The sequence below is a fragment of the Goodfellowiella coeruleoviolacea genome (genome assembly GCF_024171785.1).
GTDB lineage: Bacteria > Actinomycetota > Actinomycetes > Mycobacteriales > Pseudonocardiaceae > Goodfellowiella > Goodfellowiella coeruleoviolacea.
The window spans coordinates 1-57671 of sequence record NZ_JAMTCK010000010.1; the positions used below are offsets into that span (position 1 = coordinate 1).

General features: G+C 73.2%; 28 protein-coding genes and 1 pseudogene (1 of these 29 running past the window's edge). 11 read left to right on the forward strand and 18 right to left on the reverse strand.

Annotated features, from left to right (window positions below):
• The 5 genes and pseudogenes from LX83_RS21550 to LX83_RS21580 form a co-directional block, all read left to right on the forward strand.
• Nucleotides 1-3501, forward strand: a 3501-nt coding sequence (locus LX83_RS21550; protein ID WP_253774236.1) for a type I polyketide synthase, incomplete at its 5' end; no start/stop codon positions are given.
• Between the two features lie 4 nt (nt 3502-3505).
• Nucleotides 3506-13117, forward strand: a pseudogene (locus LX83_RS21560) (SDR family NAD(P)-dependent oxidoreductase); the annotation flags it as partial.
• Between the two features lie 86 nt (nt 13118-13203).
• Complete coding sequence (locus LX83_RS21570; RefSeq protein ID WP_253774238.1) at nt 13204-14046, forward strand: glycoside hydrolase family 16 protein; 843 nt, start codon at nt 13204-13206, stop codon at nt 14044-14046.
• A 38-nt stretch (nt 14047-14084) separates the two neighbouring features.
• The gene (locus LX83_RS38470) at nt 14085-15641 is read left to right on the forward strand and encodes a prenyltransferase/squalene oxidase repeat-containing protein (RefSeq protein WP_253774240.1); all 1557 of its coding nucleotides are present in this window, start codon (nt 14085-14087) and stop codon (nt 15639-15641) included.
• Nucleotides 15642-15668: 27 nt separating this feature from the next.
• Nucleotides 15669-16880, forward strand: coding sequence for a cytochrome P450 (locus LX83_RS21580; protein WP_253774242.1), 1212 nt, complete (start codon nt 15669-15671; stop codon nt 16878-16880).
• Nucleotides 16881-16936: 56 nt separating this feature from the next.
• On the opposite strand, the gene LX83_RS21585 is transcribed toward LX83_RS21580, so the two are convergent.
• Both LX83_RS21585 and LX83_RS21590 read right to left on the reverse strand, forming a co-directional pair.
• Nucleotides 16937-17959 carry an acetylserotonin O-methyltransferase gene (locus LX83_RS21585; protein WP_253774244.1) on the reverse strand — a complete coding sequence of 341 codons (1023 nt, stop codon included), beginning with the start codon at nt 17957-17959 and terminating at the stop codon, nt 16937-16939.
• Between the two features lie 170 nt (nt 17960-18129).
• Entirely contained in the window at nt 18130-18900 is a 771-nt protein-coding gene (locus LX83_RS21590) for a hypothetical protein (protein ID WP_253774246.1), read from the reverse strand.
• 251 nt (nt 18901-19151) lie between these two features.
• On the opposite strand from LX83_RS21590, the gene LX83_RS21595 reads away from it, so the two are divergent.
• A complete protein-coding gene (locus LX83_RS21595) occupies nt 19152-20054 on the forward strand; it encodes an aminoglycoside phosphotransferase family protein (protein ID WP_253774249.1) in 903 nt (300 codons plus the stop codon).
• Between the two features lie 56 nt (nt 20055-20110).
• Here the strand turns inward: LX83_RS21595 and LX83_RS21600 are convergent, their stop codons facing one another.
• Nucleotides 20111-22516, reverse strand: a complete 2406-nt coding sequence (locus tag LX83_RS21600) for a GH92 family glycosyl hydrolase (RefSeq protein WP_253774252.1) — start codon at nt 22514-22516, stop codon at nt 20111-20113.
• A gap of 244 nt (nt 22517-22760) precedes the next feature.
• Between LX83_RS21600 and LX83_RS21605 the strand changes: the two genes are divergently transcribed.
• A complete protein-coding gene (locus LX83_RS21605; protein ID WP_253774254.1) occupies nt 22761-23564 on the forward strand; it encodes an aminotransferase class IV family protein in 804 nt (267 codons plus the stop codon).
• Between the two features lie 566 nt (nt 23565-24130).
• On the forward strand, nt 24131-25342 hold the full coding sequence (locus tag LX83_RS21610) for a cytochrome P450 (protein ID WP_253774256.1): 1212 nt from the start codon (nt 24131-24133) through the stop codon (nt 25340-25342).
• An 87-nt stretch (nt 25343-25429) separates the two neighbouring features.
• Here the strand turns inward: LX83_RS21610 and LX83_RS21615 are convergent, their stop codons facing one another.
• Genes LX83_RS21615 through LX83_RS21630 form a run of 4 tightly spaced genes read right to left on the reverse strand, consistent with a single transcriptional unit; the run spans nt 25430 to nt 29646 of the window.
• A complete protein-coding gene (locus LX83_RS21615; RefSeq protein WP_253774258.1) occupies nt 25430-26263 on the reverse strand; it encodes a carbohydrate ABC transporter permease in 834 nt (277 codons plus the stop codon).
• On the reverse strand, nt 26260-27306 hold the full coding sequence (locus LX83_RS21620) for a carbohydrate ABC transporter permease (protein ID WP_253774260.1): 1047 nt from the start codon (nt 27304-27306) through the stop codon (nt 26260-26262). Before LX83_RS21620 ends, LX83_RS21615 begins: the two co-directional genes overlap by 4 nt.
• A gap of 56 nt (nt 27307-27362) precedes the next feature.
• A complete protein-coding gene (locus tag LX83_RS21625; protein WP_253774262.1) occupies nt 27363-28607 on the reverse strand; it encodes a sugar ABC transporter substrate-binding protein in 1245 nt (414 codons plus the stop codon).
• Nucleotides 28608-28635: 28 nt separating this feature from the next.
• Nucleotides 28636-29646, reverse strand: coding sequence for a LacI family DNA-binding transcriptional regulator (locus LX83_RS21630; protein ID WP_253774264.1), 1011 nt, complete (start codon nt 29644-29646; stop codon nt 28636-28638).
• Between the two features lie 155 nt (nt 29647-29801).
• On the opposite strand from LX83_RS21630, the gene LX83_RS21635 reads away from it, so the two are divergent.
• Complete coding sequence (locus LX83_RS21635; protein WP_253774266.1) at nt 29802-31835, forward strand: amylo-alpha-1,6-glucosidase; 2034 nt, start codon at nt 29802-29804, stop codon at nt 31833-31835.
• 18 nt (nt 31836-31853) lie between these two features.
• Here the strand turns inward: LX83_RS21635 and LX83_RS21640 are convergent, their stop codons facing one another.
• Genes LX83_RS21640 through LX83_RS21650 form a run of 3 tightly spaced genes read right to left on the reverse strand, consistent with a single transcriptional unit; the run spans nt 31854 to nt 33706 of the window.
• Nucleotides 31854-32609, reverse strand: a complete 756-nt coding sequence (locus tag LX83_RS21640; RefSeq protein WP_253774268.1) for an SDR family NAD(P)-dependent oxidoreductase — start codon at nt 32607-32609, stop codon at nt 31854-31856.
• Nucleotides 32610-32639: 30 nt separating this feature from the next.
• On the reverse strand, nt 32640-33410 hold the full coding sequence (locus LX83_RS21645; protein WP_253774270.1) for an SDR family NAD(P)-dependent oxidoreductase: 771 nt from the start codon (nt 33408-33410) through the stop codon (nt 32640-32642).
• Complete coding sequence (locus LX83_RS21650; RefSeq protein WP_253774272.1) at nt 33407-33706, reverse strand: Atu4866 domain-containing protein; 300 nt, start codon at nt 33704-33706, stop codon at nt 33407-33409. The genes LX83_RS21645 and LX83_RS21650 overlap by 4 nt, the downstream gene beginning before the upstream one ends.
• A gap of 136 nt (nt 33707-33842) precedes the next feature.
• On the opposite strand from LX83_RS21650, the gene LX83_RS21655 reads away from it, so the two are divergent.
• Nucleotides 33843-34679, forward strand: coding sequence for a helix-turn-helix transcriptional regulator (locus LX83_RS21655; protein ID WP_253774274.1), 837 nt, complete (start codon nt 33843-33845; stop codon nt 34677-34679).
• An 11-nt stretch (nt 34680-34690) separates the two neighbouring features.
• On the opposite strand, the gene LX83_RS21660 is transcribed toward LX83_RS21655, so the two are convergent.
• The gene (locus tag LX83_RS21660; RefSeq protein WP_253774276.1) at nt 34691-34900 is read right to left on the reverse strand and encodes a tautomerase family protein; all 210 of its coding nucleotides are present in this window, start codon (nt 34898-34900) and stop codon (nt 34691-34693) included.
• Between the two features lie 142 nt (nt 34901-35042).
• Nucleotides 35043-35807 carry an SDR family oxidoreductase gene (locus LX83_RS21665; RefSeq protein WP_253774278.1) on the reverse strand — a complete coding sequence of 255 codons (765 nt, stop codon included), beginning with the start codon at nt 35805-35807 and terminating at the stop codon, nt 35043-35045.
• Between the two features lie 101 nt (nt 35808-35908).
• Between LX83_RS21665 and LX83_RS21670 the strand changes: the two genes are divergently transcribed.
• On the forward strand, nt 35909-36757 hold the full coding sequence (locus tag LX83_RS21670; protein WP_253774280.1) for a helix-turn-helix transcriptional regulator: 849 nt from the start codon (nt 35909-35911) through the stop codon (nt 36755-36757).
• 61 nt (nt 36758-36818) lie between these two features.
• Here LX83_RS21670 and LX83_RS21675 read toward each other — a convergent pair whose 3' ends face one another.
• The 6 genes from LX83_RS21675 to LX83_RS21700 form a co-directional block, all read right to left on the reverse strand.
• Complete coding sequence (locus tag LX83_RS21675; protein WP_308204020.1) at nt 36819-37655, reverse strand: aromatic-ring hydroxylase C-terminal domain-containing protein; 837 nt, start codon at nt 37653-37655, stop codon at nt 36819-36821.
• A 321-nt stretch (nt 37656-37976) separates the two neighbouring features.
• Nucleotides 37977-39317 (reverse strand): endo-1,4-beta-xylanase, encoded by a 1341-nt coding sequence (locus tag LX83_RS21680; RefSeq protein ID WP_253774282.1) that lies wholly within the window; start codon nt 39315-39317, stop codon nt 37977-37979.
• 949 nt (nt 39318-40266) lie between these two features.
• On the reverse strand, nt 40267-41202 hold the full coding sequence (locus tag LX83_RS21685) for a class I SAM-dependent methyltransferase (RefSeq protein WP_253774284.1): 936 nt from the start codon (nt 41200-41202) through the stop codon (nt 40267-40269).
• Between the two features lie 270 nt (nt 41203-41472).
• Entirely contained in the window at nt 41473-44211 is a 2739-nt protein-coding gene (locus LX83_RS21690) for a helix-turn-helix transcriptional regulator (RefSeq protein WP_308204021.1), read from the reverse strand.
• A 248-nt stretch (nt 44212-44459) separates the two neighbouring features.
• Nucleotides 44460-49403 carry a type I polyketide synthase gene (locus tag LX83_RS21695; protein ID WP_253774288.1) on the reverse strand — a complete coding sequence of 1648 codons (4944 nt, stop codon included), beginning with the start codon at nt 49401-49403 and terminating at the stop codon, nt 44460-44462.
• On the reverse strand, nt 49403-57671 hold the 3' portion of the coding sequence (locus LX83_RS21700; RefSeq protein ID WP_253774290.1) for a type I polyketide synthase. The gene runs 2933 nt beyond the window's last position; only the last 8269 of its 11202 coding nucleotides appear in the window; its start codon lies beyond the right edge, outside the window; the stop codon is at nt 49403-49405. The genes LX83_RS21695 and LX83_RS21700 overlap by 1 nt, the downstream gene beginning before the upstream one ends.

The window sequence follows — 57671 nt, forward strand, 5'->3', positions numbered from 1 at the left end:
TGGGGTGGTCGGTTGTCGGTGGCCGCGGTCAACGGCCCTGGGTCCACGGTGGTCTCCGGTGAGGTGGAGGCGCTGGAGGGGCTGCTGGCCCGGTGTGCGGTGGAGGGGGTGCGGGCGCGGCGGATCCCGGTGGACTACGCGTCACACTCGGCACAGGTCGAGACGATCCGCGACGAACTGCTGGCGTCGCTGGCCGGGATCACTCCGGTGTCCTCGACCGTGCCGTTCCACTCCGCACTGACCGGAGCACCGATCGACACGGCCAGCTGTGATGCCGAGTACTGGTATGAGAACCTCCGGCGGACCGTCCACTTCGACCAGGCGGTGCGCGGACTCGCCGCCGCGGGCCACACCGTGTTCCTGGAGGTCAGCCCGCACCCGGTGCTCACCATGGGCGTGCAGCAGACACTTGACGAACTCGACCACCCCACGGGAGTCGCGCTCGGTTCCCTGCGCCGCGACGAGGGCGGCATGCCTCGGCTGTTGACTTCCCTGGCCGAGCTGCACGTGCACGGGGTGGCCGTGGACTTCGCCGCGGTGTTCGCCGGCACCGGTGCCCAGCGTGTCGACCTGCCCACCTACGCCTTCCAACGACAGCACTACCGCCTGCCCACCGGCACCACCACCACCGCTGACGTGTCCGCGGCCGGCCTCGGCCCTGCCGAGCACCCGCTGCTCGGCGCGGTGGTGCGGATGGCCGACTCCGACGGGCTGCTGCTCACCGGGCGCCTGTCCACCCGGACCCAGCCCTGGCTCGCCGACCACGCCGTGCTGGACACGGTGTTGCTGCCGGGCACCGCGATCCTGGAACTCGCGATGCACGCGGGCGAACAGGCCGGCTGTGACCGGATCGAGGAGCTGACGCTGCAGGCGCCGCTGGTGGTGCCGGACGACGACGCGGTGCTGGTGCAACTGGTGGTGGGCGCGCCCGACGAGTCGGGCCGGCGCAGCCTGGACCTGCACTCGCGGCGCGCGGACGCGCCCGAGCGGGCCTGGACCCGCAACGCCACCGGGGTCCTGGCCACCACCACCCCCGACGAGCAGGCCGCGGCCGCGCGCTCGTGCAAGCTGACCGGGAACTGGCCGCCACCCGGCGCGACCACTTTGGACGTCACCGACTTCTACCAGGGCTTTGCCGAGCGCGGCTACCGGCACGGGCCGGCGTTCCAGGGGCTGCGGGCGGCCTGGCGACGCGGCTTCGAGGTCTTCGCCGAGGTGCGTCTGCCCGCCGACCAGCGGGGCGACGCGAGCCGCTACGGCGTGCACCCGGCACTGCTGGACGCCGCCACCCACGCGATGGCACTGGCCGGTACCTCGGCCGAGGGGGACGGTGGTCCGCTGCCGCCGGCGCACCTGCCGTTCTCGTGGAACAACGTCACCCTGCACGCCGCCGGGGCCGAGGCGCTGCGCGTGCGCATCGCGGCCTCCGGCCAGCACGAGGTGTCCCTGGCGGTCAGCGACCCGACCGGTGCGCCGGTCGTGTCGATCGACGCCCTGGTGGTGCGGCCGGTCTCCGCCGCCCAGCTCTCCTCGGCCCGCGACACCCGCCAGGACTGTCTGTACCAAGTGGACTGGACAGCACTGGCCACACCGGCAGAACCGGTGGCCGTGCCCACCCGGTGGGCGGTGCTGGGTGCGGACGAGGCCGCCGTGGGCTCGCTGCTGGAACGGGCGGGGCAGGACGTCCACCCCTACCCGGACCTGGCCGCGCTGGACGCGGCACTCGACGCGGGCGCACCGGTTCCGGACGCGGTGGTCGTGTCCCGCATCGGCGCACCGGCCGCCGGCCGGGGTGACGCCGACGCGGTGCGTTCGGCCACCACCGAGGTGCTGGGCCTGCTGCACCACTGGCTCGCCGACGAGCGGCTGGCCGAGGCACGGCTGGTCATCCTCACCCGGGGTGCGGTGACCGTCGACCACGGCGGGAGGATCGACACCGCGGGCGCCGCGGTGTGGGGCATGGTGCGCTCGGCGCAGACGGAGAACCCGGACCGGTTCGTCCTGGTCGACGTGGACGATCAGGACGCGTCCCGCCGGCTGCTGCCGGCGGTGCTGAGCGTGCGCGAACCGCAGCTCGCCCTGTGGCAGGGCCGCGTGCACGCCGCGCGCCTCACCGGCCTTCCGCACTCCACAGTGGACGATCTGACGTGGACGTGGCCGGCGGGCACCGTCCTGGTCACCGGTGGCACCGGAACGCTGGGCAGCCTGGTGGCCCGGCACCTGGTGGCCACCCACGGCGTGCGGCGGCTGCTGCTGACCAGTCGGCGCGGACCGGGCGCCGAGGGCGCCGCCGAACTCGTGGCCGAGCTGACCGAACTCGGCGCGCACGTCGCGGTCGTCGCCTGCGACGCGGCCGAACGGGAGCAGCTCGCCGCGGTGCTGGCGCGCGTGCCAGCCGAGCACCCGTTGACCGCGGTCGTGCACACGGCCGGCGTGCTGGACGACGGCGTGGTGTCCGCGTTGACCCCGCGGCGGTTCGACACCGTGTTGCGGCCCAAGGTCGACGCCGCGCTGAACCTGCACGAGCTGACCAAGGACCACGACCTGGCCGCGTTCGTGCTGTTCTCCTCGGCCGCCGGCACGTTCGGCACGGCCGGGCAGGCGAACTACGCCGCCGCCAACGCGTTCCTGGACGCCCTGGCGCGGCAGCGGCGGGCCGCCGGCCTGCCGGCGCTGTCACTGGCCTGGTCACTGTGGGAGCAGCGCAGCGGCATGACCGGCCGACTGAACGACACCGACCTCGCCAGGATGGCCAGGGGCGGCATGGTGCCGCTGTCCTCCCGGGAGGGCCTGGCGCTGTTCGACGCCGCCGTGGCCGCGGCCGAACCGGTGGTGGTGCCGGTGCGGCTGAACACCGCGGTGCTGCGCGCGAACACCGCACCCGACACCGTGCCGGCGCTGCTGCGCGGTCTGGTGCGGGGACCGACCAAGCGCGTCACCACCACCGCGCCCGCCAGCGGCCTCAAGGACCGGTTGGCGGGTCTGCCCGACGTCCAGCGGGACGAGGCGGTGCTGGAACTGGTGCGCGGCCAGGTCGCCACCGTGCTGGGCCACCAGGCGGCGGCGGAAATTCCGCCGGACCGGGCGTTCAAGGAACTCGGCTTCGAATCACTCACCGCCGTCGAGTTGCGCAACCGACTGGCCAGCGCCACCGGACTGCGGCTGCCGGCGACCCTGGTCTTCGACTACCCGAACCCCGCGGCGCTGGCCAACCACCTGAGCGCCACGCTGTTCCCGGACGGCGCACCGGAACAGGAGCCCGAGCCCGGCGAAGCCGAGATCCGGCGTGCGCTGGCCACGATCCCGGTCGCGCGCCTGCGGGACACCGGACTGCTGGACGCCCTGCTGCGGCTGGCTCACCCCGGCACCCGGGACGACGCCCCCGCGGCCGAGGACACCGGGGAGTCGATCGACGCGTTGGACGTGGACGGTCTGGTCGAGATGGCACTGGGCAACGGCGGTTCCGGATTCGCCGTGGACGTGGAGCTGGGCGATGTCTGACCCTAACGAGAAGGTGGTGGCGGCGCTGCGGGCGTCGCTGAAGGAGACCGAACGGCTGCGGCAGCAGAACCTGCGGCTGCGCTCCTCGGCCACGGAGCCGATCGCCATCGTGGCGATGAGCTGCCGGTTCCCCGGTGGTGTGCGCGGCCCGGCCGACCTGTGGCGGCTGCTGCTCGACGAGCGCGACGCCATCACCCCGTTCCCCACCGACCGGGGTTGGGACCTCGACGCGTTGCGCGATCCCGACCACGGCGTCAGCCAGGCCCACGAGGGCGGGTTCCTCGCTGACGCCGCCCAGTTCGACGCCGCGTTCTTCGGGATCTCCCCGCGGGAGGCCACCGCCATGGACCCGCAGCAGCGGCTGCTGTTGGAGGCGTCCTGGGAGGCACTGGAACGCGGTGGCATCGACCCGGCGTCACTGCGGGGCAGCCAGACCGGTGTCTACGTCGGGGTGATGAACAACGAGTACGGTTCGCGGCTGCGGACCGTGCCCGAGGCGGTGCGGGGCTACCTCGGCAACGGCAGTGCCGGCAGCATCGCCTCCGGACGGGTGGCCTACACCCTCGGCCTGCACGGCCCAGCGGTCACCGTGGACACCGCGTGTTCCTCGTCGCTGGTGGCGCTGCACCTGGCCGGCCTGGCGCTGCGGAACAACGAGTGCTCGCTCGCGCTGGTCGGCGGGGTGACGGTGATGGCCACCCCGGGCACGTTCGTGGAGTTCAGCAGGCAGGGCGCGCTGGCCCCGGACGGCCGGTGCAAGGCGTTCGCCGACAGCGCCGACGGCACCGGGCTGGCCGAGGGCGTGGCCGTGCTGCTGGTCGAACGCCTGTCCGAGGCCCGGCGGCACAACCATCCCGTCCTGGCCGTGGTGCGGGGCACCGCGATCAACCAGGACGGGGCCAGCAACGGGCTGACCGCGCCCAACGGGCCGGCCCAGCAGCAGGTGATCCGGCAGGCACTGGCCAACGCTGGTCTGTCCACACGCGACGTTGACCTGGTGGAGGCGCACGGCACCGGCACCAGCCTCGGTGACCCGATCGAGGCGCAGGCGATCCTGGCCACCTACGGGCAGGACCGACCCGCCGACCGTCCACTGTGGCTGGGATCGGTGAAGTCCAACATCGGGCACACCCAGGCGGCGGCCGGCCTGGCCGGCGTGATCAAGGCGGTGTTGGCGATCCGCAACGGCGTGCTGCCGCGCACCCTGCACGCCGACCAGCCCACCTCGCACGTGGACTGGACCGAGGGACAGGTGCGGCTGCTCACCGAGACGATGCCCTGGCCCGATCCGGCGGGTGCCGACGCCGGGCACGTGCGACGCGCCGGGGTGTCCTCGTTCGGGGTCAGCGGCACCAACGCGCACGCCGTCATCGAGCAGGCGCCACCGGAGGCCACCACCGCGACAACCGTGTCCACAGCGGATCCCGCCGACACCGACCACACCCCGCGCCCCTGGCTGCTGTACGCCAGGACCGACGCGGCCCTGCGCGACCAGGCGCGGCAGCTGCACGACCTCGTCCTCGCCGACACCGGAGTCGACCTCACCGACCTCGCCTGCTCCCTGGCCACCACCCGCTCGGCCATGGAACACCGGGCCGCGGTCGTCGGCCGGACCCGCGAGGACCTGCTGGGCGGCCTGACCGCGCTGGCCGCTGGCACCAGCGCCGGCAACGTCGTGGTCGGCACCGCGGCGACGGGCGGCAAGACCGCGTTCCTGTTCACCGGCCAGGGCAGCCAACGGCCCGGCATGGGCCGTGAACTGCACGCGACCCAGCCGGTGTTCGCCGCCGCGCTCGACGAGGTGTGCGCGCAGTTCGACGACCCGGTGCGGCAGGTGATCTTCGCCGAGGCCGGCACCGAGGACGCGGCCCTGCTCGACCAGACCGCGCACACGCAGACCGCGCTGTTCGCCCTTGAAGTAGCCCTGTACCGGCTGCTCGAACACTGGGGCGTGCGCGCGGACTTCCTGGCCGGGCACTCGATCGGCGAACTGGTGGCCGCCCACGTTGCCGGAGTGCTGTCGCTGCCCGACGCCGCCGCACTGGTTGCGGCGCGGGGCAGGCTCATGCAGGCACTGCCCCCCGGCGGGGCCATGCTGTCGGTCCAGGCCGGCGAGGACGAGGTGCTGCCGCTGCTGGCCGGCCGGGAACAGCGGGTGGGTGTCGCCGCAGTCAACGGTCCACACGCGACGGTCATCTCCGGTGCCGAGGACGCGGTGCGCGACATCGCCGCCGAGTGCGCGCGCGCCGGGCACAAGACCAGGCGGCTGCGGGTCAGCCACGCCTTCCACTCACCGCACATGGAGCCCATGCTGGCCGACTTCCACCAGGTCGTCGCGAGCCTCTCCCTCGCCCCGCCGCGGATCCCGATCGTCTCCAACCTCACCGGCGCGCTCGCCACCGGCGCGGAACTGTGTTCCCCGGAGTACTGGGTGCGTCACGTGCGCCAGACCGTGCGCTTCCGCGACGGCATGCGCAGCCTGGAACGCGCCGGCGTCACCCGCTACCTCGAACTCGGGCCCGACGGCGTGCTCACCGCGATGGGACGGGACAGCCTGGCCGATCCCACGGCCGCGCTGGTGGTGCCGGTGCTGCGTCGGGGCAGGCCGGAAGCGCGCACCGCGATCAACGCGGTGGCCCAGGCGCACGTGCACGGCGCAGCCGTGAACTGGCGCGCGCTGTTCGGTCCCGCGCGCCGGGTGGACCTGCCCACCTACGCCTTCCAACACCAGCGGTACTGGCTGCACGAGACCGGTGGCCCCGCCGAGGTCTCCGCGGCGGGCCTCGGCCCGGCCCACCACCCGCTGCTCGGTGCGGCCGTCACCCTCGCCAGCACGGACGGGCTGCTGTTCACCGGGCTGCTCTCCACCCAGACCCACCCCTGGCTGGCCGACCACGCGATCGGCGACACCGTGCTGGTGCCGGGGGCGGCCCTGGTGGAGCTGGCGGCGCACGCCGGCGACCAGGTGGGCTGCCAGCGGATCGAGGAACTCACCGTCGAGGCGCCACTGCGGCTGCCCGAACGCGGCGGTGTCCACCTGCAACTGGTCGTGGACGCACCGGAGCAGACCGGCCGGCGCGCGCTCAGCCTGTTCTCCCGGGCCGCCGACGCCCCACCAGACCAACCCTGGACCAGACACGCCAGTGGCCACCTGGCCCCCACCGGCCCGGAGACACCGGCCCGGCTGGACGCGTGGCCACCCGTGGGCGCGGACCCGGTTGACCTGACCGGTTTCTACGACCGGCTCGGCAGCGCCGGCGTGCGCTACGGCCCGGCGTTCCAGGGGCTGCGCGCGGCGTGGCGGCACGGCGACGCGGTGTGCGCCGAAGTGGCGCTGCCCGACACCCTCGACGCCAGCGCCTACCTGCTGCACCCGGCGCTGCTGGACGCCGCGCTGCACGGCGCGGCACTGGCCGCTGACGACGCCGCCGCGGCGGTGCGGCTGCCGTTCGCCTGGACCGGGGTGCGGGTGCACGCCGTCGGCGCCACACAACTGCGGGTCCGGTTGGCCGTCACCGGGCCGGACACCGTGTCCGTTGCCGCGTACGACACCGAGGGCGATCCGGTGGCCACCATCGCGGCACTGGTGAGCAGGCCGGTGTCCGCCGACCAACTCGACGCGGCCCAGCCCCACCAGGCACTGTTCCAGGTGGACTGGCCGGTGCTGCCGCTGCCCGACACCGCGCCCACCCAGCGGGTCGCCGTGCTCGGACCGGATACGGGCGGGTTGGTCGAGTCGCTGACCGCGGCGGGCGTGACCGCCAGCGGACACACCGACCTGGCCGCGCTCAACGCCGCGATCACCGAGCACGCGCCAGCACCGGACGTCGTGCTCGCCGCCATCACCAGCGAACCCGCCGAGGGGGAGGACCTGGCCGCGGCGGCACACGCGAGCGCGGCGCGCGTGCTGGATCTGGTGCGGTCCTGGCTCGCCGCCGGCCAACCCACCGGATCCCGGCTGGCGATCCTGACCCGAGGTGCCGTGGCCGTCACCGCCGCAGCGCCGTTGCCCGGCCTGGCAGCCGCCCCGGTGTGGGGGCTGGTGCGCGCCGCCCAGGCCGAACACCCGGACCAGTTCGTGCTGATCGACCTGGACGACGAGCCGCACTCGATCACCGCGCTGGCCGGTGCGCTCGCCACTGCGGAACCGCAACTCGCCATCCGCGCCGGTGCGGTGCGGGTACCCCGGTTGGCCGGGGCAGCACGGTCCGACGCGCGGCCCGCGGTCCGGTTCGATCCCGCGGGGACGGTGCTGGTGACCGGCGCGGCCGGCAGCCTGGGGCGCTCACTCACCCGCCACCTGGTGACCGAACACGGGGTGCGGCGGCTGCTGCTGGTGAGCCGGCGGGGAACGGCCGACCCCGACGCGGTGAGTCTGGCCGCCGACCTGGCGGAACTGGGCGCGCGGGTCAGCGTCGCCGCCTGTGACGTGGCCGACCGGGCCGCCGTGGCCGACCTGCTGCGGCGGATTCCGGACGAGCACCCGCTCACCGCGGTCGTGCACACGGCGGGCGTGCTGGACGACGGCACGGTCACCGCCCTGACCGACGAACAGCTGGACCGGGTGCTCCGGCCCAAAGTGGACGGAGCAGTGCACCTGCACGAGTTGACCCGGCGGTTCCCGCTGTCCGCGTTCGTGCTGTTCTCCTCGGCCGCCGGCACGCTCGGCAGCGCCGGCCAGGCGAACTACGCCGCCGCCAACGCGTTCCTGGACGCGCTCGCCGAACACCGCCGGGCACAGGGACACCCGGGTCTGTCGTTGGCCTGGGGGCTGTGGGCGCAGGACGGCGGCATGACCGGCCGGCTGGGCACCGCCGACCGGGCCAGACTGACCCGCGGCGGCGTCACCGCACTGTCCACAGCGGAAGGTCTGGCGCTGGTCGACGCCGCACTCGCCGCCGACCAACCCGTGCTCGTGCCGGTGCGGCTGGATCTCGCCGCGATGCGCACCCGGTCCACTGTGGAGCCGGTACCCGCGCTGTTGCGCGGTCTGGTCCGCACACCGGTCCGGCGCACCGCCGGAACGGGCAGGGCCGCCGGCCAGTCCACCCCCTGGCAGCGGCTCGCGGCGCTGCCACCCGACGAACAGCACCAGACGGCACTGGCACTCGTCCGCAGCGAGGTGGCCGTGGTGCTCGGACACGCGGGACCCGAGGCGGTGGAACCCACCCGGGCGTTCAGTGAACTGGGCTTCGACTCGCTCACCGCGGTCGAGCTGCGCAACCGGCTCAACGCCGCGACCGGACTGTCCCTGCCGAGCACGCTCGCCTTCGACTACCCCGACGCGACAGCACTGGCCGAACACGTGCTCGCGGAACTGGTCGGCGACACCGCGGCCGCGGCTCCCGCCCCGGCGGCGACCGCGGTTCCGGTGCACACGAGTCCCGCTGACCAGGACCTGGTCGCGATCGTGGCGATGAGCTGCCGCTACCCCGGGGGCGTTGACTCACCGGAGGAGCTGTGGCGGCTGGTCGCCGACGGCGGCGACGCCGTGTCGGGATTCCCCACCGACCGCGGCTGGGACGTGGACGCGCTGTACCACCCGGACCCCGATCACCGAGGCACGTCGTACGCGCGGGAGGGCGGCTTCCTGCACGACGCGGCAGCGTTCGACGCCGCGTTCTTCGGGATCTCCCCCCGGGAGGCCGTGGCCATGGACCCGCAGCAGCGCCTGCTGCTGGAAGCCAGCTGGGAGGCGTTCGAGCGCGCCGGGATCGATCCGCGAACGCTGCGGGGCAGCCAGACCGGGATCTTCGCCGGGCTGATGTACCACGACTACGCGGCCCGCGTGCACACCGTTCCCGAGGAGTTCGAGGGATACCTGGGCAACGGCAACGCGGGCAGCATCGCCACCGGTCGGGTGGCTTATGCGTTGGGGTTGCAGGGGCCGGCGGTGACGGTGGACACGGCGTGTTCGTCGTCGTTGGTGGCGTTGCACCTGGCGTGTCAGGCGGTGCGGGGTGGGGAGTGTGGGTTGGCGTTGGCGGGTGGGGTGACGGTGATGGCGACGCCGGGGGCGTTTGTGGAGTTTTCTCGGCAGCGGGGGTTGGCGGTGGATGGGCGGTGCAAGTCGTTCGCGGAGGGTGCGGATGGGACGGGGTGGGGTGAGGGGGTGGGTGTGGTGTTGGTGGAGCGGTTGGTGGATGCGCGGCGCAACGGGCATCCGGTGTTGGCGGTGGTGCGGGGCAGTGCGGTGAATCAGGACGGGGCGAGTAATGGGTTGACGGCGCCCAACGGGCCGTCGCAGCAGCGGGTGATTCGGGCGGCGTTGGCGTCGGCGGGGTTGGGGCCGGGTGAGGTGGATGTGGTGGAGGGGCATGGTACCGGGACCAGTTTGGGTGATCCGATTGAGGCGCAGGCGGTTCTGGCGACTTATGGGCGGGGTCGGTCGGGTGGTCGTCCGTTGTGGTTGGGGTCGGTGAAGTCGAACATCGGGCATGCGCAGGCGGCGGCGGGGGTGGCGGGGGTGATCAAGGTGGTGTTGGCGATGCGGCACGGGGTGTTGCCGCGCACGTTGCACGTGGACGCGCCGTCGTCGCGGGTGGACTGGTCGGTGGGTGCGGTGTCGTTGTTGACCGAGCCGGTGCCCTGGCCGGAGACCGGGCGTCCCCGCCGCGCCGGCGTGTCCTCCTTCGGCATCAGCGGCACCAACGCCCACGTGATCCTGGAACACGTCGCTCCGGTCGCCGAGCAGCCGCCGGCCGAGCAACCAGACCCACCGGTGGTGCCGTGGGTGCTGTCCGCCAGAAGCCCGGCGGCACTGCGCGGCCAGGCGGACCGGCTGCTGCACCACCTCGACAGCCACCCCGGCCTCCGCTCTGTCGACATTGGACACTCACTGGTGACGACACGCACCCCGTTCGAACACCGGGCCGTGCTCATCGGGACCGCCCAGGCGGAGTTCCGCGACCAACTGCTCGCCCTCACCCGGGACGAGCCGTGGCCCGGTCTCGTGCTGGGCGCGGACAGCACCGGACCCGGCAGGACGGCCTTCCTGTTCAGCGGCCGGACCGAACGGCTGCGCGGCATCGCGCGGGAACCGCACGCGCGCTTCCCGGTGTTCGCCCAAGCACTGGACGCGGTCTGCGCCGAGTGGGACGAGCAGCTGGCAACCGCGGTTCGAGCGGTGGTGTTGGCCGAGCGACAACCGCCGAACCACGCCGGTGTCAGCCACGCCGCGCTGTTCGCCGTGCAGGTCGCCCTGTTCCGGTCGCTCCAGCACTGGGGCATCCACCCGGACCTGGTGGTGGGCCACTCGGTCGGTGAACTGGCCGCCGCACACGCCGCCGGAGTGCTGCCACTGGCCGATGCCTGCGCACTCGCAGCCGCCACCGGCCGGGCGGCGCGCGCGTCGGCCGATGACGGTGCGCTGGCCGAGATCCGACGCGTCGTGCAGCGGATGGCGGCGCGGCCGCCTCGGCTGCCGCTGGTGTCGACCACAACCGGCTCGGCCGTCACCGCCGACCAGTTGTGCGCACCCGAGCACTGGGTGCGGCTCGGGTGCGAGCCGGGACGCGTGCCCGACGCCGTGGACCGCCTGGCCGCCGAGGGGGTGACAACGCTGCTCGATCTGGGTCTGGACGGCGACCTGGCCTCGACAGCCCAGGACGCGTTGGCCGGCACCACCGGGGCACCGGTGGTGGTTCCGGTGCTGCACGGCGACCAGCCCGTGGTCGCGTCGCTGACCGCCGCCGCGGCCCGGCTGCACACCACCGGCACCGATGTCAACTGGGCGGCCTTCTTCACCGGGACCGACGCGCGGCGGGTGGACCTGCCCACCTACGCGTTCCAGCGGGAGCGCTACTGGCTGACCGTGCCGGACTCGCCGGTCGGCGCCCCGGACGAGCGGACCGATCAGGTCTGGGACGCGGTGGACCGCGCGGACCTGGACGCCTTTGCCGCCACCCTGAACCTGGACCGGGACGCGTCGCTGTCGGACGTGCTGGCGGCACTGGCCGCGTGGCGCGGTGGCGGCGCGCGGCCCGACACCGACCAGTTGCGCTACCGGCTCACCTGGCAGGCGTTCAGCGACCTGCCCGTCCGGGGTGTCGCCGGCAGGTGGCTGGTGGTGTTCCCGACCGGCAGCGCCGACCGCGGTGCGGTGGCCGGTGTGCTGCAGGCACTGCGGGAACACGGCGTGACCGCCGTTGAGGTGGCGGTGGACCCCGACGCGGCGGCCGTCGAAGACCGCGTCCGGGCCGCGCTGACCGACGGCGAGCCGGTGCGGGGCGTGCTCTCGCTGCTGGCCCTGGCCGCGAACCCCGACCTGTCGCTGGCCCTGGCGGGGGCACTGCGCGACGCGGGCGGCGGAAGTCCACTGTGGAACATCACGCAGGGGGCGGTGTGCGTTGGTGACTCGGCGGGTCTGGCCCACCCGGAGCAGGCGTCGGCGTGGGGGATCGGCCGGGTGCTGGCCCACCAGCGGGCGCCGTGGGCCGGCCTGCTCGACCTGCCCGAGGTGCTGGACGAGCGGATGCGCGGCCGGCTGTGCCGTGTCCTCGCCGGATGCGCGGACGAGAACCAGGTCGCCGTGCGACCCTCGGGGGTGTTCGTGCCGCGCCTGGTCCGCGCGGCCCGCCGCGTGCGCACCGGAACCGGGTGGACACCGAGGGGAACGGTGCTGGTCGACGGCGTCGTCGACCGCACCGGTGCCCGCATCGCCCGGTCCCTGGCGCACGGCGGCGCCGAGCACCTGCTGCTGACCCACAGCCAGGCCGACACCCCGGTGATCGCCGACCTGGTGGCGGACCTGGCCACGACCGGCACCCGGGTGACCGTTGAACCGGACCCCGGCACCGGCCGGGACGACCTGCGCGACCTGCTCGCCGAACACCAGCCCACCGCGGTGGTCGCGGTGGACAGCACCCCGGAAGCGGTGGCGGCGCTGGACGAACTCACCAGGGACAGCCACCTCGACGCGTTCGTCGTGCTCTGCGCGCTCGGGGCCACGCTCGGTTTCCCCGACCAGCCAGCCGACGCGGCACGCCACGCCGTGCTCAGCGCGCTCGTGTGGCAACGGCACCAGGCGGGAGTGCCCGCGACAGCGGTCGCCTGCGGGCCGTGGTCGCACGACGACCGGGCGGCCGACACCGGGGAGCGGCTCACACCCGAATCGGTGCTCACCGAGCTGCGGTGGGCCGTGCCGGAGCGGCAACCGTTCCTCGTGCTCACCGACATCGACTGGCGGCGGTACGAGGCGGCCGAGCCGGCTGCGTTGCTGCGCGAGCTGTGCCAGCCGCACACCCCCGAGCCCGGGGCGGACCAGCCGGTGGCGGCAACCGAACCCGAGACGCTGCTGCACCGGTTGGCCGGACTCGACCGCACCGCCGCCGACCAGGTGCTGCTGGACGTGGTGCGGTCACTGACCGCGACCGTGCTCGGCCACGCCACGCCCGCGGCGATCCCCCCGGACGCTGATTTCCTCGACCTCGGGTTCGCCTCGCTGACCGCGATCGAACTCGCCAACCGGTTGACCGCGGCGACCGGTCTTGAGCTGTCCCCGAGCCTGGTCTACGAGCACCCCACCCCGCTGGACGTGGTGGCCCACCTCCGCGCTGAACTGGGCGAACAGCCCCGGCGTGAGCCGGAAACCCCGGTGGGAGTAGGGGGTGCGTAGGGGCTGCTAGGGGCTGCGCCGGAACAGGCACCCCTCACTAACGTCAGAACTGGTTCCGCCGACCCGAAACCCACGCGGAGGGGCACATGGACACATTGGACGCGACCGGGACGATGCTCGACGCGACGGGGTGGCGCCCGCTGTGGAAGGACGACTTCCGCGGCCCCCACGGCGCTCCGCTGGACCACGAGCGGTGGAAGGTCATCGTTGGCAAGCCCTGGGCCTCGGGCATGGAGAGCTACGCCGACGACACCACCCACCTGCACCTGGACGGCGACGGCCACCTGGCCATGACCGCCACCCACGACGAGGACAACGGCTACGTGTCGGCGTGGATCGAAACCCGGCGCGAGGATTTCGTCCCACCCCCCGGCGGCGCGCTCCGCGTGCGGGCCAGGGTGCGCACCGCGCCCGGCCTCGGTGTGGACTGCGCGATGTTCGCCTGGGCCAACCGCATGCGCCACCTGGGCGAGCAGGAGCCGTTGCAGGGCTGGTACCAGTCCGGGGAGATCGACCTGTTCGAGGTGGTCAACTCCGAGCCGGCGCGCGTCTACGGGGTGGTGCACTCGCCGGAGTGCCACCAACTGCCGTCCCTGGGCATGGGCACGTTCACCAGCACCGCCGACGGCAGCCCGCTCAGCGACGACTACCACACCTACACCACGGTGTGGACCCACGATCCGGACTCGATCACCTGGTACCTCGACGGCACGCCGTACCTGCGCCTGACCCCCGAGGACACCACCGCCAAGGGCTGGTTGTTCACCCAACCCGTCTACTTCGGACTGTTGATCGTCATCGGCAGTCCCGGTGGGCCGATCCTGCCCGGCGACCCCGACCCCGCCGCGTTCCCCACCACCATGTTCGTCGACGAGGTCACCATCGAGGAGTTGCCGCCCGGCGGCGGCGCCCCGAACCTCGTCCCGTGACCTGTCCGCCTCCCGTGTCCTGGCAGGAGTTGCTGATCGTGCGAAACCCAGCAGAACCCGATGTCCCGGCGCTCGTGGACGACCTGGTGGCGGACGCCCTCGCCGATCCCACCGGCGGACTGTACCCGTCGGTCTACGAGACCGGGCGGCTGGTCAGCCTGGTTCCGTGGCTCACCGGACACGAGAGCCGGATCAGGTTCCTGATCGACGACCAGAACAGCGACGGCAGCTGGAGCGGCCCCGGCTCCTACGCGCTCGCGCCGACCCTCAGCGCGGTCGAGGCGCTGCTGGCCGTCCTGGACCGGGGCCGGGACCCCGCCGCCGCGCACCAGGGGCTGCTCGACAGCGCCAACCGGGGCCTGGCAGCGGCCAGCCGACTGCTCGCCGGTGTCGACGGCACGGCACCGCCCGGCACCCTCGTCGCCTTCCTCGTGGTGCCGGCACTGGTCGGTGACATCAACGAGCGGTTGGCCCGGATCGACCACGAGCGACTGGATCGGCGTCGCCTCGCGCTGCCGTCGAACGTCAGTGCCGAGCCGCTCGTGCGGTTGCGGGCCGAGGGCTGGCGCAATCCCGTGTCCACCCACTACCTCGAACTCGTCGGCCCGGTCGCGACCCGATCCGCCGACGTCCACCCGGTGTCGGGCATCGTCGGCTGTTCGGCGGCGGCCACGGCCGCGTGGCTGGGCCCGGACCGCCCCGGGCCGGCGCACACCGAGTCCGTGCGGTTCCTCGACCAGACCCAGGCGCGGCTGGGCGGCCCGGTTCCGGGGCTGACCTCCATGGCCTGGTTCGAGCGGGCGTGGGTCTACGACGCGTTGGCCGCGGCGGGTGTGCCGGCGGCCCGGATCGCCGGCCTGCTCGCCGAACTGCCGGCGAACGCCAGCACGGAGGGCGCACCGGCGGCGCCCGGCTTCGCCCACGACTCGGAAACCTCGGCGCTCGTGCTGTTGGCCAGGGCGTGGGCCACCAACACCGTCGAACAACCCCGGTGCCTGTGGGACTACGACGCGGGCACGCACTTCCTGACCACCAAGCCCGTTGGCGCGCCCTCACCGATCTCCAACTCGCGCATCCTCCAGGTGTTCGGCCGCTACCTGGGCCAGGCGCCGGCGGACAGCTCGCGCTGCGCCGACGCCATCACCCGGCTCGGGCGGTGGCTGCGCGACGGGCAGACCGACGGGCACTGGGTGGACCGCTGGCACGTGTCACCGCTCTACGCCACCCTGTGCTGCACCGTGGCGCTGCACCAGCACGGCGGGGCCGAACACGGCGCGGCCGTGCGCGCGGCCGTCGACTGGGTGTTGGCCAGCCAGCGCGCCAACGGGTCCTGGGGCGTGTGGGACGGCACGGCCGAGGAGACCGCGTACGCGCTGCAGACGTTGCTGCTGACCCGCCCCGACCAGGCCGGCGTTGCCCACGCGGTGCGGCGGGGACGGGAGTTCCTGCTCCAGCACGGCCTGACCGGCCCTCACCCTCCACTGTGGATCGGCAAGGACCTGTACGCGCCGGTCACCCTGATCCGCGGCGCGGTGCTCAGCGCGCTCGCCCTGTCCCGGCACCGAGCACTCGCCCCGGCGGCGGCCACCGACTGACCAGCCGGCACCACGCGAGGAGATGGCATGACCGCCCTTGACCACCAGCCGCGCAGCTATCCCTTCCGCCAGCCCCGGCGCCTCGACGTCGATCCCGAGTGCGCCTGGCTGCGCCGTGAGCAGCCGGTGTGCCGGGTCGAACTGCCCTACGGGGGCGAGGGGTGGCTGGTCACCCGGCACGCCGACGCCAGGACCGTGCTCGCCGACCCGCGGTTCAGCCGCGCCGCCCTGGTCGGCCGGGACGTTCCCAGGACAGCACCCCGGATTCCGCACGAGCCCACCATCCTCACCATGGACCCGCCCGACCACAGCCGCCTGCGTCGGCTGGTGTCCCGCGCGTTCAGCTCGCGACGCATCAACGAGATCGAGCCACGGGTCCGTCAGCTCACCCAGGGCCTGCTGGACCGGGTGCACGACCACGGCCCGCCCGCGGACCTCGTCGCCCACCTGGCGCAGCCGCTGCCGAGCGCGGTCATCTGCGAGCTGCTCGGCGTTCCCGAGGCGGACCGGCCCCGGTTCTTCTCCTGGGCCGACGCGGTGTTGACCAGCGACGCGGACAGCCCCGCGCGGATCGCCACCGCCCTCACCGAACTCAAGGGCTACCTGGCGGAGTTGGTGGCGCAACGCCGGGAGGAACCCACCGACGACGTGCTCGGCGCGCTCGTCCTGGCCCGGGACGAGCGGGGCCAGCTCAGTGAGCACGAGCTGGTCACCTTCGGGGTGACGCTGCTGCTGGCCGGTCTGGAGACGACCGCCAACCAGATCGGCAACTTCGTCTACCACCTGCTGACCCACCCCGACCAGCTCGCCACGCTCACGGCCGGTCCGCACCGGCTGGCCGACGTGGTCGAGGAGCTGCTGCGGCTGATCCCGATCTCCGCGCACGCGGGCTTCACCCGCGTCGCCACCGAGGACGTCGAGCTGAACGGGGTGCTGGTGCGGGCGGGTGAGGCCGTGTTGGTCGACCTGGACTCGGCCAACCGCGACGAGGCGGTCTTCACCGACCCGGACCGGGTGGACCTGGGCCGCGAACGCAACCCGCACCTGGCCTTCGGCCATGGCGCGCACCACTGCCTCGGTGCGCAACTGGCCCGGATGGAGTTGCGCACCGCGATCGGTGAACTGCTCACCCGGTTCCCCGGTCTGGCCCTTGCCGTGCCAGCGTCAGACCTGCTGTGGAAGCACGCCAGCGTCGTGCGTGGCCTGCGGGAACTACCGGTCACCTGGTCCACGCCCTAGCGGGGGAGTGCCCTCGGTGGCCGGGGCACGGCTCGCCCCTGGTCGGGGACGGGACGTCAGTCAGGCAGACCGCATTCCAGGACCGTGTGGATCGAGGGCAGCCGCTGTGCGGACAGCACGCGCAGCCCGGCCTGGGCCACCAGGGCACGCATTTCCGCCTCGGTGTGCAGCTGGGCGCCCTGTTCGAACATGACCATCTTGGTGAGCATCAGCACCCAGTTCGGGGCGGCACCGTTCAGCGGCTCCACGATGAGCAGCCGGGGACGCGAACCGGCCGCTGCCCGCGCGGTGTCCACCAGGGCGGTGCGCACCACGGTGAGCATGCGCACGATGGTGTCCGGCCGGCAGTCGTGCAGCACGTTCTTGAGCAGGTAGACGTCACCGCCGGCGGGCACCGAGGCGAGCAGGTCGGCCGGCTGGAAGTGGAGGCGGCCGACCAGGTCGGCCATCCCGGCGTCGGTCAGCCGCGCACCGGCCCTGGCGCACACCTCCGCCCGGTCCACGCAGATCCCGTCCAGGTGCGGGTTGGCCCTGAGCACGGCGGCGAGCAGATGGCCGTTGCCGCCGCCGAGGTCAACGACGCGACGCGCCGCGGAGAAGTCGTGGGCAGCCACGAGTTCGGGCGCGGCCAGGCCGGTCAGGTTGGCCATCGACCGGTCGAAGACCGCGGCCTCGTCCGGGTTCTGCTCCAGGTACTCGTACAGGGGCAGGCCGAACCGGTGTGGGAACGCGGGTTTGCCGGTGCGCACGGTGTGGTCCAGGTGCTGCCACGCCGCGCCGTAGCTGCCGACGGCCAGCAGGCAGAAGTGGCGGGCGGACCGGGGATGGCCGTCCCGCAACTGTTCGGACAGGGGCGAGTTGGTGAACCGGCCGGACTCGTCCTGTGCGAACACGTCCATCTCGACCAACACGTGCAGCAGGACGTCGAGCGCGGCCGAGTCGGCGCCGACCACCCCGGCCAGTTCCGCCGCGGACATGGGTTCGCCGGCCAGGTGCTCGGCCAGGTCGAGCCGGGCGGCGGTGGCCAGTGCACTGGCCAGCCACCCCGACATGGCGATCTGGAACAGCCGCATGCTCATCCCGCCCCCAGCGACAGACAGTTCCCGCCTGGTCCTGTGTGGACAGAGCCTCCGGCGTGGAACGCGAGTCCGGCCATCGTATTCGGCATTTTCGTCGGTTAACTCCGCTGTTCACCTTCCTGGTTCTTCGTCCGATTGGTCGACATTCACGGCTCGCGCCCCAGGTGGACTCAACCCAGGTGGGCGGTGGCGGTGGGCAGCGCGACCTGACCGGTGACGAATCGGCTCCACAGGCCGAACGTCAGGGGGTGGCCTGGTCGCGCGCTGCTCTCCACAAAGCTGTGGGTGCCCGTCTCATCGGTGGTGCTCGCACCGAACGACACCTGGAACCGCGTGGTGGCCGCCCGGTCGAGCGGGGGCAGCGGTGACGGCAGCAGTTCGTCCGACCCCCAGCGGTAGTCCGCCCGGTAGCACCCGGTGACCGGTTCGAAGGTGTTCGCCAACACCGCGCCCGTGGCCGGGATGGTGATCAGCACACCGCGCAGGCCGCTCCGGTACCGGGTGTTGAACACCAGCACCTCGGCCGAGGTGGCCGGATACACCTCCGCCCGACCCGACCCCACCTGGGAGCCGGCCGGACAGGCCGCCGGTCCACCCGCCCGCAGACTCGCCTGGTCGCAGGTCGGGAACTTCGTGGGGTTGAACCGGATCGACTTGTCGAACAGGAAGACGAACTGGCTGGCCGGGGCCGGTTTCTCCCCGGTAGCGGTGCGGCTGGTCCGGTCGAAGACCACCTCGACGCCGGTGGGTGAACCACCGTCGCGTCGGACGGAAACCGCCAGGCCGTCGAGGTTGCGCGGGCCGGCGACCGGTGCCTCCTGCGGCGGCACCGGGCCGCTCGGGGTGGGCACCGGCCAGCTAGCGGCCCTGGCCGGGGCGCTGACCAGCATCGCTGCCGCCAGCGCCCCGGCAGTCACCACGGCACGAATCGAGCGTCGCACACCGCCTCCCCGGTCAGTCGTGGCGAACGATCCGACTGAACCAGACAAAACGTGTTCTTCCCGTCAAGTCGGCGCGCGGCGGCCGTCCGGTCGAGCCGGCCGCCACAGCACGTGGTTCTGGTGCCTCGCGGAAACGAGTTGACCGGTTGCGCCCCGACCCTCTTGCATGACCCTCGGCAACAGCAGGCGGCCGGCACCACCCGGCCAGGTCGGCGGTGCGGGCCGGCCGACGCCCAGGACGGGAGGTGGGGATGCGCGCGGGCAGGATGCACGCCGACGAGGTGGACATCGACGCCGCGTTGGTGCGCCGGCTGGTCGCCACCCAGTTTCCACAGTGGACTGATCTCCCCGTCGAACCGGTCGAGTCCAGCGGCACGGACAACGCGATGTTCCGGCTCGGCGCGGACATGGCCGTGCGGCTGCCCCGCATCGCGGGCGCGGTGCCGGACGTGGCACGGGAACACCGCTGGCTGCCCCGGCTGGCCCCGCGGCTCCCGGTGGCCGTGCCCACCCCGCTCGGGCTGGGCGCGCCGGGCGAGGGCTACCCGTGGAGCTGGTCGGTCTACCGCTGGCTCGACGGCACCAACCCGGTGGTCGGCCACCTCGCCGAACCCGACCTGCTCGCGGCCGACCTGGCCGGGTTCGTCGCCGCGCTGCGCCGCGTCGACCCCGCTGGCGGACCACCAGCGGGACGGGGCGTGGCCCTGGCGGCCCGGGACGCGCCAACGCGTGCGGCGATCGCGCAGCTGCACGGGATGATCGACACCGAGCGGGCGACCGCCGCGTGGGAGCGCGCCCTGCGCCTGCCCGAGCACACCGGGCCGCCGGCCTGGCTGCACGGTGATCTCGGCCCGGGCAACGTGCTCGTCACCGCCGGGCGGCTGACCGCCGTCATCGACTTCGGCGGTGTGGGCGTTGGCGACCCCACCGCGGACCTGATCGTGGCCTGGAACCTGCTGCCGGCCAACGCCAGGCGTGCCTTCCGCACCGCCCTGGACGTGGACGACACGACCTGGGCGCGGGGCCGGGGTTGGGCGCTGTCCATCGCGCTCATCCAGCTGCCGTACTACCACCGCACCAACCCGGCGCTGGCTGACAACGCGCGACACGTCATCCGCGAAGTGCTCACCGACGAGAGCACCGCGCGCGGCTGACCAGCCAGCCGGTCACCACACCCGCGGTGGCGCGGCCGTGCGGTGTCCGGCCCCGGTCAGTTGACCGGCACGTGGTCGACCGGAGCGCTCCTGCCCCAGGCGGTGTTGGGGGTGTCCGCCAACCGGACGGTGATCGCGCCGCCGCGGCCGAGCACGGACTCGGGCAGCCAGGACTGGTCGTGGTCGCGGCCGTTGACCCACACCTGGTGCACGTAGCGGTTGTCCGGCGAGGCCAGCGGTGCGCTCACCGTGATGGTCGGCCCGTTCGCGCGCCTGATCCACGCCTTCTCGAACATCGGGCTGGCCAGCAGCATCTCCGCCCGGCTCGGCGTCTGCGGGTACATGCCCAGCGCGGCGAAGACGTACCAGGCCGACATGGTGCCCAGGTCGTCGTTGCCGGGCAGCCCGCCCGGGCCGGTCCCGTACACCAGCGTCGCCATCGCGCGCACGGTCTCCTGCGTCTTCCACGGCTGTCCCAACGCGTTGTACAGCCACGGGGTGTGAATGCCCGGCTCGTTCGTCGGGTCGTAGCGGAAGCCGTCACCGCCGGTCGCCCACGACCCGTCGGGCCGGTGGAAGAACCCGTCGAGCCGGCGCACCGCCTGGTCGGCGCCGCCCAGCACCGCGGCGAGCCCGGACACGTCGTGCTGCACCATCCAGGTGTAGGTGGCGCTGGTGCCCTGCGCGAAGCCGACGTCCGAGGTCGGGGAGAACGGCCCCACCCAGCTGCCATCCGCCCTGCGCGCCTGCTGGTAACCGCCTTCCGGGGTGGCCGAGGGGTTGAAGGTGTTGCGCCACCAGCTCGCGCGGGGAATCAGCGCCTGGTACTCGGCGGTGCGACCGAGCCGCCGCGCCCAGTCGGCCAGGGCGAAGTCAGCGGTGGCGTCCTCCAGGGTCTCGGCCGCGCCGCCCCAGCAGTGGCAGGTGTCCTGGGGCGCGTAGCCGAGCCGCAGGTACTCGGCCAGGTTCGGCCGCTGCCCCACGCACTGGCCGGGACAGCCCGCGTTGGACAGGCCGTCCGGATGCGGCACGGTCGCCTGCCGGTACAGCGAGTCGAACGCGCCACGCACGTCGAAGTTGCGGACGCCCAGCGCGTAGAAGCCGGCCAGCGTGACCGCCGAGGGATCACCGGTCATCACGTGGGTCGGGCCGTTCACGTGCACCCACCGGTCCCACACCCCGCCGTTCTGCCGCGCCAGGTTGTACAGCGACTGCGCGAAGTCCCCGGCGATCCGCGGTTCGAGCAGCGCGAGCAACTGGGTGTGCGCGCGGTACTGGTCCCAGCCGGAGAAGTTGCCGTACTGGGCCCGCTGGCCAGGGGCGAGCCGGTGCACCTGCTGGTCGCTGCCCAGGTAGGTGCCGTCCACATCACTGGCGGTGTTGGGTTGCAGGAACGAGTGGTAGAGCGCGGTGTAGAAGGTGGTGAGCTGATCGGCCGAACCACCGGCGACCTCGATCGACCGCAGCTGCCGGTTCCACTCCCGCCGGGCGTCGGCCGCGACCGACTCGACATCGGCGCCCGGTCGCACCTCGCTGGCGAGGTTCCGCCGCGCCGCGTCGAGGCTGGTGTAGGAGATGCCGACGCGCACCCGCACGTCGGTGTCGGCGGCGGTGTCGAAGCTGACGTAGCCGCCAGAGCCGCGGCCGGCCCGGTTGGCGCCGGTCAGGTAGCCCTCACCGCCGCTGGCCGTGGTCGAACCCGGCCGCAGCTGGTCGTTCACCCACGTGCCGGTGCTGGTGAAGTCGCGGTCGAACGAGGCGACGAAGTGCAGCCGGTAGTAGGTCTTGCGGTTGTTCTCACCGCCGTTGGCGCGGCGACCGCAGAACGCCCCGGTCAACACCGAGCCCGTCACCGTGCGGGTGGCCGGGTCGATGTTGATCTCCGCGTCCTCGCTGCCGTTGAGCGAGTTGGACACCCGGAACAGCAGGCTGGCGACCGAGCCGCGGGGGAAGTCGAACTCGCCGACCCCGGCCCGGGTGGTGACGGCCAGATCGGCCCTGGCGCCCGAGTCGAGGGTGACGGTGTAGCGGCCCGGCCGCGCGGTCTCGTTGTCGTGGCTGAAGTTGCTGGCGTAGATCGCGTCGGTGGTGTCGGCCGTCGGCGATGAGGTCACCGTGCCCACGACCGGCATGATCGGGACGTCACCCGCCGCACCCGGGTGGCAGCCCGCCCCGTTGACGTGGGTGAGCGCGAACCCGCGTGTTCGCGGGGTGGCGTAGGAGTAGCCGTTCGCGCCAGCGGCGTTCGTCTGATCGCCCGCGGTGTTGGTCGGGCTCCAGGAGATCATGCCGAAGGGGCGGACCGCGCCGGGGTAGGTGTTGCCGCCGTTGGCCGAGCCGATCAGCGGGTCGACGTGGGCGACGGGATCGGTGATCCTGACGGGTGCGGCCGCGGCGGGCGCGGCCCCGACCGTGGCCGGCAGCAGCGAGCCGAGCAGGGCAGCCGCGAGTAGGGAACGCATCACCGCATCATCCCAACGAGACGTGGTGACCACGACGTGAACGCCGGTGGGCACAGCCGCGTCGACCGGGTGAGCCACGGGTGTGGTGGTCCGGTCCTGCCCTGGGGTGGGATGCCGGCAGCGGACCAGGCTGTGGCCTGGCACACCTGAACTTGACCTTGCCACTGATGTGAAGCCCTAGCGTCGCGCGCGTGGTCGGACCCGACCTGGCCGCCCACTCGACACCCCTACCCAGGAGTGAGCTATGACGTCGTTCGTTGTGCACCGGAATGGTCAGCCGGCGACCGCGGCGGAGTTGGCGCCGCTGGCGTTCGCGGGCTATGCCCACTTCACCGCCATGCAGGTGCGTGGCGGCCAGATCCGCGGCCTCGACCTGCACCTGGAGCGGTTGCGGGTCGCCTCGGTGGAACTGTTCGGCCGGGCACTGCCCGACGAGCGGGTGCGGTCCTACCTGCGGGCGGCGCTGCGGGACGGTCCCGCCGACCTGTCGCTGACCGCGACCGCGTACTCCTCGGCGGGCGAGTTCACCGCGTCCGGATCGGTGGTGGAACCCGAGATCCTGGTTCGCACCGGACCTCCCGCGTCCGGACCGGCCGGCCCACTGGCGCTGTCGGTGGTCGAGTACGAGCGGGTCCTGCCCGCGGTCAAGCACGTCGGCGAGGTCGCCAAGACGTACTTCCTGCGCCAGGCCGTGGCAGGGGGTTTTGACGACGCCGCCTTCGTCGACCGCCGGGGCCGGCTCAGCGAGGCCACGATCTGGAACCTGGCGTTCTGGGACGGCAGTGCCGTGGTGTGGCCGGCTGCCGAGGTGCTGGGCGGGATCACCATGGGCATCCTGCGCCGGCAGTTGGATCGCCTCGGCGTCCCGCAGCGCGTGGCGGAGGTCACTCCGGCCAGCCTGTCGGAGTTGGCCGGGGCCGTGGTGATGAACTCGTGGACGCCGGGAGTCGCGGTGCACCGGATCGGTACCGCGTCCCTGCCCGAGGCACCGTCCTTTGTGGAGCTGCTGCACCGCGCCTACGAGGCCGAGCCGCTGACCTCGCCCTGAGCAGGTCGCGGAGGCGTTGCCCTCGCACCGAAGGAGGTGTCGCCCAGCACGGAAGGAGGTGCGGGCCCCACACCGGAGGACGCGGCGGCATCGGGGGTGGGACTGCTCCGAACGGGTCGCCTGCCCCGGGCAGGGCTTGGAAATTCGCACAAAACGGCAGTGAGGAGGTCCCCAAAGGACATCCGGTCGCTCAATAGGGTTGGGTGCAGGAGGTTGCGCTCAGGAGGCTGAGCGGAGGCGGCCGCGTTCCGCCGCACCAGCCGGAGCCCCGGTTCGCTGCCGCGTGGCGAACCGGGCGGGTTGTGCGGGAGTGCGGGCGTGCCACCGTCCGGTGCGGGTTCGGGTGGCTGGCCCTTGTCCGGTTCTCGACAGTCAGGGGGGATGGAACTGGTGCCGACGGGATCGCGGACGAGAGCAGGGGTCACCAGGCGCGGTCGGAGTGCCGCGACGAGACGACCGGACACCGATGCCGAGCAGGACCGCGCCCACCGCCGTCGACCTGCTGAACCTGATCGCTGAGGAGTGCGGAATCCGTTGCCGTCGCGCCCATTCAGGGAGGCCGCTTCATGACCAGCAACGACAGCCCGACCAGCCACACCTGGCCGGAACGGATCAGCGGACTGTACGACTGGTTCGCCAGACAGCGCGCCGAGGGCGGCGTCTCGGCAGGCGAACTCCCCGGCACGTGGAACGTGTTCGGCTACGACGACATCAACGCCGTGTTCTCCGACTACGCCACGTTCTCCAGCGACTTCAACGACTTCGCCCCGCCGGACCTGGAGATGGACTGGTTCGCCAAGGGGAACTTCTTCTTCAGCGACCCGCCCCGGCACCGCCAACTGCGTGGCCTGGTCACCCGGGCGTTCACCCCGAAACTGGTGGCCACGCTCGAACCCCGGATCACCGCCGTGGCCACCGACCTGCTCGACAACCTGGCCGGCCGCGACCGGATCGACCTGATCGGTGACTTCGCCTACCCGTTGCCCGCCATCGTGATCGCCGAGCTGATCGGGGTGCCCACCGAGGACATCAGCCTGTTCCGGCAGTGGGCCAGCGCGTTCGTGGCCACCCAGACCGAGAAGGGCGCGCTGGCCACGCCGGAGGAGGTCGCGGCGTTCAAGCCCACCGGCCTGGCCATGCGCGGCTACCTGCTCGACCACGTCGCCAAGATCCGCGCCAACCCCGGTCAGGACCTGATCAGCCTGCTGGTGGACGCCCGCGACGAGAGCGGCAACCAGCTCGACGACGAGGAGATCATCTCCTTTGTCGCGCTGCTGCTCACCGCCGGGCACCCCACCACCACCGGGCTGATCGGCAACGCCGTGCTGTGCCTGGACGAGAACCCCGACGCCGCCGGCGAACTGCGCGCCGACCGCACCCTGGTCCCGGACGCGCTGGAGGAGGTGGTGCGGTTGCGCCCCAGCCTGCCCCGGCAGGGTCGGCTGACCACCCGCGAGGTCGAACTCGGCGGTCAGCTCATCCCACCGGGACAGGTGCTCTCGCTGTGGGTGGCGTCGGCCAACCGGGACGAGCGGCACTTCACCGACCCCGACCGGTTCGACCCGCGCCGCAAGCCCAACCGGCACCTGTCCTTCGGCCACGGCATCCACTTCTGCATCGGGGCGCCACTGGCCAGGCTGGAATCCCGGATCGCGCTGAACCTGCTGTTGGACCGGTACGCCGACATCCGCGTCGCCACCGACGAACCCGTTGAGTTCCACAACCCCGAGGCGCTGATGGGCGCCCGCCAGCTCCCCGTCACCGTCACCACCGCCTGATCGACCGACCGCCAGCCAGCGCCGACCAGGCGGCACCACCCTCGGTCGGCTCCGGCAGGTCAGCCACCCCGACCAGCGGGCGGCTGGTCACTTGTCCGCTCCCTCGTAGGTGCCTCGGGTGAACCGGGAGGAGAAGATGAAGTAGACGACGGCCACGGGCAGGGTCATCAGCAGGGCCGCGGCCAGCTTGAGCGGGAACTGGTTGCCCTGCCCGAGCTGGCCGGACACCAGCGTGGCCACGCCGGTGGTGAGCGTGTTCAGCGCGGGGTCCTGCCGGGACACGATGAAGTGCGGCAGCTCGTTCCACGACGCCTGGAAGGACAGGATGGTCAGGGTGATCAACGCGGGCTTGGACATCGGCAGCACCACCGACCAGAAGGTCCGGAACGGTCCCGCGCCGTCGATGCGGGCGGCCTCCTCGACGCTGACCGGCACCGTCTCGAAGAACTGCTTCATGATGAAGATGCCGGTGGCGTCCACCAACAGCGGCAGGATCATCGCCGCGTAGGTGTCGTACACGCCCAGCTGGTTGAGCACGAGGAACTTCGGGATCAGCAGCACCACGCCGGGCACGGCCATGACCGCGATCAGCGCGCCGAACACCGCGGAGCGACCGCGGAAGCGCAGGCGTGCCAGTGCGTAGCCGGCCATCGAGCAGGACACGATCCGGCCGACGGTCACCGCCACCGTGACCACCAGCGAGTTGGCCGCCCACCGGGGGAAGTCCAGCTCCGCGAGCGCGTCGAACGCGTCCAGCGACCACTGCTGGGGCAGCGGGTTGAGCGGGTGGGCGGTGGCGTCCGCGTTGGTCTTGAAGGCGGTGCCCAGTTCGATCAGGAACGGGTAGGTGTAGGCCAGCGCGACCAGGACGAGCACGAGGTAGCCGGCCAGCCGGGCGAGTCGGGATCGGTGGCTGCTCATCGGCCGGCCCTCCTCGGTGTCCGGTCGCGTTCCCGCAGGATCCATCGCTGCACCAGGGTCAACGCCACGATCAGCACGAACAGCATGAAGGCGATGGCCGAGCCCTGGCCCCACTGCTTGCCGATGAAGGAGGTCGAGTACGACAGGTAGGCCGGGGTGAGGGTGGTGTTGGCGGGCGCCCCCCGGCTCATCACGTACACCTGGTCGAACACCTGCCAGGTGCCGATCAGACCGAGGGTGAGCACCAGGAACAGGGTGGGCCGCAACTGCGGCACGGTGATCCGCCAGAACCGCTGCACCGGGGTGGCGCCGTCGATCAGCGCGGCCTCGTCCAGGGAGACCGGGATGTTCTGCAGGGCCGCGTAGAACATGAGCATGTACCCACCGGTGGAGGTCCAGACCACCAGGATGATGATCGAGCACATCGCCACGCTCGGTCCGGACAGCCAGTCCCACAGCGACAGCCCGAGCACCGAGGTGTCGGCGAGCGCGGCCGGCGGGTGGTCCGCGGCCACGACGCCCAGCCCCTGCAACGCCAGGTGGAAGATCCCCCTCGGGTCGGCGAACCAGCTGGGACCGTCCACTCCGAACAGTCCCAGCGCGGCGTTGACCGTGCCGGAACTGGAGAACAGGAACAGGAACACCACCGAGATCGCCACCGAGCTGGTGACCGTCGGGAAGTACAGCGCGGTGCGGAAGAAGTTGCGGCCCCGCAGCCGGCGCTGGTTGAGCACCACGGCCAGGAACAACGCGAGCGCGGTCTGCACCGGAACCACGAACAGCACGAAGTAGAGGTTGTTGCGCACGCTCGTGCCGAAGTTCTGCTGGGCCAGACCGGGGGTGGTGAGCAGGGCCGCGTAGTTGTCCGCGCCGACGAACCCGACGCTGGACGCGAACGGACTGCCGGTGCCCTTCCAGTCACTGACGCTGACCCAGAAGGCCATCACGATGGGCAGCACCAGGAACAGCCCGAGCACCACGATCGCGGGCGCGAGGAACAGCCAGCCGACCGCGCCGTCACCGCCGGCTCCGCGCCGGTTCACCCGAGCCCGTCGCGGCGGCGCGGCTGCCGCGACGGGACGGTCGGACAGGTGGACGCTCATCGGGCACCCAGTGCCGCGCTGGCGTTGCGCTGCAGCTGTTCCAGGATCCGCTTGGGGTCGGCGTCCGGGAGCTGCTGCAACTGGGCGTCGAAGTCGGCCATCACCGCGTCCATGGCCGTCGGCGTGACCGGCCCGTGCGCGTGCTCGGCACCCTGCAGGAACGCCGCCTGGTCGGGGAAGCGCTGCTGGTACTGCTCGCGCACCGACTGCCGGGCCGGCATCACCCCGAACGTCTCGGCGAAGGTGAGCTGCTGCTGCGGGTCCATGAACGCGTTCACCAGGTCCTTGGCCTGCTCCTGGTAGTGGCTCTGCGCGGCGATCCCCCAGCACTGGGTGAACGACAGCGTCCCGGCGCCGGCCGGGCCGGCGGGCAGCGGGACGGCGCGGTACTTCACGTCCGGGTAGTCGTTGCGCATGGCGCCGACGATCCAGTTGCCCTCGACGACCATGGCGGCCTTGCCCTTGCCGAGTGCCTCGATGCTGTCCCCGGCGCCGATCTGCTTGGGGAACTTGGCGGCACCGCTGGCCAGCAGGTCCCGCACGTACTGCAGGGCCTGCAGGTTCTGCGGGGTGTCCGCGGTGGCGGTGGTCTGCTTGTCGTCGAGCACCCAGCCGCCCGCCTGCACCAGGAAGGCGTTGACGCGGTTGTGTTCGCTGGCGAAGACCAGGCCGGTCTGCTCGCCGGTGGTCAGCTTCTGGGCCACGGCGCGCAGCTGCTCCCAGGTGGTGGGCACGTCCTGGTCGGTGAGCCCGGCGCGGGTCCACAGCTCGTTGTTGATCACCAGCGCCAGCGTGGAGAAGTCCTTGGGCGCGCAGTACAGCTTGTCGTCGAGGGTGAACGTCTGCCGCAGGCTCGGGTAGATGTCGTCCTTGTAGGGCAGCGAGTCGCCGTAGGGCAGCATGTTCTGCGCGTATCCGGCGAACTTGCTGGCGTCGGCCATGAACACGTCCGGCGGGCTGCCCGCGGCAAAGCCCTGGCTGAGCTGCTGCGCCATGTCGTTGGCCGCGACAACCTCCACGGTGGAGCCGGTGCGCGTGGCCCAGGCGGTGGCCGCCTGCTCGACGGCGTGCTGCTCGGCAGCGCTGCTGGACGCGATGAGCACGGTCAGCTTCGCCGGCCCGGCCTGCTGCTGCGCCGGAGCGCTGGCGTCGTCAAAGCCCTTGCCGCCGCACGCCGTGGTGGCCAGCAGTAATCCGGCGGCTCCAGCGACACCGAGCACGCGCGTGATGCTTCGACCCATGGATCCTCCTTGATCTCGACACGGGATGTCAGGTCTGGCGCAGGACCAGCCGCGGCGGGAGCAGACTGGACAGGGGAGTCGGTGTCTCGCCGTCGAGCACGGCGCGCAGGTGCCGCACGCATTCGGCGGCCACCTCGGCGATCGGCTGGGCGATGCTGCTCAGGCCGAGCACGCCGGCGGCGGGCGTGTCGTCGAAGCCGATGACCGAGGCGTCCGCGCCCGGGTGGCGCCCGCGTTCCCGCAGTTCGGTCACCACGCCCACGGCCAGTGAGTCGCTCGCGCACACGAAGGCCGTTGGCGGGTGGTCGCCGTCGAGCAGCCGGGCCGCGGCCACCCGGCCACCCTCGGCGCCGTCGAACACCGCCGCCTCCGGCCGGTGGCCGATCCCGGCCGAGTCCAGCGTGGACAGCCAGCCGGCGCGGCGGTCCTCGCCGACACCGGAGCCGGGCGGCCAGCCCACGAACCCGATCACCTGGTGACCCCGGCGCAGCAGGTGCTCGGTGGCCAGTCGGGTGCCGGCCGCGCCGTCCACGTCCACCCAGGGGTAGCTGACCTGGCTGCCCCACGGCCGACCGAACGTGGCGAACGGCAGCCGGTGCTCGGCGAGCCAGCGGATGCGCTGGTCGTCGTGGTGGGTGTGGGTGAGCACGAACGCGTCCACCCCGACCGTGGCGGTGAGGTCGGCGTAGGCGGCCATCTCGGCCTCGTCGTCGGCGGCGGTGAAGAGCATGACGTGGTGGTCGTGCTGTTCGGCCGAGGCGGTGAGGGAGTGCAGGAAGTGGTCCAGCACCACGCCGCTGAGCCCGTCGCCGGGCGGCCAGACGCGCAGGCCGATCACCTGGGACCGCGAGGTGCGCAGCTGGCGGGCGGCCCGGTGGGGGCGGTACCCGAGGTCCTCGATGGCCGCGAGCACCCGCAGGCGCGTCTCCTCGCTGACCCGCTCCGGGAAGTTGATCACGTTGGACACGGTCTGCCGGGACACGTTCGCCTGCCGTGCCACGGCGTTGAGCGTGGCGCGACTGCGCTCACCGGCTGCCACGTCGCTTCCTCCTGGCCTTTTGATCGTTCAACTGGCCGGAACTGTGCATCAGCGGCCAGTGCATGTCAAACTAGCCGCACTTTTCCACCTCGGGTGGATCAGGGTGTAATTTGAACGATCAAAGTGACATCCCGCCGTGCTGAGGAGTTGTTCTGATGCCCGCACAGCAGCCACTGCTGCACGACCTGGCGATCGCCCTGCGGGCACCGACCGTGGTGCTGTCCAGCCGGGACGGACAGATCCGCCGCACCGGCACCCAGGGCGTGCTGCACAACGACCGACGCGTGCTCAGCGAGGCCGTGCTCACCGTGGACGGTCACGAGCCAGAACCGATCAGCGCGGGTGAGCCGACCGCCGAGCGCGGCGAGTTCGTCGGCCTGCTGCGCCACCTCGGTGACGAGGGCGCCGACCCGACCGTCTGGCTGCGCCGGCACCGCACGGTCTCCGCCACCGGCATGGGCGAGGAGATCGAGCTGGTCAGCACGTCCGCCAGGCCCCTGGAGTGCGTGGTCGAACTCGTCGTGGCCGCCGACTTCGCGCCGATCGAACTGATCAAGGACGGTGGTGACGCGCGGGCAGTGCCGGCCACCACCGACCGGGACAGCGCGACCTGGCGGGACCAGCGGGGGCTGCGCAGCGTGCTGCGGGCCGAGGGGGCCGAGCTGGTCAGCGCCGGGGACCACGCCGTGGCGCGCTGGCGGGTCGGGCTGGCCGCGGCGGCCAGCGCGCGGCTGCGCTGGGAGGTCGTCGTGACCGACGAGGCACCCCTGTTCGTGCCCGGTCACGCGGTGCGGCTCGCCCGGCCCGAGGTGAGCACCGACGACCGTCGCCTGACCAGCCTCCTGCACCGGTCGCTGGCCGACCTCGACGCCCTGCTGCTGGCCGAACGCGAGCACCCCGACGACGTGTTCGCCAGCGCTGGCGCCCCCTGGTACCTCACCCTGTTCGGCCGGGACAGCATCTGGGCGGCCCGGCTGCTGCTGCCGGTCTCGGTGCGGCTGGCCGCCGGCACCCTGCGCACGCTGGCCAGGGCCCAGGGGACCACGTTCGACCCGAGCACCGGCGAGGCGCCCGGCAAGATCATGCACGAGCGGCGGCGGGACACCACCAGGCTGGGCCGGATGTCCCTGCCCGCGCTGTACTACGGCACGATCGACGCCACCGCGCTGTGGGTGTGCCTGCTGCACGACGCCTGGCGGTGGGGCATGCCCGAGGCCGAGGTGCGCGCGCTGCTGCCCAACCTGCGGGCGGCACTGCGCTGGATCACCGACTACTCCGACCCGGACGGCGACGGGTTCGCCGAGTACTTCGACGAGTCCGGCCACGGCCTGGCCAACCAGGGCTGGAAGGACTCGGGCGACGCGGTGCGGTTCGCCAACGGGGTGATCGCCGCGCCCCCGGTGGCCCTGGCCGAGGTGCAGGGCTACCAGCACGAGGCCGTGCTGCGCGCCGCCGACCTGCTGACCGCGCTCGGCGAGGACCCGGGCGAGTTGCGCGCCTGGGCGGACCGGCTGGCCCACCGCTTCCGCGAGCGGTTCTGGGTGCGCGCCGGCGGGGACCGCTACCCGGCGCTGGCCCTGGACGGCGCGAAGTCCACGGTGGACGCCGTGGCCAGCAACATGGGCCACCTGCTGGGCACCGGCCTGCTCGACGCGGCCGAGAGCGAGGACATCGGGGCCCGGCTGCTCGGCGCCGACCTGGCCGCCGGCTTCGGGCTGCGCACCATGTCGAACGCGGCCGGTGGCTACTCGCCGCTGAGCTACCACTGCGGTTCGGTGTGGCCGCACGACACCGCCATCGTGGTGCGCGGCCTGGCCAGGGCCGGCCAGTCGGACCGGGCCGCCCGGCTGGGCATGCAACTGCTGGACGCCGCGACCGCGTTCGACGACCGGCTGCCCGAGCTGTTCGCCGGTTACGGCATGGCGGAGACGGCCACGCCCGTGCCCTATCCCGCGTCCTGCCGCCCGCAGGCGTGGTCGGCCGCCTCGGCCGTGGTGCTCCTGGAGACCTTCCTCGGGCTGCGGGTGGACGTGCCGAACCGCACCGTCACCGTCGACCCGCCCCGACCGAGCCCGGTCGGGGCGCTGCGGGTGACCGGGCTGCCGCTGGCCGGCGGCACCCTCGACGTGGCGATCGACCGCGGTGGGGCGGTGACCGAGCTGCGCCTGCCCGCCGGCCTGGGCGGCTGAGGCGGTCGGGCCGCCGGGTCAGTGCGCGGTGAGCCCGCCGTCGACGACGAACTCGGCCCCGGTGACGAACGAGGACTCGTCGCTGGCCAGGAACAGCATGGCGGGCGCCACCTCAGCGGGGCGGCCGGCGCGGCGCATCGGCGTGCGTACGATGTCCGGCTGCCGGTCGCCCTGCTCGTCGAGCAGGTCCTGGATCATCGGTGTCGCGATGACCCCGGGGTGCACCGAGTTGACCCGCACACCCCGCGTGGCGTACTCGACCGCCGCGGTCTTGGTCAGCAGGCGCACGGCACCCTTGGACGCCTGGTAGGCGGCGGCCGCCCCGCTGCCGACCAGGCCGAGCACCGAGGAGGTGTTGATCACCGAGGCGTTGCCGGACGCGCGCAGCAGCGGCATGGCCGCCTTCATGCCGAGCCAGGTGCCGGTCTGGTTGACCGCGATCACCCGGTCCCAGGCCTGCTGCCCGGTGTCCTCGATGCCCGGCCAGTCCACCACGCCCGCCACGTTGACCAGGACGTCCAGCCGGCCGAACCGCTGGCGGGTCAGGTCGATGACCTCGTCCCAGCCTTCGGCCGAGGAGACGTCCAGTCGGGCGGCCAGCACGTCCGCGCCGCTGGTCCCCAGCCGCGCGGCGAGTGCCCGCACCGCCGCGTCGGCGACGTCGGTGAGGACCAGGCGGGCACCCTCGCGCGTGAACAACTCCGCGGTGGCCTGTCCGATGCCGCCGGTCGCCCCGGTGATCAGCGCGACCTTGCCGGCCAGCCGTCCAGTCATGTCCGCTCTCCTCGTCAGTGGTGGGTGGGCTCAGGCCGCGGTGTAGCCGCCGTCGGCGGCGACCACGGCACCGGTGATGAAGCTGGACCGGGGGCCGGCCAGGAATCCGATCACCTCGGCGATCTCCTCGGGCTGCGCGACGCGGCCCAGCGGGTGCGCGTCGCCGAAGGAGCGCAGGTACTCCCGGCTGTCGGGCCGGAGGTTGTCGAGCATGTCGGTCTCGATGACGCCCGGCGCCACGACGTTGGCGCGGATGCGGTGCGGGCCGCCCTCCAGGGCGAGCACCCTGGTCAGCTGGGCCAGCGCCCCCTTGGCCGCGCTGTAGGCCGACGCCTCGGGCATGCCGACCGTGCAGGTGAACGACCCGACCGTGACGATCACGCCGCCACCGCGCTCGCGCATGACCCGGAACGCCTCCCGGGAGTGCAGGAAGGCGCCGCGCGCGTTGACCGACATCAGCTCGTCCCAGTCGGTCGCCGTGGTCTCGGTGATCGGCTTGTTCACCGACCGGCCGGCGTTGTTGACCAGGATGTCCAGCCCGCCGAACCGGTCGACCGCCGTGGCGACCGACCGCACGGCCGTGTCCTCCTGGGACACGTCGCCGACCAGGGTGGCGACCCGGTCGAACCGGGCGGCCAGGTCCTCGACCTGGGGACGGACATCCGTGGCGAGCACGCTCGCGCCCCGGGCGTGCAGCCAGGCGACCGTGGCGGCGCCGACCCCGCGCGCGGCACCGGTGACCAGTGCGACCCTGCCGTCGAGTTCGGCGCGCTCCGCACCGGTGCCGCCGGCGGCGGTCATCGCTGTGCCTGCTGGCCGGCGCCAGCGGCGGATTCGCGGTAGAGGACCAGGTGCTCGTGGTGGAGCACGCCGTCGCGGATGTCCCCGGTGGCGGTGAAACCGGTGTCGTCGACGTAGTCCAGGTGGTTCCCGGTCACCGTGTACCGGCCGGTGTAGGCGCTGCGCCGGCCGCCGCGCGCTTCGTCGTAGCGCCCGTCGGCGCGCAGTTCCTGCCGGATGTACCCGTCCGCGGTGACCCACATGCCGACCACGTCGGCGTGCGGCCCGCCGGCCGGCTGGGGCTGCTCGGTGTTCATCGTCGTTCCCTCACTTCTTGCTCGCGGTCACCGACACCACCAACTCTGCGTGGCGGGCGGGGTGCGCGGCAGGACGCGCAGTGGCTGGGTGTGCCACACCCACCCAGGCGGGCGGCGGCGGACCTAACCTGGTGGCATGAGCGGGAGTGAGCTGGGCGAGTTCCTGCGGGCACGCCGTGCGCAGCGGTCACCGCGGGACGCCGGCCTGCCCTACGCGGGCAAGCGCAGGGTGGCCGGACTGCGCCGCGAGGAAGTCGCCGTGCTCGCCGGCGTGAACGTCGACTACTACACCCGCCTGGAGCAGGGCCGCGAGTCGCACCCGTCCGCGCAGGTGCTGGATGCCCTGTGCCGTGCGCTGGACCTCGACCCGGACGCACGCGAGCACCTGCACCGGCTGGCCGGAACCACACCGGACGGCGGCCCAGCACCGGTGCCCCGGACGGTCAGCCCGGAGCTGCGCCAGCTCATGGACGGCTACACCACCACGCCGGCGTTCGTGCTCGACCGGAACCTGGACGTGCTGGCCAGCAACGCCCTGGCCGACGCGCTGTTCGCCCCGTTCGACCCGGCGGACAACCTCGCCCGCATGGTGTTCCTGGACCCCGTCGCCCGCCAGTTCTACGCGCGGTGGGAGTGGACGGCGCAGGCCACCGTGGCGAACCTGCGGATGGCCGCCGGGTTCGACGCGCACGATCCCCGCCTGCGCCGCCTGGTGGCCGAACTCAGCGACGGCAGCGAGCACTTCCGCACCCTGTGGCACAGTCACCAGGTGCGTGGCAAGACCCACGAGCCCAAGCAGCTGGTCCACCCCGACGTGGGCCCGCTCACCCTGACCTACCAGGCCTTTGACGTGCGCGGCGCCCCCGGGCAGCAACTGGTCATCTACCACGCGGAGCCCGGTACCCCCAGCGCCCGCGCACTCGCCCTGCTCGGCAGCCTGCACGCCACCACCCAGCGCGGCGCGCTCCGGTGAGCGACGCGGGGTCAGCCGTTGCCCTCCAGTTGGGCGAGGGTGAGGACGTGGTCGCCGATGCCCCAGCCGCCATCGGGCACCTCCTCGACGAGGACCATGGTGGTGGCGCGGGCCCGCTCACCGTAGATCTCGACGTACAGGTCGGTGGTGCGGTGGACGATGAGTTCCTTCTGCTCCTCGTTCAGCGAGCCGGCGGGCACCTTGAAGTTCGCGAACGGCACGGTGGTTCTCCTTGGTTGGTGTGGGTGGGTGTCCCGGGGGTTGACGTGACCGGTCCGGTGACGGGTGTGGGGGAGTGGTCGCTGCCGGGTGGCGGCGCCGGATGGTGGGTGGCTCCGCTCGTCACCCCGGCCGCGGGTCCGGCTACTTGCCGTGCGGGTCGGCCGCGTTGAGGGTGGCCACGACCTGGTCGTAGTCGCCGCGCGCCTCGCCGTAGCGCAGGAACTTCACCCGCTCCACCTGGATCTCCTTCGCGTCGGGCTGGGACTCCAGCAGCGCGACGACCTCCGCCACGAACTCGTCGAGCGGCATGGCGAACTCGCTGTCCTCCTGGCCGGGCAGCAGCGCGGTGCGCACGGCCGGCGGTTCCAGTTCCACGACCTTCACGGTGGTGTCGGCGAGTTGCAGCCGGATCGACTCGCTGAGCATGTGGATCGCGGCCTTGGACGCGTTGTAGCTCGGCGTGACCTTGAGCGGCGTGAACGCGAGGCCCGAGGAGACGGTCATGATCGTGGCGTCCGGCTGCGCCTGGAGGTGTTCGACGAACGCGGCGATCAGCCGGATCGGGCCGAGCACGTTGGTCGTGATGACCGACTCGGCCGAGGCGAGGAACGACCCGGGCGCGTGCCAGTCCTCGACGCGCATGATGCCGGCCATCGTGACCAGGACGTTGAGGTCGGGGTGGCGTGCGAGCACCTGCTTCGCGGCGGCGTCGATGCTGGCGGCGTCGCTGGTGTCGAGCTGCACGGTGTCGATGCCGGGGTGCTCGGCGGCGATCTGGTCGAGCAGTTCGGCGCGTCGGCCGCCGATGATGACCGTGTTGCCCCTGGCCCGCAGCTCAAGGGCGAGAGCGAGGCCGATGCCGCTGGTGGAGCCGGGGATGAAGATGGTGTTTCCGGAGATGTTCATGCTTCGAGCCTGGCCGCTGGAGCGCGGCTGGGGCAGAGATGGCTCATCGGGGGATCCGCGATCCCTGGTTCGCACCTGGGCCGGCGGCCGATACTGGGCGCATGGATCGTGTGGCACTGGCGGACTTCCTGCGGCGACGGCGTGCGGCGCTGCGGCCCGAGGACATCGGGCTCGCCGCTGGCGCGCGTCGGCGGGCCCCGGGGCTGCGGCGCGAGGAGGTCGCGGCGCTCGCCGCGATGTCGACCGACTACTACACCCGCCTGGAACAGCAGCGCGGTCCACAACCCAGTGAGCAGATGCTCACCGCGCTCGCCCGCGCGTTGCGCCTGACCACCGGGGAACGGGACTACCTGTTCCACGTGGCGGGACGCAACGCCCCGTCGCACGAGTCGGCGGCCACGCACGTGGCACCCGCGTTGCTGCGCGTGCTCGACCGCCTCGCGGACACCCCGGCGCTCATCCTGTCCAACCTGGGCGAGACGCTGGTGCAGAACCGGATGGCCGACGCGCTGTTCGGTGACAGGTCGGGCTACACGGGGCTGGCCCGCAGCGAGATCTACCGCTGGTTCACCGACCCGGCCGAGCGGCTGCGCTACCCCGAGGACGACCGCGACCGGCAGAGCCGCGCCCAGGTCGCGAACCTGCGCGCCGCCTACGGGTCGATGGGCCCGAACTCGCGGGCCGGCGAGCTGGTGCGGGCGCTGCAGAAGGTGAGCGCGGAGTTCGCCGGGCTGTGGGAGCGGCACGAGGTCGCCAAGCGCTTCGCGGACCACAAGACGCTCATCCACCCCGAACTCGGGCCGATCGAACTGGACTGCCAGGTGCTGTTCACCGAGGACCAGTCGCAGGCGCTGCTCGTGCTCACCGCGGCCCCGCGCACCGAGGACGACGAGAAGCTGCGGCTGCTCGCCGTGCTGGGGCAGGAGCGCTTCGTCGAGACACCGCGCTGACCACGACGACACCACCCGCCCGCCCACCCGTTGACCAGGGGCGGCGGGAACCGCGGGCCGGTCAGGAACGTGCCGGGAGGCCGAACCAGCGCTGCCCGGCCGCCCGGAGCGCGTCCAGTTCAGCGGCGTCCGGTCGCGCTGCGGCGGATGCCCAGGCCACGTGGGAATCCGGCCGGAGGAGCAGCGCGGTGGGCGCGGGGTGCTGCGGGCGTGCCGTGACGACGTCGATCTGGCCCTGCCACTCGGGCAGCGCCGCCGCGAGCGCCGCGTCCTCGGTCAGGTCCAGCAGCACCGGCCGACCCGTTCTGGTCAGCTCGGCCAGGCGGACCGTGCCGGTCGGGGTGCGCAGGTCCAGGTCCGGGGCGAACCGGCCGATGAGCGGGTGCGTGTCGGGTCCACCCATGTCGTAGCGGGTGTCGGCGCCCGAGACCAGTTCGGCGAGGCGCCGCACGGTGTCCCGGTCGCGGAGCAGTTCGGTGAACACCTCGCGCAGTCCGGTGACGTCGCTGCCCGGGGCGATGAGCGCCGACTGCGCCTGCGCGTTCAGCACCATGCGCTGGGCCGCTGCTCGCCGCTCCACCGCGTAGCTGTCCAGCAGACCGGGTGGGGCGCCGCCGCGGATCTCGGCGGCGAGCTTCCAGCCGAGGTTGATCGCGTCCTGCAGACCGAGGTTGAGCCCGGGCCCGCCCCCGGTGGCGGAGTACACGTGGGCGGCGTCGCCGACCAGGAACACCCGGCCGGTGGCGAACCGCTCGGCGACCCGGGTGTTGCCGCCGGTCAGCCGGCGCAGCACGTGCGGGCCCGCGCCCTCGGGCCGGCCAAGCGGCACGTCAACGCCGAGCACGCGGCGGACGCTGCCCCGCAACTCGTCGAGGCTCATCGGGGGCCTTCTTCCCATCGCGCTTAAGGTACTCGAAGTACCCTAAGTGGGCGGAGATGTGGAAAGCAAACAGGATGATCAGAGTACTAGCGGTACCGTTCGTCAGAACGCGGGTGATCGGCCGGCGCCCGGTGGGGCAGCCAGTCGCCGGCCAGGGCGGTCCACCGGCCGGACACCGGAGCGGGCTGACCGGTCGAACCCGCCGAGCGGGACGACCCCTGGCGGCAACGGCAGCGGGGCGGCCACCAGGTCAGGTGACCGCCCCACGGGGTGTGCGTCTCGGCTCGGCGCCGACGCCCGGAACGGGCCGGTTCCCGGAACCGGCCCGCCGCCGGGTTGTCAGCCGACGCTGCAGGTCAGGCTGGGCCAGGACCAGTTGCCGTTGTGCTGGATGGTGAACCCGAAGACGTTGCCGTTGCCGTTGGGGCGGGCCGTCATGACCAAGCCGCTGCTGTCCCACGTCGGACTGGTGTTCCAGGTGGCGATGACCCGCTGTGGCGACTGGAGCGTGACCGTGACGACCCAGTTGTCACTGCCCGAGACGGTCACCTGGCCGTTGAAGCGGTCACCCCACTTCTGGCCCTCGGCGTAGGTCGTGGTGCAGCCGTCGCCGGGCGGGGTCGTGGTCGGCGGCTCGGTGGTGTCCGGCGGCGTCGACGGGCTGCCGCTGTTCAACACGTTCAGCACGGAGGTGTAGGCGGCCTTCTTGTTGCCGTAGTTGTCGAACAGCAGCGGGGTGCCGGAGGCGCGCCAGGAGTCGCTGTCCCGGATGCCCCACACGGTGATGCCGTTGCAGCGGGACACCGCCAGGCACGCCTGGGTGACGCCCTGGTACTGCTGGGCCTGGCTGGAGCCGGAGCCCTCGATGTCCAGCTCGGTGATCTGGACGTCCACACCCAGGTTCGCGAAGTTCTGCAGGGTGGTGTGGTAGTTGCTGGGCACCGGGTTGCCGCTGTTGAAGTGCGCCTGGAAGCCGACGCAGTCGATCGGCACGCCGCGGGACTTGAAGTCCTGCACCATCCGGTACACGGCCTGGGTCTTGGCGTGCGACCAGTTGTCGATGTTGTAGTCGTTGTAGCACAGCTTGGCGTTCGAGTCGGCCGCCCGGGCGGCGCGGAACGCGGCCTCGATCCAGTCGTTGCCGGTGCGCTGCAGGTTGGAGTTGCGCCGGGCGCCGGAGCTGCCGTCCTCGAACGCCTCGTTCACCACGTCCCAGGCGTAGATCTTGCCTCGGTAGTAGGACGCGACCTGGGTGACGTGGTTGAGCATGGCCTGGCGCAGCGAGGAACCCTCCATGTACCGCATCCACTCGGGCTGCTGCGAGTGCCAGGCGAGGGTGTGGCCGCGCACCCGCATTCCCTGGCTGCGCGCGTGGTTGACGATCCGGTCGGCGTTGCTGTACGAGAACCGGCCCTGGCTGGGCTCGGTCGCGTCGATCTTCATCTCGTTCTCGGGCGTGACCATGTTGAACTCGCGGTTCAGAATGCCCACGTAGGTCGCGTCGCCCAGCCTGCTGGCGGCCACGGCCGTCCCGAAGTAGCGACCCGTCTGAGCCGCTGACGCGCCGAGCGTGCTCGCGGCGCTGGCGGAGGTGGCTGTCAGCACCGTGGCAGCCGTGGTGGCGGCGAGCACTGTGAACGCCAGTGCGGCTCGTGACACTGACTTCGATGTCAGTTTCATGCTTGGCACCTTCTGAGAAGCACCTGGCGAGTGCGCAGGTGGGTTTACCTGGGTGGTGGGACAGTTGTGCTGGAAACTTTCAGCAGTATTGTTCGAAATAAATAGGCGCTACCAGCGCTGAACAGCGGAACTCGCGGGCCTGAACCGACCGGCATTCAGGGGTATTCATTCGGTCGGGTGGCCCATCTCCGGGTGGATCGAGTGCGCGCAGGCCTGCCGGAAGGCGACAAAACACCAGGTCGAGATGGGTATGCTTGGGTAGCGCGGCGACCTGGGGGCTCAGTGGTCGGTCGGGTGATCGACGAGTCGCTGGGGCTGAAAGAGTGCCCAGATCGGTCCGAAAGTTTCGAAATCCCGGCCGGGTGTGATCGGCGGCGCGCGAACTGACTGGTGTGCGCGGGTACCCGGGTGGTGCCAGGTCCTGGCCGACTGCCGGACCGGGTCAGCCGCGTCGGTGGCGCGGCACCAGCAGGCCGACCGCCGCGATGCTCAGGCGGGGGCCGGCCGCGGTGGGCGGCGTGGGTCCGAGAAGGATACTGCGATGGGCGCTGTCGGCGCGTCGGCCTGGGGCAGCCGGCCGACCCTGGTCGGGCACAAGGCGGACCCGGCCAGGACCAGGGGCCGCATGCCGGTGCGGGGTAGTTGGCAGCGGCATCATCGGCTGGGCGGCGAACCGCGCGTCCACGATGGTGAAGGCGGTGGGCGGGAGCACGCCCACCGCGTTCGGCCCGACGGCTGGCACGGACGTGTCCGGCCGTGGTCGGCGCGACCCGGGATCACTCGCCGCAGGGACGGTCGCGCACGTCTGCTGACTGCTGGCTGTGCTGGCTCGAAGCGATCACTTGCATCGCGCGCCAAGAGGGCCGACGTCGCCCTGGCCGGAGCGCCGGACAGCGGCGGCGCCGGCCGGTCGGCAGCGACCGGTTGGCGCTGTTTCGGAGTCGGGGTGTCAGGAGACGCGGGTCGCCAGGTAGTGCCGGTAGGACCGGATCGGCGCCTTGTCCAAACTGGACAGACCGCCGATCTTGCGGGCGAACTTCGCCACCGCCGAGGTGCTGGCGTCGCCGGTGAACAGCGCGCCGAACGCCGCCGTCCAGCAGGGCTCGCCGATGATCCGATGCAGCAGCGGTGCCTTCTGCTTCGCGAACGTTTCCCGGAGGTGGCTTCCCGGCGCCATCCGCTGCCGGACCGCCTTGCTGACCTGTGGCGAGATGTCGGTCTCGGACAGCCATTCCAGCTGGGTGTTGGTGGACTTCGCCTGGTTGAAGTTCACCGTGTGCAGGTCGTTGAACAGGTCGACCATGGAGAAGTGGCCGCCCGGCTTGAGCACTCGCGCCACCTCGGCGAGGAACCTGTCCAGGTGCGGGTAGTTGTGGCAGCTCTCCAGATTGATCACCACGTCGAAGGAGCCGTCGTCGAACGGAATGTCCTCGGCGTCACCGACCGTGTAGGAAAGCGTTTTCCCGCGGGCGTGCCGCGCGTTCGCCCGGGCGACCGCGGTCTTGGAGAGGTCCACCCCGCGCAGTTCCGCCCCGTCGAGCACCCTGGAGAGGAAGTTGAGCCCGCCACCGATGCCGCTGCCCACTTCGAGCACCCGCTTCCCCCGGTAGTCCGAAAGCTTCCGGGGAACCTGGCGCAGGGTGTAGTAGTACAGCTGCTCGCAGAGGCCGTCGCTGCCGAAACGGTTGTAGCCGGGGATGATCTCCTCGATCTCCTGGTGCAGCTTGGGGTCGTCGTACCCCCAGTTCCACATCTGGACCAGGTCCCAGCTGGTGGCGAGCATGTTGTACACGGTGGAGACCACCCGTTTGGCCTCGGTGGCCTCCTGGCTGCTGTGGCCGGCACCGGTGTCCGCGACGATCAACCGGTCGATCACCTCGGACATCCGGCTCACGTCCTGCAGACGGTCAGCAGGTGGCTTTGTCTGGACCACGACCGTTCTCCCTTGGTCGTCGGGGAATTGGGCGCGAAATACCGGGAAAGACCTCCCGGTGCCCTTATGCATTCACCGTAGCATACGAATCGGACCTGGTGTGGAATTTTTCCGGATTGCCGGCGGGATGCGGTCGTGCTGTTTTTTTGTTTCGCTCGGCGCGGCCGATTTCCCTTTGCGCCGTCCGGGTGAGTTCGGGTGGTGGGTCGAGGGGGAACGGCGTCAGGAGGCGCGCTGGTCCGGCACGGAGGCGCCCGCCTCGGCCCGGAGCATGCCGATGAGGTCGGTGCGCCGGCTGACGTTGAACTTCCGGAATATCTTGGTGAGGTGCTGCTCCACGGTGCTCGTGGACAGGTAGAGCCGCTGGCCGATCTCGCGGTTGGTGAGCCCCTTCACCGCGAGCCGGGCCACCCGGCCCTCGGCGTCGGTGAGTTCCGGGTAGTGGTCGTTCTCGCCGAGCATGTCGGCCACGTCGAACCGCTCGCCACCCAGCAGCAGCTCGCGGGTTTCCCCTTCGCACTCGCAGGACCGGGCCACCTCCATGGCCCGGCGGGCCACCGTGCGCGAGCGCTTGGAGTCGCCGCGCGCGTAGTGCTCGTTGCTCAGCTGGGCCAGCGCCAGCGCGAACTCGCGGTGGTGCCCGGAGTTCTCCAGCACGCCCACGGCGCGCTGCAGCAGGGGCAGACGCTGGTCGGCCTCGCCGAGGCGGCCGAGCAGCCGCAGCGCGACGGCCCCGAGGTACGCCGACCGGCCGGCGGCCTGCTTGACCTGGTCCTCCAGGGCGGACCGGGCGTCGTCGGGCCGGCCCAGTGCGGCGTAGGCCTCGCCGAGCCCGATCCGCCACGGTGCCAGGGCGGACAGCTCGATGCCCCAGTCGGCCAGGACCTTGCCGCAGCGGCGGAAGTCGTCGATGGCCGCGTACGGGCGGTCGCTCGCGAGTGCGTGCCGACCCCGGGCGTACAGGTAGGGCAGGCCGAAGGTGGAGCCGAGCAGGTCGGGCGGGAGCGGTTGGCGCAGCAGTTCCTCGGCCTCGTCGAGCGCCCCGGTCTGGACGTGGGCGGCGATCAGCGTGCCGAGCGGGTAGCCGATGGCCACCCCCCAGCTCGCCCGCGACATCAGCTCCAGCGCCGCGTCCGCCTCGCTCGCCGCCACCGATGCCCGGCCGCGGCGCAGCGCCACGTCGGCGCTCACCGCGGTCACCACCGCGGTGAGGGTGACCAGACCGCGTCCGTGGAAGTCGGTGACCAGCCGCTCGCACCAGCTCTCGGCCCGGTCCAGCTCGTTGACCAGCACGAGGGTGAGCAGGGCGGCCAGGACCGTCTCGACCGGCGGGTCGGTGCGCTCACAGCTCTGCAGGACGGCGTCCGCCCCCGCGGCCACGTGCGCCACCCGCTCCTGCCGGATCACGCAGATCAGCGTGGCGAGCGCGCGGATGCCCGGGTCGCTGTTGCGCCGGTCGAGCGTGCGGTCGGTCGGCGAGCCGGCGAGCGCCGCCGGGTTGAGGAACTCCAGCCAGGTGTGCGCGGCCTGGGTGCTGCTGCTGATCGCCGAACGGGGCGCACCGCCCAGGTCGGACCGGGTGATTTCGAGGACCTGGTCGAAGTGGCCGGCCCAGAGCAGGCTGCTCAGCAGCGATTCGACGCCCCGCTCGTCGAGCTGGCCCGCGCGCAGCGCGGCCCGCAGGTCGGGCAGGTGGCTGGTGACGGCTGAGGGCGCAATGCGCCACTTGGCGCGGACGAGGGTGACCAGGGCCGAGGCCCGCGCGCCGGGCTCCAGGTCGGCGCGCAGTGCGAAGTCGGCGTTGTCCACGGCGACGGTCAACCGGCCGGAGCGCAGCGCCTCGTCGGCCGCGTCGACCATGACCTCGGCCGCCCACGCCGTGCCCAGCTCGCCCGAGAGCAGCACGTGCCGGGCGATCGCCGTGGCGGCGGCGCCCTCCGCGTAGAGCAGCTCGGCCACCCGCCAGTTGAGCAGCGCGCGCTCGGCGGCCGGGGTGGCCTCGATCAGGGCGGCGCGGGCCTCGGGATGCCGGAACCGGCCGGCGGCGTCGAGCAGGCCCATGCTGGTCAGCTCGACGACGCAGCGCCTGATCTCCTCGGTGTCGAGCCGCAGCAGGCGTTTGAGCAGGCGCTGCGGGGAGACGCGGTCGAGCACGGCCAGACAGCGGGCCACCGCGAGCAGGGCCTCGTCACCGCGGTGCACGCAGGCCGACACGGCGGACTTGAACAGGGCGTCGGCGGGCACGAGCGCGGACTCGGGGGCCGGCTCACCGCCGTTGGCGGTGCCTCGGTACTCGCCGTCCGCGATGAGCGCGCCCAGCAGCAGCGGATTGCCGCCGCTGGCGTGGTGGTAGGCCGCGGCGCGGGCCGAGTTGGCCGGCACGTCGAGCAGTTCGGCCACGGCCGCGTTGCTCAGCAGCCCGAGCCGCAGCCGCCGGCAGGGGAGGTAGCGGTGCAGTTCGGCGTCGAAGGAGGGGATGGTGGCCCAGGCCGAGTCGCTGGCCAGGAGCAGCACCAGCACGTGCCGGCTGCCGAGGCGGCGCTGCAGGTGCAGCAGGATGCCTCGGGACTTCGGGTCGGTGTGCTCGATGTTGTCGATGCAGAGCAGGGTGGGCTGCTCGCCGATGCGGTCGAGCAGCTCCGAACAGATCCGCTCGGCCGGTCGCGCCCCGCGTTCCGGGCCGGCCTCGTGCAGGTACGCCTCCAGTTCCTGTTCGATGCCCGCGCTCTGCCACAGCTGCCGGGCCACGCCGTAGGCCACGCTGGTCTCGGCCGGCGACCCAGCCGCGGTCAGCACGAGGGCGCCGGAGCCGGAAACGACGGAAGCGACCTCTCGCATGAGCCGGGTCCGCCCCGAACCCGCCGCGCCGGACACAACGACGATCTCACTGCCCGACGTTCGGCATCGGTCGAAGGCGGCAGTGATGGCCGCCAACTCTTCCGCACGTTCCACGAATCGCACCGACAACTCCCCTCGCGATCTGGGATGTCTGGCGCCATACGGTTGGGCTGCGATGGCCAACGTAGCGCGCCGAACCTGGAAAAAAATTATCAGAAAGAGCGCGTGCTGAGCCGGCCGTCATCCCGGGGTGCCTCTTTGTACCCCGCGATCTGCCACGAAATGACATTCTTCAATGTGGTGGTGAAAATTCCCCGTTCGTGCGATTGACTGGTTTATCCAGTGGTTATCGGTATGCGTGTGTTGCTCGGTCAGGACTTCATTGCCAGGCGGATCAGGTCGGCCGCGGTCATCGTGGCGATGTCGGTGCCGCCGTCCGGGGACTCCGCCGGCTCCGCCGGGGTGTCCTCGGCGGGGCCGCTGAGGGCGAGCAACCGGTCGAGCAGGCCCGCCTCGCGCAGCCGCTCCAGCGGGATCTCCGCCAGCGCCGCCCGCACGGCGGTTTCCTCGTCCTTGTCGCCCTCGCCCGCCGGCACCAGCGATTCGAGCAGGAAACCCGTCACGGCTTCCGCGGTGGGGTAGTCGAAGACCAGCGTCGAGGGCAGTCGCAGCCCGGTCGCCGCCTGCAGCCCGTTGCGCAACTCGACCGCGGTCACCGAGGTGAGCCCGAGTTCCTGGAACGACCGCTCGCCGCTCACCTGCTCGGCCCGCGCGAAGCCCAGCACGGCCGCGACCCGCGCGCGCACGATGTCGAGCACGTGGTCGTGGCGCGCCCGCGGCGTCATCGCGGCCAGCCGGGCGGCGAGCGCGTCGCTGTCCTGCCTGACCTCGGCCGCGCCGGGCGGCTCCGCGCGCAGCAGGCCACGCAGCAGCGGTGGAACCGGGCCCGCCGGACGGCGCAGCCGGGCACCGAACAGCACCGCGTTCGGCGTGCGCACCGCGTGCCCGGCCAGGGCCTGGATCTCCGCCTCGGTCAACCCGTCCGCATCCCACGACAGGGCGGTGGCGGGCAGTCCGTCCGCGACGCGCCGCCGCGCCACGGCCGCGCCGTAGTCCGACGCCGACAGCAGGACGAGCACGCCCGAGGCGGCCAGCCGGCTCGCGGCCCGCACGCGGGCGGGGTCACCGGCCCAGCAGACCACGCCGGCCGGTTCCAGCTCCGGCACGTCGTCGCAGACCAGTACGCGCGTGTCGGCCAGCGCGTCGGCCACGGCCGCGGCGATCTCCGGCGGCGCACCGAGGACGACCACCGTCGCACCCGGTTCGAAACCGGTCCCCGGTTCGGCGTCGGCGTGGGCGCGGCGCAGCCGGCGCGCGTACGCCTGTCCCGACCGCACCGCCACCTCGGTCTCCTCGCCGGTGTCCGGCACGCGGTGGGGGTCGTGTTCGTCGCAGTCGACGAGCACGACCCCGTCTCCGCGCAGCAGTCCGGCGACGTGGGCCTGAACGGGGTCGACCCGGTCCTGCGGGGTCACCGCGACCGCGCCGAGGGTGACCACCACGAGCGGGTGCTCCGGTGACCGCGACGCCAGCAGCTGCCGCGCCCACTCCTCGGCCGCGGTCACGTCGTCGCCGAAGTCCGGTGCCACGACGAACGACGGCGCCGCGTCGGGGAGGTCGAGCGGCGTCCACGTCGTCTCGAAGAGCAGTTCGGCCGTGCCCGCGGCGGCCAGGGCCTGCGCCGAGACCGGCCGCACGACCAGGGACGCCACCTCGAAGACCGGCGTGCCCGCCGAGTCGGTGGCCGACACCCGCACCGAGCCGCCGTCGCGCCCGCCGAGCCGCACGCGCAGCGTGTCCCCGGGCGCGCCGCCGCAGCGGACGCCGGTGAACGTGAACGGCATGGCGATGTCCGGCCCGTCCGCGGTCAGCGCGAGTCCCTGCAGTGCCGCGTCGAGCAGCACGGGGTGGATCAGGTGACCGGCCGCGGCGTCGGCGGCCAGGTGCACCTCGGTGAGCACGTCATCCCCGTCGCGCCACGCCCGGCGCAGGCCGCGGAACGCCGGACCGTAGCTCGCGCCGCTCGCCCCGAGGCGGTCGTAGAACCCGTCCACCTCAACGGGTTGCGCCTGCGCCGGCGGCCACGGCCCGGCCGGGGGCCCGGCCAGCTCGCCGCCCGCTCCCAGCACACCGGTGGCGTGGCAGGTCCACGGTCGGTCGACGCCGTCGTCGAGGCGGGAGAAGATCGACACCGGGCGCTCGCCCGCCGCGTCCGCGGCGCCGGCGGCGACCTGCAGGCGGACCGCCGCGCCCGGCGGGAGCGCCAGCGGTGTCCGCAGGACCAGCTCGCGGACCTCGTCGGTGCCCGCCCGGCGGCCGATCCAGCCGGCCAGGTCGAGCAGTGCGGTCGCCGGCACCACGGCCTGACCGAACACCACGTGCTGACCAAGCCAGGCCGGCGCGTCCGCCGAGATCCGGCCGGTGGCCAGCAGGCCGCCGCCCTCGGCGGTCTCCACCACGGCGCCGAGCAGCGGGTGCGCGGCCGGTTCGAGCCCGGCCGCCCGCGGGTCACCGGTCCGCCTCGGCAGTTCGAGCCAGTACCGGCGGCGCTGGAACGCGTAGGTGGGCAGCGGCACCTGGTGCCCGTCCCCGACCAGCTCGGCCACGGTCACCGGCAACCCGGCCACGTAGGCCTCGGACAGGGACCGGAGCACCCGCGCCGGCCCACCCTCGTCCCGGCGCAGCGTGCCGATCGCGACCAGTTCGCGCGCGACCGAGGGATCCTCGGCGGCGTCGGCGTTCTCGCTGATCGCCATGGTGAGCACCGGATGCGGCGAGACCTCGACGAAGGCGCGGTACCCGTCGGCGAGCAGCGCGGCGGCGGCCTCCTGGAAGCGCACCGGCTCGCGCAGGTTCCGGTACCAGTAGTCGGCGTCCAGGCCGGTCGGCGGGACCCGGCCGCCGGTCACCGTGGAGTAGAAGGCCACCTCGGCCTCGCGGGGTTTGACCGGGGCCAGCTCCCGCGCCAGCGTGTCGGCGAGCACCTCGACGTGGCCGGAGTGCGAGGCGTAGTCCACGGCGATCCGGCGCGCGCGGACGCCGTGCGCGGCGCAGTGGTCGAGCAACTCGTCGGCCGCGTCGGCATCCCCCGAGACCACCGACGACAGCGGGCTGTTGCGCCCGGCCACACCCAGCCGCCCGGCCCAGGGGCGCAGCAGCTCGTCGAGGGCGGCACCGGCGAGCGGCACCGCGATCATGGCGCCCCGACCGGAGAGCCGCGCGGCGACCAGGCGCGAGCGCACCGCGACGACGAGCGCGCCGTCGGCCAGCGAGAGGGCGCCGGCCACGCAGGCCGCCGCCACCTCGCCCTGGGAGTGCCCGACCACCGCGGCCGGCTCGACGCCGTGGGAACGCCACAGCGCGGCCAGGGACACCATCACCGCCCACAGCGCGGGCTGCACCACGTCCACGCGCTCCAGCAGCGGGTCACCCTCGGGCCGGCCCAGCACGTCGGGCAGTGACCAGTCGACGAGCGGGGAGAGGACCCGGTCGCACTCGGCGAGCGCCTCGGCGAACACCGGCGACCAGCTCGCCAGCTCGGCGCCCATGCCGGCCCACTGCGAGCCCTGCCCGCCGAAGACGAAGACGGGCCGCCCGTCGCGGGCGCGCCCGCGCACCACGAGCGCGTCGGCGCCGTCGTCGGCGAGCACACCCAGCCCGTGCTTCAGGCCAGCGCGGTCGGCGGCCAGCACCACGCCGCGCTCCTCGAACGCGGCCCGGTGCCTGACCAGCGAGTGGGCCAGGTCCGTCACGCCCAACTCCGGCCGCTGGTCCACATAGGACAGCAGTCGGGCGGCCTGGGCGCGCAGCGCCGGCCCGCTGCGGGCGGAGAGCACCACGGGAATCGGCCCGTCGGGATCCGGTGCAGCGGCTTCCTCGGCAGCGGGTGCCTCCTGGAGGATGGCGTGCGCGTTGGTGCCGCTCACCCCGAACGAGGAGACGGCCGCGCGGCGGGGGCGGCCGGTGTCCGGCCACGGCTGCGTCGCCGTGGCCAGCGAGACCGCGCCGCCGGTCCAGTCCACGTGCGAGCTGGGCACCTCGGCGTGCAGGGTCATCGGCACGGTGCCGTGGCGCAGCGCCTGCACCACCTTGATGACGCCGGCCACGCCCGCGGCGTACTGGGTGTGGCCGATGTTGGACTTGATCGAGCCGAGCAGCAGGGGAGCCGCGCGGTCCTGGCCGTAGGTGGCGAGCAGGGCGCGCGCCTCGATCGGGTCGCCCAGCGTGGTGCCGGTGCCGTGCCCCTCGACCAGGTCCACGTCCGAGCCGGCCAGCCCGCTCTCGGCGAGCACCTGCCGGATGAGCCGGCGCTGCGCGGCTCCGTTCGGCGCGGTGAGCCCGTTGGAGGCGCCGTCCTGGTTGACCCCGCTGGCGAGCAGGGTGGCGAGCACGGGGTGGCCGTTGGCGCGGGCGTCGGAGAGCCGTTCCAGCACGACGACCCCGGCGCCCTCGCCCCAGCCGGTGCCGTCGGCCGAGTCGCCGAACGCCTTGCACCGGCCGTCGCGGGCCAGACCGCCCTGCCGGGAGAACTCGGTGTACGCGCCCGGCATCGCCATCACCGTCACGCCGCCGGCCAGCGCCAACGCCGACTCGTCGCGGCGCAGCGACTGCACGGCCAGGTGGATGGCGACCAGCGAGGACGAGCACGCCGTGTCGACCGTGAGCGCCGGGCCCTCCAGGCCCAGGACGTAGGCGAGCCGCCCGGACAGCACGCTGGCCGAGGTCCCGGTGAGCAGGTGGCCGTCCTCGGCGTGCTCGGATGCCGCCAGCAGCCCGGCGAACTCCTGCGAGGTGCCGCCGAAGAAGACGCCGGTGCGGCTGCCCCGCAGCGTGAACGGGTCGATGCCGGCCCGCTCCAGCGACTCCCAGGACAGCTCCAGCAGCAGCCGCTGCTGGGGGTCGGAGGCCATGGCCTCGCGCGGCGAGATCCCGAAGAACTCCGCGTCGAAGTCGCCGGGGCCGTCGATGAACCCGCCCTCCAGCGGGGTCGCCCGCTCGCCGTCCGCGGCGCCGTAGAGGCCGGCCGCCTCCCAACCCCGGTCGGCGGGGAACGCGCCCACCCCGTCGACGCCGTCGCGCACCAGCCGCCACAGGTCCTCGGGGTCGTGGACGCCACCGGGGAAGCGGCACGCCATCCCGACGATCGCGATCGGCTCGGTGGCCCGGCGGCGGGTCTCGGTGAGCTGTTGCTGGAATCGCTGCGCGTCGGCGACCGCCCGGCGCAGGTAGTCGCGAAGCTTGTCGTCCTCGGCCATCAGCCCTCAGCTCCTCCGTTCGCCGCGTAACCCTGATCCACCAGGGCGAAGAGGTCCTCGTTGCTCGCGTCGCCGAGGTCGGCCACGGCGGCGTCACCCGTCCACCGGTCGAGGACCTCGCGCAGCCGGTGGGTGAGCCGGTGCCGCTCGGTGTCGTCGGCGGGCACCAGGTCGAGCGCCCGCTCCAGTTCCGCCACCACCCGCAGCCCCTCGTCGACCCACGAGGCCGCGGCCGGCGCCAGTTCCGCGCGCAGGTGGGCCGCGAGTTCGGCCGGCGTTGGGTGGTCGAACAGCAGCGTCGTCGGCAGGCGCAGCCCGGTCCGCTGGCTGAGGTGGTTGCGCAGCTCGACCGAGGTGAGCGAGTCGAAGCCCAGGTCGGTGAAGGGCCGCTGGGCCGGCACCGACGCGGTCGACGGGTGGCCGAGCACCCGGGCCGCGCCCGCGCGGACCACCTCGACGAGCACCTCGTGCTGCTCGGCTGCGGGCAACCGCTCCAGCCGCGCCCGCAGGCCGCCGGCCGCGTCCGGCTCCTCGGCGACCGCGGCCCGGCGGCGCGCTCCCGGCCGCGCGAGGTTGCGCAGCAGCTCCGGCACGTCGTCACCCTGCCCGAGCTTCGCGGGATCCAGGGCGATCGGGGCGAGCAGCGTGTGCGCCGCCGCGGTGGCCGCGTCGAAGCGTGCGAGGCCCTCGGCGACCGTGAGCGCGCCGAAGCCGGTGCGGTTCATGCGCTGCCGGTCGGTCTCGGACAGCTCGGCGGTCATGCCCGCCGTGCTGACCCACGCACCCCAGGCGAGGGACTGCGCGGGCAGGCCGAGCGAGCGCCGGTGGTGGGCGAGGGCGTCCAGGTAGGCGTTGCCCGCCGCGTAGTTGGCCTGCCCGGCGCCGCCGAAGATGCCGGCCGCGCTGGAGAAGAGCACGAACGCCGCGAGGTCGAGGCCGGCGGTCGCCTCGTGCAGCCGCCAGGCCCCGTCCACCTTGGGCCGCAACACCCGGTGCAGCTGGGCGGCGGTGAGCGTGGAACTCACCGCGTCGTCGAGCACACCGGCCGCGTGCACGACCGCGGTCAGCGGGTGCTTCTCCGGAATCCGCGCCAGCAGCGCCGCCACCTGCCCGGGGTCGGCCACGTCGCAGGCGGTGACCGTCACCCGGCAGTCCAACTCCCGCACCAGCTCGGCGGCTCCGGGCGCGTGCGGTCCGCTGCGCCCGACCAGCAGCAGGTGTCCGGTCGGCCGCGTCGCGGCGAGGTGCCGGGCGAGGGCCGCGCCGAGCCCACCCGTGCCGCCCGTGATGAGCACGGTGCCGTCCGGGTCGAGTGTCCGTGGCATCTGCAGCACCGCCTTGCCGACGAGCGCGGCCTGGCTCAGCGCGCGGAACGCGGCGCGCCCGCGCCGCACGTCGTAGGTGGTGATCGGCTGCGGGGTGAGCGCACCCGACTCGAACAGGTCCACCAGCGTGTCGAGCATCTCCCGGATCCGCTCGGGGCTGGCGTCCTGGATGTCGTACGCCGCGTAGGCCACGCCGGCGTGAGCGGCGGCGACGGCCTCGGGCGAGCGGATGTCGGTCTTGCCCATTTCGAGGAACCGGCCACCGCGCGGCAGCAGGCGCAGCGACGCGTCCACGAACTCGCCGGCCAGGCAGTCGAGCACGATGTCCATGCCCTGCCCGCCCGTGGCGGCCAGGAACTCGGCCTCGAAGTCGAGGGTCCGCGAGTTCGCGATCCGGTCCGGCGGCAGCCCCATCGCCCGCAGCGCCGGGTGCTTGCCAGGGCTGGCCGTGCCGAACACCTCGCCGCCGAAGTGCCGCACGAGCTGCACCGCGGCCATGCCGACGCCGCCGGCCGCGGCGTGCACCAGCACCTTCTGCCCGGCCCGCAGCCCGCCCAGGTCGACCAGGCCGTAGTACGCGGTGAGGAAGGTGAGCGGCACCCCGGCGGCCCGGGTGAACGACCACCCCCGGGGCATCCGGGTCAGCCAGCGGTGGTCGGTGACCGCCAGCGGCCCCAGCGAGGCCGGGCAGAGCCCCATCACCCGGTCGCCCACGGCCAGGTCGGTGACGGCCCGGCCCACCTCGGTCACGACGCCGGCCATCTCACCGCCGATGCCGGCCAGGGTGGGCACCAGGCCGAGCGCCACCACGACATCGCGGAAGTTCACGCCCGCCGCGACCACCTCGACGCGGACCTCGTGCTCGCCCAGTGGCCGCACCGCCTCGGGGGCCGGCACCAGCGCGAGCGCGTCCAGCGTGCCGCCGCCGGTGCTGTCCAGCCGCCACGGGCCGTCGGCCGGGGGATGGAGCACGTCGCCGTCGGACGACGGCGCGGCCAGTCGCGGGACGGTCGCCACGCCGTGCCGCACGGCGATCTGCCGGTCGGGTCCGGCCGCGAGCGCGGGCAGGGCCGCGGCGGAGGCGGGGTCGTCGTCGATGTCCACCAGGGTGAGTCGGCCGGGGTTCTCGTTCTGCATCGAGCGCACGAGCCCCCAGACGACCGCGGCGGACAGGTCGGCCACGTCCTCGCCCTCGTGGGTGGCGACCGCGCGCCGGGTCACGACCACCAGGTCCTCGTCGGCGGCCAGCCGCTCCCGAACCTGGTCGAGGGTCTGTTCGGCGATCCGGTGCGCCTCGGCCGGGTCGTGCGCGCCGGTTCCCGCCACGCACAGCACCCCAGGGCCAGGGCCGCTGCCGAGCACCGCGGCGAGACCGAACGGGTCGGGCCCGATCAGCTGCGGGGAGCTGCCGCTGCCCACCGTGGCGGGGGCGCTCCAGTCGAGGCGGAACAGGCCGTCGTCCCGGCGCGCCACCGGCCGTGCCAGGTCGGCCGCGCGCAGCAGCAGTCGCTCCACCGACGCCAGCGGCGCACCCGTCGCGTCGGCCAGCACGAGCTGCCAGCCGTCGTCCACCGGGGACAACCGCACGCGGGCCGCGGTCGCGCCCGTCGCGGCCAGCCGCACGCCCGTCCACGCGAACGGCAGCCGCAGCGAGTCCCCGGTTCCCGCCGCGGCCAACACGTGCATGGCGGCGTCGAGCAACGCGGGGTGGATGCCGTAGCGCGCGGCCGCGTCCCGGTCCTCGTCGCGCAGCGCGATCTCGGCGCACAGCTCCGACCCGGCGCGCCAGGCGGCGCGCACGCACCGGAAGGTGTCCCCGTAGGAGTACCCCACCGCGTCCAGGTCCGGGTAGAGCGAGCTGACGTCGATCGCCGAGGCACCGGCCGGCGGCCAGTCGGCCAGGTCCGGGCCAGCGGCCCCGTCGTCCGGCGCGAGCACACCGGTGGCGTTGGCCACCCACGTCCCGTCCGGGCCGGCCGAGTGCACCGCGACGGCCCGGGTCCCGCTGTCGTCGGCGGGCGCCACCCGCACCTGCACGCCCACCGCCGCGTCCAGCGGCAGCGGCGCGTGCAGCACCAGTTCGTCGAGGCGGCCACAGCCGACCCGGTCACCGGCCTGGATCGCCATCTCCACCAGGGCCGCGCCGGGCAGCAGCACGGTCCCGGCCACGGCGTGCTCGGCCAGCCACGGTTCGGCCACAGTGGACAGCACTCCGGTGAGCAGCACCCCGCCGTCGTCGGCCAGCGTCACGCTCGCGCCCAGCAGCGGGTGCCCGGTCCCCGCGAGCCCCGCCGCCGGCAGGTCCGGAGTGGACACCGCGCGGGGCAGCCAGTACCGGGCGGTCTGGAACGCGTAGGTGGGCAGCTCGATCCGCCGAGGTGACCTGTTGGCGTAGACCGCCGCCCAGTCGACCGGCACGCCGTGCGTCGCGGCGACGGCCACCGCGGTCAGCAGCGCCTCGGCCTCGTCCTGGTCGCGGCGCAGCGCCGCGAGGTGCACGCCGTCGGGCGGGGCCATGGCCGTGAGCGCCGCGTCCGGCCCGATCTCCAGGCACACGTCCACGCCGTCGGCCCGCAGGGCGGCGTGCACATCCGCGAACCGCACGGGGTCGCGCACCTGCCGAGCCCAGTAACCCGGGTCGCCCCACGCCGCCGTGTCCTGGACGTGCCCGACGACGCTCGACACCAGCGGCAGCACCGGGTCACGGACCTCGACGCCGGCGGCGACCGAGGCGAACGGCGACAGCATCCGGTCCATGTGCGGCGAGTGGAACGCGTGCGAGACGCGCAGCCGCCGCGTCCGGTGGCCCGAGGCGGCCAGCTCCGCGGCCACCGAGGTGACCGCGTCCTCGTCACCCGAGAGCACCACCGCCCGCTCGCCGTTCACGGCCGCGATCGCCACGCCGTCAACATCGTCCAGCAGCGCTCGCACGTCGCCTTCCGACGCCGTGACCGAGACCATGGCACCGCCCTCGGGGCACTGCTGCATGAGCCTGCCCCTGGCCGCGACCAACCGGGCCGCGTCGGCCAGCGAGAGCAGCCCGGCCGTGTGCGCCGCAGCCAGCTCGCCGATCGAGTGCCCGGCCACCACGTCCGGACGCACGCCCCACGAGGCCAGCAGCGCGACCAGCGAGACCTCCAGCGCGAAGAGCGCCGGCTGGGCGTACTCGGTGGTGTGGATGGCGTCCTCGTCGTCGAGCACCTCGCGCAGCCCTCGCCCGAGCAGCGGGTCCAGCACCGCGCACACCTCGTCGAACGCCTTGGCGTACGCGGGGAAGACAGCGCGCAGCCGCCGGCCCATGGCCACCCGCTGGGCGCCCTGCCCGGTGAACAGGAACGCCGTCCGGACCTCGCGTGCCTCGGTGAACGGCCCCTCGTCCTCGGCCAGCTCGGCCAGCCGCGCCGGCGCGATCTCACCGGTGGCCGACAGGGCCACCCGCACCCGGCCCGGCGTCCGGCACACCCCCAGGCTGTACGCGACGTCCAGCGCGCGCTGGCCGGGCCGCGCGGCGAGGTGCTCGGCCAGGCGCAGGGCGTTGGCGCGCAGGGCCCGCGCCGACTGCCCCGAGACGACCAGGGCGACCGGGCCGTCGTCCGACCCGGGCTCGGCCGACGCCGGCGTGGCGTCCGGTGCCTCGATGACCACGTGCGCGTTGGTGCCGCTCACCCCGAACGACGAGACCGCCGCACGCCGGGGGCCCGCCGGCCACGGCCGCTCCTCGGTGAGCAACCGGATGTCACCGGCCGACCAGTCGACCACGGTGGAGGGTTCGTCCGCGTGCAGGGTCCGGGGCAGCACACCGTGCCGCATCGACATGATCATCTTGATGACGCCGGCAACACCCGCCGCGGCCTGCGTGTGCCCGAGGTTGGACTTCACCGACCCCAGCCACGCCGGCTCGTCCCGGTCCTGCCCGTAGGTTTCCAGCAGCGCCTGCACCTCGATCGGGTCGCCCAGCGTGGTGCCGGTGCCGTGCCCCTCGATGGCGGCCACGTCCCTCGGCCGCAGCCCGGCCGCGGCCAGGGCGGCGCGGATCACCCGCTGCTGGGCGGGACCGTTCGGCGCGGTGAGGCCGTTGGACGCGCCGTCGGAGTTCACCGCCGTGCCGCGCAGCACGGCCAGCACCGGGTGCCCGAGGCGGCGCGCGTCCGACAGCCGCTCGACGAGCAGCAACCCCACCCCCTCGCTCCAGCCCGTGCCGTCCGCGCCCGCGCCGTAGGACTTGCACCGCCCGTCGGCTGACAACCCGCGCTGCCGGCTGAACTCGACGAACGTGCCCGGCGTCGACATCACCGTCACGCCGCCGGCCAGCGCCAGGTCGCACTCGCCACCGCGCAGCGCCTGCGCGGCCAGGTGCAGCGCCACCAGCGACGACGAGCAGGCGGTGTCAACGCTGATGGCGGGGCCCTCCAGGCCCAGCGCGTACGCCACCCGGCCGGTGAGCACGCTCGCGGCCGTGCCGAGACCCGAGTGGCCGCCCGTCTCCGGCTCGACACCGGTGGGCCAGGAGCCGTAGTCGTTGTACATCACGCCCGCGAACACGCCGGTGCGGCTGCCACGCAGCGACCCCGGCGCGATCCCGGCCCGCTCGAACGCCTCCCACGCCGTCTGCAACAGCAGCCGCTGCTGCGGGTCCATCGCGATGGCCTCGCGCGGCGAGATGCCGAAGAACTCCGCGTCGAACTCGCCCGCGTCGTGCAGGAACCCGCCGTGCCGCGTGTAGCTGTGCCCCGGCAGACCCGGCTCGGGGTCGTAGAGCGCCTCGACGTCCCAGCCGCGGTCGGCCGGCATCGCCGAGATCGCGTCCACGCCGTCGCGCACGAGTTCCCAGAGCTGCTCCGGGCTGGTCACCCCGCCCGGGTAGCGGCAGGCCATGCCGACCACGACGATCGGGTCCGCGGTGGACACGGCGGTGGGCGCCGAAGCGGCAGCACCGGACGTGACCGAGCCGACCACGCGGTGGTGCAGGTGCTCGGCCAGCGCGACCGGTGTCGGGTGGTCGAAGATCGCCGTGGCGGGTAGCCGCACCCCCGTGGCCGTGCCGAGCCGGTTGCGCAGCTCGATGGCGGCCAGCGAGTCGAAGCCCAGGTCCGTGAACGGTCGCCGGTCGTCGACGGCGTCCGCACTGTCGTGCCCGAGCACGCCGGCCGTCACCTCGCGGACGAGATCGCGCAGTGCCCGCGCCGCCTCGGCAGGCGGCAGCCCGGCGAGCCGCCGGCCCAGTCCCGAGCGCCCCCTGGCCGGGCCGCGTTTGTCCGCCACCGGAGCCGGCGCCAGCTCCCGCAGCGCGGCCGGCCGATCGGCCACCGGCACCCGGCGCAGCGCCGACCGGTCCCACCCGATCGGCGCGAGCAGCGTCGCACCGGACCGCAGCGCGGAATCGAGGAGCGCCAGCCCGCGGCGCGCGTCGAGCGCCCGGATCCCGGTGCGCGCCAGCCGTCCCGCGGCCGCGCCCCGCACCGAACCGGCCATGCCGTGGTCGGTCTCCCACAAACCCCACGCCAGCGACTGCGCCGGCAGGCCGGCCGCGCGCCGGTGTTCGGCGAGCGCGTCGAGGTAGGCGTTGGCCGCCGCGTAGTTGCCCTGGGCCGCACCGCCGAGCAGGCCGGCCGCGCTGGAGAACAACACGAAATGACTCAGTTCGAGGTGTCGCGTCGCCTCGTGCAGCTGCCACGCACCGTCCACTTTGGGCGTCAGCACGCGGTGCAGCCGGTCGGCGTCCATACCGGTCAGCAGCCCGTCGTCCACCACACCCGCCAGGTGGAACACGGCGCTGAGCCCGGGCAGGCCCGCCACCAGGGCGCGCACCGCCGCGCCGTCGCTCAGGTCGCAGGCGGTCACGGTGACCCCGGTCGGGAGGTCCTCGCCACCCCGGCCGGTGCGGTTGGTGAGCACGAGCCGGCGCACGCCGTACCGCTCAACGAGGTGGTGGGCCAGCATCCGCCCGAGGGCGCCGGTCCCGCCGGTGATCAGCACGGTCCCGTCCGGGGCGAGCGGCGGGGCAGCGGACCGCGCTGCCTGCGCCGGCGCGAGTCGCATGGCGTGCGCGACACCGCCGCGCAACGCCACCGCGGGTTCCTCGGCAGTCGCGAGAGCGGCCAGGAGCGCGTCATCCGGCGGGGCGTCGGCCACGCCGAGGTCGACAACCAGGAGCCGACCGGGATTCTCGGTCTGGGCCGCGGTCAGCAGTGCTCGACAGGCAGCAGCACCAGGATCCGGCGTCTCGCCCGGCAGCGCCACCGCGCCACGCGTGATGACCACGAGCCTGCGGTGGGCGTTGCGGTCGTCGGCCAGCCACTCCTGGCAGTGCCGCAGCGCCGCCTCGACCGCCCGGTGCACCGCCGCTGGTCGGGGATCGGGCTCTTCAGGCCCGGCGTGCACGACCACGAACTCGGGCGCCGTGCCGCCCGCCGCGAGCAGCGAAACCGGCTGCCAGACCGGTGCCAGCGGGATCTCCTCGGTGGGCGCAGGCGCGATCGGCCGCAGGGTCAGCGAGTCCACCACGAGCACTGGCTCGCCGTCCTCGTCGGTGGCGGTGAGGCTCATCGAGTCGGGCCCGGTCGCCGTCACCGTCACCCACAGCGCGTCAGCACCGTGGCTCAGCAGCCGCACGCCCCGGAACTCGAACGGCACCCTCGGCGTGGCCGACCGCTCACCGACCAACGCGAACGCGTGCAGTGCCGCGTCGAACAGCGCCGGGTGCAGCCCGAATCCGGCCGCCTGGCCGGCGACCGCCTCGCCCGGCACGACCTCGGCGTGCACGACATCGCCGTGCCGCCGTGCCGCCCGCAGGCTCTGGAACGCCGGACCGTAGTCGAGACCGGCGTCGGCCAGATCGGCGTAGAACTGCGTCACGTCAACTGGTTCGGCCCCGTTGGGTGGGCCGGTGGGCGTCGGCGGCACGGGCGTGGCAGCGTCGCCGAGCGTCCCGGAAGCCACCAGC

Bases quoted from the DNA above. Each gene is read 5' to 3' on its own strand.
- LX83_RS21625 (WP_253774262.1), bottom strand. From the start codon at position 28,607: ATGGGTCGAAGCATCACGCGCGTGCTCGGTGTCGCTGGAGCCGCCGGA.
- LX83_RS21665 (WP_253774278.1), bottom strand. From the start codon at position 35,807: ATGAACATCTCCGGAAACACCATCTTCATCCCCGGCTCCACCAGCGGC.
- LX83_RS21680 (WP_253774282.1), bottom strand. From the start codon at position 39,317: ATGAAACTGACATCGAAGTCAGTGTCACGAGCCGCACTGGCGTTCACA.
- LX83_RS21635 (WP_253774266.1), top strand. From the start codon at position 29,802: ATGCCCGCACAGCAGCCACTGCTGCACGACCTGGCGATCGCCCTGCGG.
- LX83_RS21685 (WP_253774284.1), bottom strand. From the start codon at position 41,202: ATGTCCGAGGTGATCGACCGGTTGATCGTCGCGGACACCGGTGCCGGC.
- LX83_RS21600 (WP_253774252.1), bottom strand. From the start codon at position 22,516: ATGCGTTCCCTACTCGCGGCTGCCCTGCTCGGCTCGCTGCTGCCGGCC.
- LX83_RS21595 (WP_253774249.1), top strand. From the start codon at position 19,152: ATGCGCGCGGGCAGGATGCACGCCGACGAGGTGGACATCGACGCCGCG.
- LX83_RS21640 (WP_253774268.1), bottom strand. From the start codon at position 32,609: ATGACTGGACGGCTGGCCGGCAAGGTCGCGCTGATCACCGGGGCGACC.
- LX83_RS21645 (WP_253774270.1), bottom strand. From the start codon at position 33,410: ATGACCGCCGCCGGCGGCACCGGTGCGGAGCGCGCCGAACTCGACGGC.
- LX83_RS21570 (WP_253774238.1), top strand. From the start codon at position 13,204: ATGGACACATTGGACGCGACCGGGACGATGCTCGACGCGACGGGGTGG.
- LX83_RS21650 (WP_253774272.1), bottom strand. From the start codon at position 33,706: ATGAACACCGAGCAGCCCCAGCCGGCCGGCGGGCCGCACGCCGACGTG.
- LX83_RS21695 (WP_253774288.1), bottom strand. From the start codon at position 49,403: ATGGCCGAGGACGACAAGCTTCGCGACTACCTGCGCCGGGCGGTCGCC.
- LX83_RS21655 (WP_253774274.1), top strand. From the start codon at position 33,843: ATGAGCGGGAGTGAGCTGGGCGAGTTCCTGCGGGCACGCCGTGCGCAG.
- LX83_RS21675 (WP_308204020.1), bottom strand. From the start codon at position 37,655: ATGGGAAGAAGGCCCCCGATGAGCCTCGACGAGTTGCGGGGCAGCGTC.
- LX83_RS21580 (WP_253774242.1), top strand. From the start codon at position 15,669: ATGACCGCCCTTGACCACCAGCCGCGCAGCTATCCCTTCCGCCAGCCC.
- LX83_RS21605 (WP_253774254.1), top strand. From the start codon at position 22,761: ATGACGTCGTTCGTTGTGCACCGGAATGGTCAGCCGGCGACCGCGGCG.
- LX83_RS21610 (WP_253774256.1), top strand. From the start codon at position 24,131: ATGACCAGCAACGACAGCCCGACCAGCCACACCTGGCCGGAACGGATC.
- LX83_RS21670 (WP_253774280.1), top strand. From the start codon at position 35,909: ATGGATCGTGTGGCACTGGCGGACTTCCTGCGGCGACGGCGTGCGGCG.
- LX83_RS21585 (WP_253774244.1), bottom strand. From the start codon at position 17,959: ATGAGCATGCGGCTGTTCCAGATCGCCATGTCGGGGTGGCTGGCCAGT.
- LX83_RS21615 (WP_253774258.1), bottom strand. From the start codon at position 26,263: ATGAGCAGCCACCGATCCCGACTCGCCCGGCTGGCCGGCTACCTCGTG.